Origin of the sequence: Phyllobacterium phragmitis (assembly GCF_002980495.1) — a bacterium.
GTDB classification, from domain to species: Bacteria; Pseudomonadota; Alphaproteobacteria; order Rhizobiales; family Rhizobiaceae; genus Paramesorhizobium; species Paramesorhizobium phragmitis.
Genome location: NZ_PVBR01000005.1, coordinates 57,672 through 115,342, shown reverse-complemented (window position 1 = coordinate 115,342; position 57,671 = coordinate 57,672). Strand labels below are relative to the sequence as shown.

Annotated in this window: 50 protein-coding genes (2 of these 50 cut by a window edge); 22 read left to right on the top strand and 28 right to left on the bottom strand. The window is 61.2% G+C overall.

The genetic code is table 11. The annotated features are described in order from the left end of the window. The 3 genes in view from C5748_RS08415 to leuS are tightly spaced (at most 36 nt apart) and all read right to left on the bottom strand, a layout consistent with a single transcriptional unit that may run on beyond the window. Positions 1–304: the 5' portion of an AAA family ATPase gene (locus C5748_RS08415; protein ID WP_105741492.1), read on the bottom strand. Its footprint begins 794 nt before the window's first position; only the first 304 of its 1,098 coding nucleotides appear in the window; its start codon is at positions 302–304; its stop codon lies beyond the left edge, outside the window. A gap of 36 nt (positions 305–340) precedes the next feature. Continuing rightward, positions 341–925 carry an LPS assembly lipoprotein LptE gene (gene lptE / locus C5748_RS08410; protein WP_105741491.1) on the bottom strand — a complete coding sequence of 195 codons (585 nt, stop codon included), beginning with the start codon at positions 923–925 and terminating at the stop codon, positions 341–343. Beyond that, a complete protein-coding gene (leuS, locus tag C5748_RS08405; protein ID WP_105741490.1) occupies positions 912–3,545 on the bottom strand; it encodes a leucine--tRNA ligase in 2,634 nt (877 codons plus the stop codon). The genes lptE and leuS overlap by 14 nt, the downstream gene beginning before the upstream one ends. Before the next feature lie 126 nt (positions 3,546–3,671). Here leuS and C5748_RS08400 point away from each other — a divergent pair, with 126 nt between their 5' ends. Further along, a complete protein-coding gene (locus C5748_RS08400; protein WP_105741489.1) occupies positions 3,672–4,355 on the top strand; it encodes a YggS family pyridoxal phosphate-dependent enzyme in 684 nt (227 codons plus the stop codon). Here the strand turns inward: C5748_RS08400 and C5748_RS08395 are convergent. Together C5748_RS08395 and C5748_RS08390 are read right to left on the bottom strand one after the other, a co-directional pair. Continuing rightward, positions 4,352–4,867 (bottom strand): FUSC family protein, encoded by a 516-nt coding sequence (locus C5748_RS08395; protein ID WP_105741488.1) that lies wholly within the window; start codon positions 4,865–4,867, stop codon positions 4,352–4,354. The genes C5748_RS08400 and C5748_RS08395 overlap by 4 nt on opposite strands. 67 nt (positions 4,868–4,934) lie before the next feature. Next, on the bottom strand, positions 4,935–5,204 hold the full coding sequence (locus tag C5748_RS08390; protein WP_425350225.1) for an usg protein: 270 nt from the start codon (positions 5,202–5,204) through the stop codon (positions 4,935–4,937). Between the two features lie 286 nt (positions 5,205–5,490). Between C5748_RS08390 and acs the strand changes: the two genes are divergently transcribed. Further along, entirely contained in the window at positions 5,491–7,443 is a 1,953-nt protein-coding gene (acs, locus tag C5748_RS08385; RefSeq protein ID WP_105741487.1) for an acetate--CoA ligase, read from the top strand. A gap of 65 nt (positions 7,444–7,508) precedes the next feature. Here acs and C5748_RS08380 read toward each other — a convergent pair whose 3' ends face one another. Beyond that, entirely contained in the window at positions 7,509–8,375 is an 867-nt protein-coding gene (locus tag C5748_RS08380; protein ID WP_105741486.1) for a LysR substrate-binding domain-containing protein, read from the bottom strand. A gap of 93 nt (positions 8,376–8,468) precedes the next feature. Here C5748_RS08380 and C5748_RS08375 point away from each other — a divergent pair, with 93 nt between their 5' ends. Further along, positions 8,469–9,044, top strand: a complete 576-nt coding sequence (locus tag C5748_RS08375) for a DUF4865 family protein (protein WP_105741687.1) — start codon at positions 8,469–8,471, stop codon at positions 9,042–9,044. A gap of 471 nt (positions 9,045–9,515) precedes the next feature. Here C5748_RS08375 and C5748_RS08370 read toward each other — a convergent pair whose 3' ends face one another. Further along, the gene (locus C5748_RS08370; protein ID WP_199194744.1) at positions 9,516–9,737 is read right to left on the bottom strand and encodes a DUF1674 domain-containing protein; all 222 of its coding nucleotides are present in this window, start codon (positions 9,735–9,737) and stop codon (positions 9,516–9,518) included. 154 nt (positions 9,738–9,891) lie between these two features. Here C5748_RS08370 and htpX point away from each other — a divergent pair, with 154 nt between their 5' ends. The 3 genes from htpX to C5748_RS08355 all read left to right on the top strand — a co-directional run bounded on the left by htpX (position 9,892) and on the right by C5748_RS08355 (position 14,151). Continuing rightward, positions 9,892–10,890, top strand: coding sequence for a zinc metalloprotease HtpX (htpX, locus tag C5748_RS08365; RefSeq protein WP_105741485.1), 999 nt, complete (start codon positions 9,892–9,894; stop codon positions 10,888–10,890). Then, positions 10,887–12,278 carry an RsmB/NOP family class I SAM-dependent RNA methyltransferase gene (locus tag C5748_RS08360; RefSeq protein ID WP_105741685.1) on the top strand — a complete coding sequence of 464 codons (1,392 nt, stop codon included), beginning with the start codon at positions 10,887–10,889 and terminating at the stop codon, positions 12,276–12,278. The genes htpX and C5748_RS08360 overlap by 4 nt, the downstream gene beginning before the upstream one ends. A gap of 157 nt (positions 12,279–12,435) precedes the next feature. Beyond that, a complete protein-coding gene (locus tag C5748_RS08355; protein ID WP_105741484.1) occupies positions 12,436–14,151 on the top strand; it encodes a heparinase II/III family protein in 1,716 nt (571 codons plus the stop codon). Positions 14,152–14,182: 31 nt separating this feature from the next. On the opposite strand, the gene C5748_RS08350 is transcribed toward C5748_RS08355, so the two are convergent. Further along, positions 14,183–15,250 carry an alpha/beta hydrolase family protein gene (locus C5748_RS08350; RefSeq protein ID WP_105741684.1) on the bottom strand — a complete coding sequence of 356 codons (1,068 nt, stop codon included), beginning with the start codon at positions 15,248–15,250 and terminating at the stop codon, positions 14,183–14,185. Positions 15,251–15,391: 141 nt separating this feature from the next. Here C5748_RS08350 and C5748_RS08345 point away from each other — a divergent pair, with 141 nt between their 5' ends. Further along, positions 15,392–16,426, top strand: a complete 1,035-nt coding sequence (locus C5748_RS08345) for a helix-turn-helix domain-containing protein (RefSeq protein WP_105741483.1) — start codon at positions 15,392–15,394, stop codon at positions 16,424–16,426. Between the two features lie 250 nt (positions 16,427–16,676). Then, positions 16,677–18,293, top strand: coding sequence for a bifunctional phosphoribosylaminoimidazolecarboxamide formyltransferase/IMP cyclohydrolase (gene purH, locus C5748_RS08340; RefSeq protein WP_105741482.1), 1,617 nt, complete (start codon positions 16,677–16,679; stop codon positions 18,291–18,293). A gap of 216 nt (positions 18,294–18,509) precedes the next feature. On the opposite strand, the gene C5748_RS08330 is transcribed toward purH, so the two are convergent. From C5748_RS08330 to C5748_RS08310, 5 genes are all read right to left on the bottom strand, one after another. Further along, on the bottom strand, positions 18,510–19,913 hold the full coding sequence (locus tag C5748_RS08330; protein ID WP_245428896.1) for an MFS transporter: 1,404 nt from the start codon (positions 19,911–19,913) through the stop codon (positions 18,510–18,512). A 38-nt stretch (positions 19,914–19,951) separates the two neighbouring features. Next, on the bottom strand, positions 19,952–24,760 hold the full coding sequence (locus C5748_RS08325) for an NAD-glutamate dehydrogenase (protein ID WP_425350224.1): 4,809 nt from the start codon (positions 24,758–24,760) through the stop codon (positions 19,952–19,954). 201 nt (positions 24,761–24,961) lie between these two features. Beyond that, positions 24,962–25,603 (bottom strand): TPM domain-containing protein, encoded by a 642-nt coding sequence (locus tag C5748_RS08320; protein WP_105741480.1) that lies wholly within the window; start codon positions 25,601–25,603, stop codon positions 24,962–24,964. A gap of 9 nt (positions 25,604–25,612) precedes the next feature. Then, positions 25,613–26,482: a TPM domain-containing protein gene (locus C5748_RS08315; protein ID WP_105741479.1), complete on the bottom strand. Its 870-nt coding sequence runs from the start codon at positions 26,480–26,482 to the stop codon at positions 25,613–25,615. 29 nt (positions 26,483–26,511) lie between these two features. Next, positions 26,512–27,132, bottom strand: coding sequence for a LemA family protein (locus C5748_RS08310; protein ID WP_105741478.1), 621 nt, complete (start codon positions 27,130–27,132; stop codon positions 26,512–26,514). A gap of 185 nt (positions 27,133–27,317) precedes the next feature. Here C5748_RS08310 and C5748_RS08305 point away from each other — a divergent pair, with 185 nt between their 5' ends. The 3 genes from C5748_RS08305 to C5748_RS08295 all read left to right on the top strand — a co-directional run bounded on the left by C5748_RS08305 (position 27,318) and on the right by C5748_RS08295 (position 29,238). Beyond that, complete coding sequence (locus tag C5748_RS08305) at positions 27,318–27,578, top strand: hypothetical protein (protein ID WP_105741477.1); 261 nt, start codon at positions 27,318–27,320, stop codon at positions 27,576–27,578. A 75-nt stretch (positions 27,579–27,653) separates the two neighbouring features. Beyond that, positions 27,654–28,538 (top strand): pyridoxal kinase PdxY, encoded by an 885-nt coding sequence (pdxY, locus tag C5748_RS08300; RefSeq protein ID WP_105741476.1) that lies wholly within the window; start codon positions 27,654–27,656, stop codon positions 28,536–28,538. A 55-nt stretch (positions 28,539–28,593) separates the two neighbouring features. Then, complete coding sequence (locus C5748_RS08295) at positions 28,594–29,238, top strand: carbonic anhydrase (RefSeq protein ID WP_105741475.1); 645 nt, start codon at positions 28,594–28,596, stop codon at positions 29,236–29,238. 54 nt (positions 29,239–29,292) lie between these two features. Here the strand turns inward: C5748_RS08295 and C5748_RS08290 are convergent, their stop codons facing one another. Continuing rightward, positions 29,293–30,120, bottom strand: a complete 828-nt coding sequence (locus C5748_RS08290) for a lytic murein transglycosylase (RefSeq protein ID WP_105741474.1) — start codon at positions 30,118–30,120, stop codon at positions 29,293–29,295. A 418-nt stretch (positions 30,121–30,538) separates the two neighbouring features. Here C5748_RS08290 and ffh point away from each other — a divergent pair, with 418 nt between their 5' ends. The 3 genes from ffh (at position 30,539) to rpsP (ending at position 32,993) form a co-directional block, all read left to right on the top strand. Further along, positions 30,539–32,113 (top strand): signal recognition particle protein, encoded by a 1,575-nt coding sequence (gene ffh, locus C5748_RS08285; RefSeq protein WP_105741473.1) that lies wholly within the window; start codon positions 30,539–30,541, stop codon positions 32,111–32,113. Positions 32,114–32,118: 5 nt separating this feature from the next. Beyond that, positions 32,119–32,424 (top strand): chorismate mutase, encoded by a 306-nt coding sequence (locus C5748_RS08280; RefSeq protein WP_105741472.1) that lies wholly within the window; start codon positions 32,119–32,121, stop codon positions 32,422–32,424. A gap of 155 nt (positions 32,425–32,579) precedes the next feature. After that, the gene (gene rpsP / locus C5748_RS08275; RefSeq protein ID WP_105741471.1) at positions 32,580–32,993 is read left to right on the top strand and encodes a 30S ribosomal protein S16; all 414 of its coding nucleotides are present in this window, start codon (positions 32,580–32,582) and stop codon (positions 32,991–32,993) included. A 311-nt stretch (positions 32,994–33,304) separates the two neighbouring features. Here the strand turns inward: rpsP and C5748_RS08270 are convergent, their stop codons facing one another. After that, entirely contained in the window at positions 33,305–34,801 is a 1,497-nt protein-coding gene (locus C5748_RS08270) for a CoA-acylating methylmalonate-semialdehyde dehydrogenase (protein WP_105741470.1), read from the bottom strand. Between the two features lie 118 nt (positions 34,802–34,919). On the opposite strand from C5748_RS08270, the gene C5748_RS08265 reads away from it, so the two are divergent. Continuing rightward, entirely contained in the window at positions 34,920–35,801 is an 882-nt protein-coding gene (locus tag C5748_RS08265) for a LysR family transcriptional regulator (RefSeq protein ID WP_105741469.1), read from the top strand. 16 nt (positions 35,802–35,817) lie between these two features. Here the strand turns inward: C5748_RS08265 and rhaI are convergent, their stop codons facing one another. Both rhaI and C5748_RS08250 read right to left on the bottom strand, forming a co-directional pair. Then, on the bottom strand, positions 35,818–37,110 hold the full coding sequence (rhaI, locus tag C5748_RS08260) for an L-rhamnose catabolism isomerase (protein ID WP_105741468.1): 1,293 nt from the start codon (positions 37,108–37,110) through the stop codon (positions 35,818–35,820). A 241-nt stretch (positions 37,111–37,351) separates the two neighbouring features. Beyond that, a complete protein-coding gene (locus C5748_RS08250) occupies positions 37,352–39,448 on the bottom strand; it encodes a bifunctional rhamnulose-1-phosphate aldolase/short-chain dehydrogenase (RefSeq protein WP_105741467.1) in 2,097 nt (698 codons plus the stop codon). 322 nt (positions 39,449–39,770) lie between these two features. On the opposite strand from C5748_RS08250, the gene C5748_RS08240 reads away from it, so the two are divergent. From C5748_RS08240 to C5748_RS08205, 7 genes are all read left to right on the top strand, one after another. Continuing rightward, the gene (locus C5748_RS08240; protein ID WP_105741465.1) at positions 39,771–40,583 is read left to right on the top strand and encodes a DeoR/GlpR family DNA-binding transcription regulator; all 813 of its coding nucleotides are present in this window, start codon (positions 39,771–39,773) and stop codon (positions 40,581–40,583) included. A gap of 46 nt (positions 40,584–40,629) precedes the next feature. After that, positions 40,630–41,625: a rhamnose ABC transporter substrate-binding protein gene (gene rhaS / locus C5748_RS08235; RefSeq protein WP_105741464.1), complete on the top strand. Its 996-nt coding sequence runs from the start codon at positions 40,630–40,632 to the stop codon at positions 41,623–41,625. A 239-nt stretch (positions 41,626–41,864) separates the two neighbouring features. After that, complete coding sequence (locus C5748_RS08230; RefSeq protein WP_105741463.1) at positions 41,865–43,394, top strand: sugar ABC transporter ATP-binding protein; 1,530 nt, start codon at positions 41,865–41,867, stop codon at positions 43,392–43,394. 7 nt (positions 43,395–43,401) lie between these two features. Further along, entirely contained in the window at positions 43,402–44,400 is a 999-nt protein-coding gene (locus C5748_RS08225) for an ABC transporter permease (protein ID WP_105741462.1), read from the top strand. Beyond that, positions 44,397–45,398 carry an ABC transporter permease gene (locus C5748_RS08220; protein WP_105741461.1) on the top strand — a complete coding sequence of 334 codons (1,002 nt, stop codon included), beginning with the start codon at positions 44,397–44,399 and terminating at the stop codon, positions 45,396–45,398. Before C5748_RS08225 ends, C5748_RS08220 begins: the two co-directional genes overlap by 4 nt. After that, complete coding sequence (gene rhaM / locus C5748_RS08215; protein ID WP_105741460.1) at positions 45,395–45,712, top strand: L-rhamnose mutarotase; 318 nt, start codon at positions 45,395–45,397, stop codon at positions 45,710–45,712. Before C5748_RS08220 ends, rhaM begins: the two co-directional genes overlap by 4 nt. 231 nt (positions 45,713–45,943) lie before the next feature. Beyond that, the gene (locus tag C5748_RS08205) at positions 45,944–47,317 is read left to right on the top strand and encodes an FGGY-family carbohydrate kinase (protein WP_105741459.1); all 1,374 of its coding nucleotides are present in this window, start codon (positions 45,944–45,946) and stop codon (positions 47,315–47,317) included. 3 nt (positions 47,318–47,320) lie between these two features. On the opposite strand, the gene C5748_RS08200 is transcribed toward C5748_RS08205, so the two are convergent. The 11 genes from C5748_RS08200 to C5748_RS08140 all read right to left on the bottom strand — a co-directional run. Continuing rightward, the gene (locus C5748_RS08200; RefSeq protein WP_105741682.1) at positions 47,321–48,604 is read right to left on the bottom strand and encodes an L-fuconate dehydratase; all 1,284 of its coding nucleotides are present in this window, start codon (positions 48,602–48,604) and stop codon (positions 47,321–47,323) included. Between the two features lie 208 nt (positions 48,605–48,812). Then, entirely contained in the window at positions 48,813–49,658 is an 846-nt protein-coding gene (locus tag C5748_RS08195; RefSeq protein ID WP_105741458.1) for a fumarylacetoacetate hydrolase family protein, read from the bottom strand. 98 nt (positions 49,659–49,756) lie between these two features. Further along, positions 49,757–50,494, bottom strand: coding sequence for an SDR family oxidoreductase (locus tag C5748_RS08190; protein WP_105741457.1), 738 nt, complete (start codon positions 50,492–50,494; stop codon positions 49,757–49,759). Between the two features lie 31 nt (positions 50,495–50,525). Further along, entirely contained in the window at positions 50,526–50,978 is a 453-nt protein-coding gene (locus C5748_RS08185) for a MaoC family dehydratase (RefSeq protein ID WP_105741456.1), read from the bottom strand. Positions 50,979–50,986: 8 nt separating this feature from the next. Continuing rightward, complete coding sequence (locus C5748_RS08180; protein ID WP_105741455.1) at positions 50,987–52,060, bottom strand: Gfo/Idh/MocA family protein; 1,074 nt, start codon at positions 52,058–52,060, stop codon at positions 50,987–50,989. 243 nt (positions 52,061–52,303) lie between these two features. Then, on the bottom strand, positions 52,304–52,633 hold the full coding sequence (locus tag C5748_RS08170) for an L-rhamnose mutarotase (RefSeq protein ID WP_105741453.1): 330 nt from the start codon (positions 52,631–52,633) through the stop codon (positions 52,304–52,306). Between the two features lie 10 nt (positions 52,634–52,643). Continuing rightward, positions 52,644–53,756, bottom strand: a complete 1,113-nt coding sequence (locus tag C5748_RS08165) for a mandelate racemase/muconate lactonizing enzyme family protein (protein WP_105741452.1) — start codon at positions 53,754–53,756, stop codon at positions 52,644–52,646. 1 nt (position 53,757) lies between these two features. Further along, on the bottom strand, positions 53,758–54,855 hold the full coding sequence (locus tag C5748_RS08160; RefSeq protein ID WP_105741451.1) for an ABC transporter ATP-binding protein: 1,098 nt from the start codon (positions 54,853–54,855) through the stop codon (positions 53,758–53,760). Between the two features lie 4 nt (positions 54,856–54,859). After that, positions 54,860–55,729, bottom strand: coding sequence for a carbohydrate ABC transporter permease (locus tag C5748_RS08155; RefSeq protein WP_105741450.1), 870 nt, complete (start codon positions 55,727–55,729; stop codon positions 54,860–54,862). Position 55,730: 1 nt separating this feature from the next. Beyond that, positions 55,731–56,624: a carbohydrate ABC transporter permease gene (locus tag C5748_RS08150; protein ID WP_105741449.1), complete on the bottom strand. Its 894-nt coding sequence runs from the start codon at positions 56,622–56,624 to the stop codon at positions 55,731–55,733. A 264-nt stretch (positions 56,625–56,888) separates the two neighbouring features. After that, positions 56,889–57,671 carry the 3' portion of an ABC transporter substrate-binding protein gene (locus C5748_RS08140; RefSeq protein ID WP_105741681.1) on the bottom strand. It continues 537 nt past the right edge of the window, so 783 of the gene's 1,320 nt are visible here — the last part of the coding sequence; its start codon lies off the right edge, out of view; the stop codon is at positions 56,889–56,891.

Below are 57,671 nucleotides of genomic sequence, written 5' to 3'. Positions count from 1 at the left end.
CCGCTTCGATGCGATAAGAGAAGCGGGCCGCCGTCTCCTCATCCTCGAAATGTGTCTCCAGAATGATTCGCGGCGGCTGCCTTGCCTTGTGCATTCCCGTCCATAGCGCAGACTGCATTCCGCCTTCGCGGGCGATCTCGCCGGCCAACGTGCCTTCAGCTGATGCCTTCACCAGTTGCAGTGCGCGGTAGAGATTGGATTTGCCGGCCCCGTTCTCACCCACGAACAGCGATACCTGCCCGGTTTCGAGGTAAATGGAACGGAGCGAACGATAGCCGCTCGCGGAAAAAGACGTCAGTCGCATGGTATGTGCAAGAGCGGCACAGTGTCGCCGGATGCCCTAATGCTTCGAGAGATCCTGTGCAACGGCCAGCATCAGCTGCTCCGCCAGTTCCTGGGCCGCCCTGTCCTGCGCATCACGCTCGGCACGCAGATTGGCGAACTCCTGGCGCGGACGGTCGAAGGACGAGCTGACGACGCGTGTACCCTTGGCGACCGGCTTTCCAGCCATATCGCGCAGCAGATACCGTGATGTCACGCGAACCGTACCGGCCGAGGGACGGCCGGTCTTGTCCGTCGCATCGCCGACATTGACGCGAACCGCGGCGGTCGTCGATGAGGCAACGCCAAGCGACATGCGATAGGCCGGATTGGCCGGTTCGCCAGCGCCGCCGCTCAAGAGGAAGATCAGCTTGTTGCGCACTTCCTGCCCGTAGCGCGTATTGGCGGGCTCGATCGCGATGGAGGCGAGCTTTTCGCGCATGCCGGGCGTAACTGACCCGCCAATGCTCGACGTGCCGCTCCCGCCTGAATAAAGCGGCTGCACTGTACAGCCGGCAATGGCGATCAAGGTCCCCGCCAGGATGGCAAAAAGCGCAGCGCGCTTGGACTTTGGCACGAAAAAAGCGCGGTCAGGCAACGACATTGACGATCCTCTGCGGCACCACGATGATCTTCTTCGGTGCGCTCCCGTTCAGAACGGACTTGATGAAATCAAGTTCGAGCACCGCCTTTTCGACGGCCAATTGATCCGCATCGCGGGCAATTGTCAAATCCCCTCGCTTCTTGCCGTTGACCTGAACCGGCAGCGTGATTTCATTCTCGACGATCAGCGCCGGATCGAAGGCCGGCCAAGCCGCCGTGGCGGCAAGTCCGTCTTGTCCCATCTCGGCGCGGCACTGTTCGGCCAGATGCGGCATCATCGGCGCAATCATCGCGATGAGAACATCGACCGCCTCGCGCAGCGCCGCCTGAAGCGCCGCGTCGGCCTTGCCGGCCGCGGCCGTCTGCAGCGGTGCCGCGATCGTGTTGACCAATTCATAGAGACGGGCCACCGCCTTGTTGAAGGAAAGCCTCTCGATGTCTTCGCCGACGGCCTTCAGCGTCCTGTGGACCGCCTTCGAGATCAGCCCCGCCTCGCCCTTGGATGCGGATTTCGGCATGACCTGCTTCAAAACAGGTGCGGCTTCGGCAATCAGCCGCCAGACGCGCTGCACGAAGCGATGCGCGCCTTCGACCCCGGCCTCGGTCCAGATCACGTCGCGGTCCGGCGGCGAATCGGACAGCATGAACCAGCGCGCCGTATCCGCGCCATAGGACGCGATGATATCGTCGGGGTCGACGACATTCTTCTTCGACTTCGACATCTTCTCGATGGAGCCGATTTCGACCGGCTCTCCGGTCGAAATCAGCACGGCCTTGCGCTCGCCGTCACTTTCCTCGATGCGAACATCGGCAGGAGCGACCCAGCCATCCCTGCCCTTGAACGTCTCATGCACCACCATGCCCTGCGTGAACATCCCCTCGAACGGCTCCTCGACCGTGTTGAGATGCCCGGTCGCCTTCATGGCGCGGGTGAAGAATCGCGAATAGAGAAGATGCAGGATCGCGTGCTCGACGCCGCCGATATATTGGTTGACCGGCAGCCAGCCGGACGGCCCGTCGACATAAGCGAGCGTCGTCGGCTGCTTCTCGTTCCAGGGATCGGTGAAGCGCGCGAAATACCACGATGAATCGACGAAAGTATCCATCGTGTCGGTGTCGCGCCGTGCGTCCCCGCCGCATTTGGGACACGCCACATGCTTCCAGCTCGGGTGATGGTCGAGCGGATTGCCGGGCTTGTCGAAAGTAACGTCGTCGGGCAAGAACACCGGCAGGTCGCTGTCCGGCACGGGCACCGCGCCGCACGCCTCGCAATGGATCACCGGAATCGGGCAGCCCCAATAGCGCTGGCGCGAGATCAGCCAGTCGCGCAGACGGAACTGCACCTTGCGTTCGCCCTGCGGGCGGCCGTTGATCGAAATCTTTTCAAGCCGGTTCGCCACCTCCTCGAAAGCCTGTTCCGGCTTCATCCCGTCGAGGAAGCGCGAATTGATCATCACGCCGTCATCCGTAAAGGCCTCTTGCGCGACCTGGAACGTCGCGGTATCAGCGCCTTCCGGCATGACCACCGGCACCACCGGCAGGCCGTATTTGTTGGCGAAGTCGAGGTCGCGCTGGTCGCCCGACGGGCAGCCGAAGATCGCGCCAGTGCCATATTCCATCAGCACGAAATTGGCGACATAAACGGGCAGCGTCCAGTTTTCATCGAAGGGGTGGACGACGCGGATACCCGTATCGAAACCTCTCTTCTCGGCTGTTTCGAGCGCGGCGACCGAAGTGCCCATGCGGCGGCATTCCTCGGCGAAAGCCGCCAGTGCCGGATCCTTCTCGGCAGCCTTCCTCGCCAGCGGGTGGTCCGGCGAGACCCCCATGAAGGAAGCGCCGAAGAGGGTGTCGGGTCTGGTCGTATAGACTTCCAGCTCACTTTCGCCCGCCGGCGCCGTGGCCTTGTCGAGCGCCCAGCGGATCAGGAGGCCTTCCGACCGGCCGATCCAGTTCTGCTGCATGACGCGGACCTTCTCCGGCCAGCGGTCGAGCATGTCGAGGCCGTCCAGCAATTCCTGGCTCATCGACGTGATCTTGAAGAACCATTGTGTGAGGTCGCGCTGCTCGACCGGCGCCCCGGAGCGCCAGCCGCGCCCGTCGATGACCTGCTCGTTGGCCAGCACCGTCATATCGATCGGGTCCCAGTTGACCTTGGCCGATTTGCGCTCCACCAGCCTGGCATTCCAGAAATCGAGGAACATCTTCTGCTGGTGCCGGTAATAGCTCGGGTCGCAGGTCGCCAATTCGCGCGACCAGTCCAGCGACAGGCCCATCGTGCGAAGCTGGCCTCTCATCGTCGCGATATTGGCGTAAGTCCACTCGCGCGGGTTGACCTTGTTGTCGCGCGCCGCGTTTTCCGCCGGCAGGCCGAAGGCGTCCCAGCCCATTGGATGCAGGACGTTGAAACCCTTTGCCCGCTTGTAACGCGCCACCACATCGCCCATCGCATAGTTTCGGACATGCCCCATATGGATGCGGCCCGACGGATAGGGGAACATTTCGAGGACGTAATATTTTTCCCGCGGGTCGTCATTCCTGGTCTCGAAGATCTTCGCGTCTTCCCAGACCTTCTGCCAATGGGGTTCCGCGGCACGCGGATTATAGCGTTCGGTTGCCATGACCGTATTTCTCTTGCAAAGAGGATTTGAAATATGTGGGCGGACCTTCACCATGGATTGGCGGAGGCGTCAACCATCACCGATAGTTAGCGCGTGCAAACCGCTTTAAAAAGGGGTGTTAATGCCATGACCGATGCCGCCATCAATGTCATTGGGCGCCTGGGAAACGTACGCAGCGCCATTGCGGACGCAGAACGCGAGGCGGGGCGGCCGCAGGGTTCGGTTACGCTGGTCGCCGTTTCCAAGACCTTCGATGCCGATGATATCCGCCCCGTTCTCAACGCAGGCCAGCGCGTCTTCGGCGAAAACCGCGTGCAGGAGGCGCAGGCGAAATGGCAGGGGCTCAAGAGCAGCTACGATGGCATAGAACTGCATCTGATCGGGCCGCTGCAATCCAACAAGGCCGCCGACGCGGTAGCGCTGTTCGATGTGATCGAAACCGTCGACCGCGAGAAGATTGCCGCGACGCTTGCCACCGAGATGAAGAAGCTGAGCCGCTTTCCCAGGCTTTATGTGCAGGTCAATACCGGACTGGAACCGCAAAAGGCGGGCATTACGCCCAACGAGGCAGCCGCTTTCGTCAAGCGCTGCCGGGAAATCCACGGCCTCACCGTAGAAGGGCTGATGTGCATCCCACCGGCGGACGAGAACCCGGGGCCACATTTCGCGCTTCTTGAGAAGATCGCGCACGCGGTGGACGTCGATAAATTGTCTATGGGCATGTCGGGCGATTACGAGACGGCGATCGCCTTCGGCGCCACATCGGTCCGGGTCGGCTCGGCCATCTTCGGCAGCCGCGATTACGTTTAAGTTACATCGGTTTCCCGAGGCTGGCGCTCGGCAAGATAGGTATAGAGGCCCGCCAGCGCGAGCGCCACGGCACAGCCGACGGCGATCTCCAGCATGCGCAGCATGGCATAGGTGATTTCCTCGCGTTGTGTGGCCGCCAGCCGCCCCGCATCCATCACGATGAACACGGTCGCCGGCGCCAGCCGCCAGTTCGCCGGGTAATGATCGATCAGCATGATGACGAACACGGTCAACGCCATCATGAAGACGCTTGCCTCCGGCGAATAGCCGAAGATGAGCATCGTCGTGAGACCGACGGTGCAACCGACCGCCGTATTGAGGGTACGGGTCTTGGCCAGATTGAACGCCGTGGTGACATCCGGATCGCTGACGATCAGCACGGTGATCACCGCCCAGATCGGATTGGAGACGCCCATGAGCAAAAGGCCGTACCAGCAGATCGCCGCCCCGAGAAACATCTTCGACGCATAGACGAGAGCTTTTTTGATACGGTCGAGACGGTGCGCGGTCATGCGCCCGTTCTACAGCATCGGCCCGAAAATCGGAACGAGTTCCGGCTCGCCCTTCTGGTCGGTCGCATCAGTGCAGGACGATTTCGCCATTCACATTGCGCCATTCATTCGGTCCGATCAGGCGCTTATGCGCATAGACGATCGAGTGGATCGGACCCTCGATTTCTTCTTTCCAGAAATCGATGAAGTTGAACAGCACCGGAAAATCCGGCTCCAAATCATATTCCTGCCAGATGAAACTCTGGAGCAGATGCGGGTGATCCGGCAGATGATACAGAATCTGTGCCGTCGTCAGCCCATAACCTTCAAACTGAAGTTCGAATGCGGATTTCATCATTCCGATTCCCGTCCTGTTTACCTCAATTGAATTTCAACCCATTTGCTGCTTCCGTCTAGAATGAAATAATTGCACACATTCGTTTTTCAATCGTAAAAACAATATGTTAGCATCACCCTCCGGCGAGTGCTGACAGCCGGACAGGCTACACTGCGTCACTTTGATCTTCCTCCCAAGTCGTTTGTCTAATTTACGAACCGCTCGCGCTGTTGCTAGAAAGGCCTTATCCAGTGGCCAACACTGCAGCCGGTGCGGAGGCACACCGGTCCATATTCGGAGGAATTTCATGTCGGAGAAGATTTATCCCGTGCTATCAAGCGCGAAAAAGAACGCGCTGATCGACGACGAAACATATCTCAAATGGTATCGTAAAAGCGTCAAGGATCCGGAAGCGTTCTGGGCCAAGCACGGCAAGCGCATCGACTGGTTCAAGCCTTACACCAAGGTGAAGAACACGTCCTTCACCGGCGAGGTCTCGATCAAATGGTTCGAGGACGGGGTGACCAATGTCACTTACAACTGCATCGACCGCCATCTGAAGAAGCGCGGCGATCAGGTGGCGATCATCTGGGAGGGTGACAATCCCTATATCGACAAGAAGATCACCTATAGCGAACTTTACGAACAGGTCTGCCGCCTGGCCAATGTGCTGAAAAAGCAGGGCGTCAAGAAGGGCGACCGCGTCACCATCTATATGCCGATGATCCCTGAGGCTGCCTATGCGATGCTCGCCTGCGCCCGCATCGGCGCCATCCATTCCGTCGTTTTCGGCGGCTTCTCGCCGGATGCCCTTGCCGGACGCCTTGTCGATTGCGAATCGACCTTCATCATCACCGCTGACGAGGGCGTACGCGGCGGCAAGCCGATCCCGCTCAAGGAAAACACCGATACGGCGATCGATATCGCGGCCAGGCAGGGACTTCTGGTCAAGAATGTGCTGGTCGTGCGCCGCACCGGCGGCAAGATCGGCTGGGCTTCGGGCCGCGATCTCTGGTACCATCAGGAAATCGCCGGCGCGGAACCGGAATGCCCGCCGGCCAAGATGAAGGCGGAAGACCCGCTGTTCATCCTTTATACCTCAGGCTCGACCGGCAAGCCGAAAGGCGTCCTGCACACCACCGGCGGCTATCTCGTCTATGCCTCGATGACCCATGAATATGTCTTCGACTACCATGATGGCGATATCTACTGGTGCACCGCCGATGTCGGCTGGGTGACGGGCCACTCCTACATCGTCTATGGACCGCTCGCCAACGGCGCGACGACGCTGATGTTCGAAGGCGTGCCGAACTACCCCGATCAGGGCCGGTTCTGGGATGTCGTCGACAAGCACGAGGTCAACATCTTCTATACGGCGCCGACGGCGATCCGCGCGCTGATGGGCGCGGGCGATGATTTCGTCAAACGCGCATCACGCAAATCGCTGCGCCTGCTCGGTTCCGTCGGCGAACCGATCAACCCGGAAGCCTGGGAATGGTATTATCAGGTCGTTGGCGACAAGCGCTGCGCCGTCGTCGACACCTGGTGGCAGACGGAGACCGGCGGTATCATGATCACGCCGCTGCCCGGCGCGACAAAACTGAAGCCCGGTTCCGCGACCCGCCCCTTCTTCGGCGTCAAGCCGGAAGTGGTCGACCCCGAAGGCAAGGTGCTGGAGGGAGCGGCGGACGGCAATCTGTGCATCACCGATAGCTGGCCAGGCCAGATGCGCACCGTCTATGGCGATCACAAGCGCTTCATCGAGACCTATTTCTCGACCTACAAGGGCAGATATTTCACCGGTGACGGCTGTCGCCGCGACGAGGACGGCTATTACTGGATCACCGGCCGCGTCGACGACGTGCTCAACGTTTCCGGCCACCGGCTCGGAACGGCGGAAGTCGAATCGGCGCTGGTTTCGCATTCGCTCGTATCGGAGGCCGCGGTGGTCGGCTATCCCCACAACATCAAGGGACAAGGCATCTACTGCTATGTGACGCTGATGTCCGGTACCGAGGAAACCGATGATCTGCGCAAGGATCTTTTGGCCCATGTGCGCAAGGAAATCGGGCCGATCGCCACGCCCGACAAGATCCAGTTCGCTCCGGGCCTGCCGAAGACCCGCTCGGGCAAGATCATGCGCCGCATCCTGCGCAAGATCGCGGAAGACGATTTCGGCTCGCTCGGCGATACCTCGACGCTTGCCGATCCGGGCGTGGTGGATGGTCTGGTCGCCAACCGGCAGAACAAGCAGGGCTGAGCGTTCTATCCTTGCTGATGTTTCACAACATTCCCGCCCCTTGAATAAGGGGCGGGAGCGATGATCTACCGTCCTGCCGCACCCCTGAAAGCCACCGCAAGCACTTTCAACATCTCGCGTGAACGCTGGTCGGTCTGGCGCGAGAGAAGTACGATATCCAGCGCCGGCAATGGCGGCAGCCCGAACCGCTCCCCCACATCCATCGCGCCGGCCGGCGCCACGCGCCGCGCCAGCGCGGCAACGGCGAGACCGGCATTGACCGCCGCGCCGAGCGCCAGCACGCCGCCGCCGACGAAGGCTTCCGTCCATGGAATGCCCGCCTGTTCGAGTGCGTTGATCGCAACCGCCCGGATTCCGCATGGCGCCGCAAGCGTCGCCAGCCTTAGCGGCTCGCCCGCATGGTACTGGAAGGAAGGTGCGGCGAACCAGCAGAACTGCTCGGCAAAAAGCCTCTCGCCGTCGGCTCTTTCCTCGCCCCGCCGGATGATTACTGCGTCGAATTCATTGTGGTCGAAGCGTTCCATGAGATAGCTCGACGCCGCGATCCTGACCTCGATCACCAGAGCGGGATCATAGGCGTTCAACCGGCTGAGCAACAGAGGCAGCTCGGGCCCGGCCACATGATCGCTGATCCCGAGCGACAGCCTTCTGCGCGGCGCGGCGCCTATGCCCGACAGGGCCGTTTCATGGGCCGCCATCAGGTCGCGGGCCGCCGGCAGAAAACGATTTCCCTGTCCGGACAGCCGCACATGCCGCGGCGTCCGCTCGACCAGACGGCAACCGAGCCGGTCTTCCAGGCGTTTGAGCTTGAGGCTGATCGCCGCCTGCGAGGTCTCCATCACCTCGGCGGCGCGTGTAAAACTGCCGAGATCGGCGATCAGGACGAAAGCCCGCACCGTTTCGAGATCAAGCGCCTTGGCAGCATCATTCATATTGATCTCTTATGATTGATATAATTCTCCATATATTTTCATGATCAATGAAATCTGGCAAGCCTTGCCAATCCGAGAGAGATGGAGGTTGCCATGTTCATGAAACAGTACATCCACCGATTGCCCGCCGATTATGACATGAACCGCATCCGCGAGCGCGCAGCCAGCCTCGGCCCGCGCTGGGACGGGACGCAGGGATTAGGCTTCAAGGCTTTTATAGCGCAGCAACGCGGAGCCAACGGAGCGGCGGGCAATACCTATTCCTCGCTCTATCTCTGGCTCGACGACGACGCCGCAACGGATTTCATCACCAGCGATCGGTTTCAGGCCGTCATCGATGGTTTCGGCCGCCCGCGCATCGAGACGTGGATACCCCTCGACATCCATCTTGGCCGTGTCGAGACCGCTCGCTCCATCTATCGTGAGGATATCGATATAGGCACCGGGACTGATTTTACCGAGCTGAAACGGAACGAAATCGCCCGCAACAACACCCTTGCCCGGCATGCCGGCACGCTGGCTGCGGTAACGGCGCTTGACCTTTCGACCTGGCGGCTGTCGCGTTTCCTGCTGAGCGCGGAGACGGTGCGCACCCCGGAAACGGGCTCGGCCTATGAGGTTCTGCATCTCTCCAAGCCCGGCCTGCCGATGCTCCTCGCCGCCGCCTGATGGAGGCGCCGAATTCAGCCTCGGTAAATTTGCCCTTGCACATCAGGCAAAAAGTCACCACCTTGCGGAAGTGTTCAACAAACGAAAGGAGGTGATCCGATGTCGAGTGATTTCGTTACCCGTTACGAGGCCCGAGTGGATTGCCTTTGCGGAGAGCAGCCTCTCCGTTGATCGCATGAAGCAGCACGCCGAGCCGGCCTGGCCGGCAGGGTCAAAGGCTGCGTAGCGGACGAAATTGCGGGGCCACTCCTAGGAGTGGCCCTTGCCATTTGTGCTTGGGGTTTCTCTAAAGCGCTTACCCGGCACCTGCCCCTCATCACCATATGGCAACCCATTCCCAGCGTAGTGCCCCCGGCACCGCCGAGACGTGGATTCCTGTGGCAGGCACAGAAATCCACGTCTCACCATCTCCATGACCTCAGCGGTGCGGCATGAATTCAAAGTCAGGCATTCCATCGAAATAGGTATCGCCTAAAAATCGATTGCCCTGCCCTTGATCTCCCAATCGCCGAAACGCGCCGGGTCCTTGCCGCCGCGTCCGCCGATCTCGCGCGGCTCGGGCTTTTCCTCTGTTTCCAGCATCTGCCGCCGCGCTTCCGCCTCCCTCAGCGCGCGCTGGGCCGCGGCCGGCAGATCGTCGAAAGCCCGATGCCGGGCAACATTATCCGCATCGGCCATACCCCCCATCGTCATATCAGAACTTCTTTTCTCGCTCATTTCCGATCCTCGCCGGGTATATGGACTTATTGAAGCTTGGCGGCTTCGACACCATGATATAGGCAACCATAGCTATTCGAGGCAAATCAAGACCTAAATCAGGTCGATGCCGCGTAACGGAGAAAACACGATGAACACGATGCGTACTGCCATGCTGATCGCCTTCATGACGGCGATGTTCATGAGCATCGGTTATCTCATTGGTGGCGGTGGCGGCATGATGATCGCGCTGGTCATCGCCGCGGCGATGAACGTCTTCAGCTACTGGAATTCCGACAAGATGGTGCTACGCATGTACAACGCCCACGAGGCGAACGAGCACACCGCCCCTGAATATTACCGCATCGTGCGCGAGCTGGCGCAGCGCGCCGGCCTGCCCATGCCCAAGATCTACGTGATCGACAACCCGCAACCCAATGCCTTCGCCACCGGGCGCAACCCTGAAAATGCCGCCGTGGCCGCTACGACAGGCCTGCTCCAGCGCCTGACGCCGCAGGAAATCGCGGGCGTGATGGCGCACGAATTGGCGCACGTCCAGAACCGCGACACGCTGACCATGACGATTACAGCGACGCTCGCCGGCGCCATTTCCATGCTCGGCAATTTCGCCTTCTTCTTCGGCGGCAGCCGCAACAACAATCCTTTCGGCTTCATCGGCGTTCTGATTGCCATGATCGTCGCGCCCCTGGCCGCGATGCTGGTGCAGATGGCGATCAGCCGGACGCGGGAATATTCCGCCGACCGGCGCGGTGCCGAAATCTGCGGCAATCCGCTCTGGCTCGCCTCGGCACTGCGCAAGATTGCAAGCGGCGCCCATGACATCGTCAACGAGGAGGCGGAGCATAACCCCGCCACCGCCCATATGTTCATCATCAATCCCCTGAGCGGACGCGGCGCGGACAATCTGTTCTCGACCCACCCCGATACGGAAAACCGGATTGCGGCCCTGCAGGCATTGGCTGCCGAAATGGGCCAGCCCGGCTCCCAATTCGAGTCCATGCCGGGTGGTGCGTCCCCTTCTCCTTCATCCCGCTCGCCTTTGCGGGGCGGCGGGCCGACGCCGCTCCAGCCATGGGGAAGTCCTGACGACGATCAGGATGCCTTGCCGCCGAAAGGACCGTGGTCGTGAGCGGCGGCGGCGCTGCTTTCCGTCCAAAGAAGCATGCTGGAAAACAAAATCGGCCGGAAGCCGCCGACAGGCCGGGCCTTGCGGTGCGCCAGTGCGCCGCGCGGCTTCTCGGTGCCGTCATCGAGAAGAAGACGTCGCTCGATGGCCTGACCGACAATCAGCATGGTCATCCCTACTACATGGCGCTCGACGACCGCGACCGTTCGCTGGTCCGCGCCATTCTCGGCGCGGCATTGCGCAACCGCGGAACCATCGATGCGCTTCTGGCGCAACTGCTCGACCGTCCGCTGCCGGAAAATGCGGTGGCGCTGAAGACGCTCCTGCATATCGCCGCCGCCCAGATCCTCTATCTCGATATTCCCGATCATTCCGCCGTCGATCTCTCGGTGACCGCCGCCAATGAGGATCCGCGCAACCGCCGCTATGCCGGCCTGGTCAATGCCATCCTGCGCCGCCTCTCACGCGACAAGGACAAACTTTCCACCTCGGCGCCCAACGCACCCGCATGGTTTGCCGAGAATCTTGCCAAAACCTATGGCGCGGAAAAGGCAGCCGTCATCCTGGCGATACAGGCAGTCGAGCCGCCGGTCGACCTCACCGTCAAAAGCGATCCGCAAGGCTGGGCCGAGCGCCTCGGCGGCATTGTGCTGCCGAATGGAACCGTACGGCTTGCCCGGATCGAAGGCATCAGGATCGAGGGGGCATTGACCGACCTCCCCGACTTTGCGGAAGGCGAATGGTGGGTGCAGGACGCCGCCGCCAGCCTGCCCGCCCGCCTCTTCGGCGACATCAGGGGCAAGCGCGTTGCCGATCTCTGCGCAGCACCAGGCGGCAAGACGGCGCAACTCGCGCTTGCCGGGGCGGATGTGACCGCCATCGAAATCTCCGCCAATCGTCTCGCCCGCCTGCGCACCAACCTGGAACGCCTGAAATTGCCGGCGCATACGGTCGAGGCCAATCTGATGCAGTACCGACCGGAGGAGAAATTCGACGCCGTGCTGCTCGACGCGCCGTGCTCCTCCACCGGCACCGTACGCCGCCACCCCGACGTGCCATGGACGAAATCGCCCGAGGACATCGCCAAGCTCGCCACGCTTCAGGCGGAATTCCTTGCCCGCACCGTCGATATGGTCAAGCCGGGCGGCATCATCGTCTTTTCCAACTGTTCGCTCGATCCATCGGAAGGCGAGGCGGTCGCCCGATCGGCCCTTGAAAATCCCGCGCTGGAAGCGCTTCCTGTTTCGCAAGGAGAGTTTCCAGGCCTGGAGGGTTTGATCACACCGGAGGGCTTCCTGCGGTCCACGCCGGCAGATTTCCCGCATCCTGATCCACGACTTTCAGGCATGGATGGCTTCTTCGCGGCGAGATTTCGCCGTATTTCGACATAAGTGTTGGATTACATTGATAATTTTCTTCGATTATATCCTTCTGGCAAGGTATGGTTAACGCAAGATTTACTATTAGCAGGCCATAATTTACCGCAAGAACCAGAATATTCGCCAAGCGGACGGAAACACCCTGCTGCGGGACAAGGAGACGAAACGCGTGACGGTCGCGCTGAGCGAAACGCCGCACCTGTGGGGATTGGCCGCCGCGCAAATGTGGCGGCGGATGCGCCGGCGCGTGCGCATGGGGCCGCTCTTCCGCTGGCGCTTCACCGGCTTCACGCCCGAACGCGTGCTGATCGCGCCGCCCGACCTGCGCGTCGCCGACCCCCAGCTTGCCCAGGAATTCTATCACGGCCGCTTCTCGCTGGCCGGCCGCACCGTCGAAACCGGCGGACGCTCGCCTTTCGCCGTCGAACCGCCAAATCCGGCATGGGAAGCAGCGCTTCATAATTTCGGCTGGCTGCGCCATCTGCGCGCCGCCCACAGCGAGCTTGCGACGGTCAACGCCCGCGCCCTGGTCGAAGACTGGATCACACTGCACGGACGGCGCATGGGTGGGCCGGCATGGGCGCCTGATATCACCGCACAGCGCATCATCGCCTGGCTTCAGCATTCCAATCTCATCCTCGCCGGCGCCGAGCTTTCCGCCTACCGCAAATTCATGCGGTCGCTCGCCTTCCAGGTGCGCTATCTCAGGACGGTTGCGGCAGTCATGGACGACGGCGAGGAAAAGCTTAGGGCGCGCATCGCACTTGCCTTCGCCTCGCTGGCGCTTCCCGTTTCGCCGGCGACGGCCCGCGCCGCACGGCGTCACCTGGAGCATGAGCTGATCCGCCAGATCTTGGCCGATGGCGGCCATATCTCACGCAACCCGATGACCGTTCTGGAACTTTTGGCCGATCTGCTGCCGCTCCGCCAGACCTATGCCAACGGCGCGGAGGCCCCGCCGAAAGCGCTGATCGAAGCGGTTGAGCGCATGCTGCCGGCGCTGCGCTTCTTTCGCCATCACGATGGCAGCCTGGCGCTTTTCAACGGCGTCGGCCCGACATTGCCCGAACGCATCATCGCCGTGCTGCGCCATGACGAAACGGCGGGTTCGCCGCTCGCCCATGCGCCGCATTCGGGCTATGAACGGCTCTCCATGGGCTCGACCACCATCATCGCCGACACAGGCCTGCCGCCGCCGGTCACCGCCTCGCGCGATGCCCATGCCGGATGCCTCGCCTTCGAGATGTCCTCGGGCCGGCAGCGCTATGTCGTCAATGCCGGCATCGACCGCTATGGCCCGCCGGAATTCCGCCCGCTCGGGCGCTCGACCGCCGCTCATTCCACAGCGACCGTCAATGACACGTCCTCATGCCGGTTCAGCCTCAGCACGGGTCTTTCCAACATGCTCGGCACGCCGATCATCGCCGGACCGACCAAAGTGCAGATCGAACGCATCGAGGGCATGGACGAACAGGGTTTCGTCGCCCGTCATGACGGCTACGCCAGACTGTTCGGCATCCATCACGAGCGCTCCATCGTGCTTTCGCACAATGGCAGCGTCATCGAAGGCAGGGACCGCTTCCTGGCGGCAGGCGGCAAGCCGCCGCGCGCCAATGGCCGCGACAACATCACCGTGCGCTTTCACATTCATCCCGGCGTGGATATCGCCTTCGATGAGGACGGCCTTCTGGTGCTGCGCGCCGAACGCGACGACACATGGGCCTTCTCCTGCGTCGAGGTCGCGCCGCAACTGGAGGATTCGATCTTCTTCGCCGGCTTCCGTGGGCCGGTGAAGACAAGGCAGATCGTCCTCTCCTTCCCGGCATCGCAACTACCCGAAGTCAACTGGCGCTTCACCCGCATCGCGCTTGGCAGCTACGTATGAGGAGGGCCCAAAAAAAAGACAGGTGGTCTGCTCAAAAGCGATCTTTAAGCGTTCGTTGCAGAGCTCCTGATATGAGGCTGACCAGCTCGGAATGAATATCGGCGCGTGATCGGCTGATGCCGTCCTCGCAGACTGGATCGACCTCGCCCAGCGATTTCAGCAACTCTGCCGCGCCGTCCTTGCATTCCGGCAGAAAGCTCAGGTGAACGGCATCAGCGACAGTGACATATGTTCCTTGCGGCGTTGATGCCGCCAGTTGATCGGCGATCACCGCCTCAGGGATCATCCCAATGCTGCCGAGATTGATGAAGCTCATAGGAATCGCAATCTCTTTCAGGCTTTGTTCCTCATAGGCTTGGGCGAGGCCCGGATCGACCAGAACGGCCGATTTGATGCGGCGATCAACATTCGATTGTTCGAAGCGCGCCCTGTCGATTTTACGCAGATCGACTTTATCGACCTCTACCGCTTCGTCATTGATGTAGGCTTTGCCGCCTGCATACCAGGCGCAATCCCACTTCCCATATGTGTCACAATAGCGGGCATACGCATCGAGATTTGCCCGGGCGCCGGCAATTTCCATGGCGGCGGAACCTCCAAGCGAGAAACCGACAACACCGATCTTGTGAGGGTCGGTAATATCGAGCCACAGCGGATCGGTGGTCATCGCGTCGATCACGGAGGACAAATCTTGCGTGCGCTCCCATAGTTTGGGTGTATCAGCCGGTGTCGAGTTGCCGCTGGTCGTTCCGGGATGATTGGGACCAGCCACGACAAAGCCCGCCTTGGCCAATTCCGTCGCGAGCCAGCTCATTCCTTGAATGCGGCCGCCGGACCCGTGCGACATCACAACCAAGGGAAAGCGGCCTTTGAAAAGAGGGGCGTTCATCGACGCCAGCGCGCCCTTGAATACCTGGTTATCGCCCACGAGAACGGGTTCGCCACCAGCCTCAGCTGGATACCACACGGTTACCGCGAGATCCTGCCCGCGTTCGGGAGCAGCGACATTTATCTCGCGCACGCCAACCTCGGCGGCGTGGCAGGGAGCCGTGAATGCGACGGTGAGCACAATGGCGGGGAGGACGCTGAAGGGGTTCATGATAATCTCGCTCGATTGCAAAGGACCAGCTATCGATTGCAGATGCTGCACTCCGGCGCTTCCTCGATCACGATTCAGGTCGTCCTGAATCGTGATATGGGTCATGATCACCCTGTTTGACTGCCATCCACGGGACCCGCCTTGATATTCATTCCGCTGCCGTTCGTCGTCGCATTACTGCTTCTGATCTTCCTCGCTGCGGTACTGCGCAGCCAGGAGAGCTCGAAAGGCAATTGGCCGTTCCTCGCTTTGGTCGGTTTGTGTGTCTTGCAATCGGTCGCCGTCGGCTTGCGTTGGGGTTATGATCTCGCGGAGCTGCGATACTTGCTGCCGGTGCTGGCGAGCTGCCTGCCGCCTCTGGTGCTGGCAAGTTTTCACAGCTTGATTCACTTCGATAAGGCAGAGGCTGGCCGTGCCCATTGGCTTCATGCCCTACCGCCAATCGGTATCGTCGCGCTGTTGCTGTTGGCCCCGGAGCTGATCGACGCTGCTCTGATCGTGCTCTTCGTGGGATACGCAGTGGCGGTGCTGAACCTTGGCCGCACCGGTCCTGACGCACTCGACGAGGCGCGTTTCGACAGCGCCGTTGCGGCGCATCGCGCGCTCGTCATTGCTGCCGCATCGCTCTGTCTGTCGGCCTTTTTTGATTTGGCGATTCTGATGGACTTCGAATGGAACACAGGAGCAAATGTCGCTTTCATCGTGAGCAATGGAAATCTTCTGGGTCTGCTTCTCATCGGCCTTACGGCCGTCGTCGCGGCCCGCGCGCATGCACCACCCGCCACTGGCTCCAATATGATTCAAGCTTCATCCATGGTAGCGCAAGATCGTGAAGTCCTGGACCGGATCAGCCGTCTGCTGGTTGATCAGAAATTGTCCCGAGACGAAAACCTGACCTTGTCGCGCCTGGCGCGACGCGCGGGCATACCGGCCCGGCAGATATCCGGTGCAGTCAACCGACTGGCGCACAAAAATGTCTCCCAATACATCAACGATTTTCGAATTGCGGAAGCCTGCCGACTGCTCCGGGACACCGATATGTCGGTAACCGCGGCGATGTTCGAATCCGGCTTTCAGACCAAATCGAACTTCAATCGTGAATTCCGACGCGTTACGTCCCTCAGTCCGGTTTCCTGGCGCGCGAGAAATCGATCCTCGCGACCACTTCACATTTGATTGTCCGTCAAGTCTGCAATGCGGTGAACTCCGGCCGAAGCGCTGAAGGCAACTTTCGAGGAGCCCCATGAAGGGTCGGTTATTGGCGCTTTCATCTGTTTCAGATCGACCGCCGTCACGTGAGCTCCCCTCCCAGCCACACGACCGAACCATCACAAGCATCGGATATCCTCTATAGAGGATAGGATTCCCCGCGCGCCTATGCTAACCCGCGCCATACCCCTCCCCGACCCGACATAGAGACATTTCCATGGCTGTCACTTCCAAGAATATCCCCGCTCCCGATATGCACCGTGTGCGCCGCGCGCTCCTGTCGGTCTCCGACAAGACCGGGCTGATCGAATTGGCGCGATCCCTGGAGCGGCATGGCATCGAAATCATCTCCACCGGTGGCACGGCGAAAGCGATTGCCGCCGCTGGCATCACCGTGCGCGATGTCTCCGATATCACCGGCTTTCCCGAAATCATGGATGGCCGCGTCAAGACCCTGCATCCAGCCGTTCATGGCGGACTGCTCGCCGTGCGTGACGATCCCGAACATGCGAGCGCGATGGAGGCCCATGGCATCGGCGGCATCGATCTGGCCGTCATCAACCTCTATCCCTTCGAGGAAGTCCGCTATCAGGGCGCCGATTACGCGACCACGGTGGAGAACATCGACATAGGCGGGCCGGCGATGATCCGCGCCGCCGCCAAGAACCATGCCTATGTCGCGATCGTCACCGATCCCGACGATTACGCAGCTGTGCTGGCCGAACTCGACGATCACAAAGGTTCCCTGCCCTATACCTTCCGCCAGAAGCTCGCAGCCAAGGCCTTCGCCCGCACCGCCGCCTATGATGCGGCGATCTCCGGCTGGTTTGCCGAGGCGACGAAGGCGCAAGCGCCGACCTGGCGCGCCGTCGCCGGCAAGCTCCATTCGGTCATGCGCTATGGCGAGAACCCGCATCAGGCGGCGGGGTTCTATCTCACGGGAGAAAAGCGTCCCGGCGTCGCCACCGCGACACAGCTTCAGGGCAAGCAGCTCTCCTATAACAACATCAACGATACCGACGCGGCCTTCGAACTGGTCGCCGAGTTCGATCCGGCCCGAACCAAAGCCGTCGCCATCATCAAGCACGCCAATCCCTGTGGCGTCGCGGAAGGCAAGAGCCTGAAGGAGGCCTATCTGAAGGCGCTCGCCTGCGATCCCGTCTCCGCCTTCGGCGGTATCGTCGCGCTGAACGGCACGCTCGACGGCGAAGCGGCGGAGGAGATCGTCAAGGTCTTCACCGAAGTCATCATCGCCCCCGACGCGACCGAGGAGGCCCAGGCCATCATCGCTGCCAAGAAGAACCTGCGGCTTCTGGTGACAGGTGGCCTGCCCGATCCGCGCGCGCCCGGCATCGCGGCCAAGACCGTGGCCGGTGGGCTTCTGGTGCAGTCGCGCGATAATGGCATCGTCGACGATCTCGATCTGAAGGTGGTGACGAAGCGTACGCCGACGCAAAAGGAAATGGCCGATCTGAAATTCGCCTTCCGCGTCGCCAAGCACGTGAAGTCGAACGCTATCGTCTATGTCAAGGATGGCGCCACCGCCGGCATCGGCGCCGGCCAGATGAGCCGGGTGGATTCCTCGCGCATCGCGGCGCGTAAAGCGCTGGATGCCGCCGAGGCGGCGGGCAGCGCCGAAATCATGACCAAGGGATCTGTCGTCGCTTCCGACGCATTCTTTCCCTTTGCCGATGGGCTCCTGTCAGCCATCGAGGCCGGCGCCACGGCGGTCATCCAGCCGGGCGGCTCCATGCGCGACGATGTGGTGATCGCAGCGGCCGACGAACATGGCATCGCCATGGTCTTCACCGGCATGCGGCATTTCCGGCATTAAGATAGAAACGCTGGCGGGCTTCATCTCACCCCCCTCTGCCCTGCCGGGCATCTCCCCCACAAGGGGGGAGATTACGCCTTCTTGAATGTTAGGCACCAATCGCAAACCTCGCAGAATGAATACCTTGGACTATGTCAGCCAATCTCCCCCCTTGTGGGGGAGATGCCCGGCAGGGCAGAGGGGGGTTGCATCGCGCCTCCATCAAAATAGGGCGCTCTAAATCTCTTCCCCGACCTCCGCCGCCGGATAGGGCGTTCCAGCTAAGATCGCCAGTCCGGCGACGAAGAAGGCGATCAACACCGCCATGCCGAGACGCGGCGAGCCGCTCAGCGCCGTTACGCTCGCCACCAGGAACGGCGCGAGGAAGCTCGTCGCCCGTCCAGCCAGCGCATAGATGCCGAAATAGCGGCCCGCCTCCTCGGCGCTGACGCTACGCGCCAGATAGGAGCGCGACGACGCCTGCACCGGGCCGAAGGCGATACCGATAAAGACGCCGAACACCAGATAGGCCTTCTCGGCGGCGGTGGCGAACAAGCCGCCGCTATCCTCGCTGGAAAACCGCAAGAAGCCGAACAGCGTATAGTCCGGCCCGGTCGAAACGATGCCGATAGTTGCCAGAAGCAGCAGCACGAGCGACAGGATCACCACTGCTTTCGAGCCGAAAAGCGTATCGATCCGGCTCGCCGCGAGACATCCGAAGATCGCCACCACATTGAGGATGATGCCGAAAAGCCCGATCTCGGTGATCGACCAGCCGAACATCGCAGCCGCGAAGCCGCCGCCCAGCGCCAGCAATCCGTTGACGCCGTCCTGATAGATCATCCGGGCGATGAGAAAACGGAAGATGTTTGCCCGCTGCCGTACTTCGCTGAGCGTCGCCTTGAGCTCGCTCAGGCCCCGTTTCACCGCCGCGCCGAGCGGCAGCCCCTTCACGCCATCAGGCGTGAACAGAAACATCGGCAGGATGAAGACGAAATACCACAGCGCCGAGATCGGCCCCGCCGCCCGCGCATCCTCCCCCTTCGTCGGATCGAGCCCGAACAGCGGATCGAGGCCGATCAGCGTCTTGCCCGTCTGCGGCGAGGCGGCCAGGAAGGCGACGATGAAGATCAAGACGATCATGCCGCCGAGATAACCGAGTCCCCAGGCGATATTGGAGATCCGTCCGATCTCGTCCTTCGAGACGAGCCGCGGCATCATGGAATCATTGAAGACGATGGAGAATTCCGCCGCCACGGAAGCGATCGAAAAGGCGATCAGAACCCAGAAAAGGTTGGAGCCGGGCGCCGCGAACCATAGCAGCGACAGACTGACGATCTGGATCACCGCGAAAAAACCGATCCACGGCTTGCGCACGCCGGTCTGGTCGGCGATGGCGCCTAGAACAGGAGAAAGAATGGCGATGACGAACCCCGCCAGCGCAATGGCATATCCCCAGGCGGCCTGCCCGACCGCCGGATCGGCCGCCATCCGCGAGATGAAATAGGGACCGAAGATGAAGGTCGTGACGACGGTGAAGAAAGGCTGGGCCGCCCAGTCGAACAGCATCCAGCCCCATATGCCGCGCCTTGGGACGCTGGGATTCGTCGCGCCTCCATGCATCGCTTCGTTGATGGTCATGTCCCCTCCGGTTCTTGTGACGGAACCGGAGGTTCCCTTCATGCGGCCAGATCAGACATCAATCCCGCAGCAACGGCAAGCCGCGAAGCGGTGAGATCACCATCTTCCACCAATGCGGTCATACGCTGGCGTATCGCCTCCACCTGGGTGTTGCCGCCGGCGAGCCATGCCTTCGCCGGATCCTTCTCGTCACCAAAGCGCGTCAGCGCCGCGATGGTGATCGCCCTGGTGGCTTGCGCGATCGTATCGTTGGCCCGTGCCAGCGCCATTCCATCATAATAATCAGCAACGGGAATGGCCCGCGCCGCCTCCTCGATCCTGGCGATGCGGAAGGCTTCGGTAATGGTGAAATAGGCCTTCGCCGCCGCGATGAGATCCGATCTCGAGAGATGGGCTATCAGCGCGATGTCAGGCACGACGGAAGCGATCTGCAGCCGGGCGAGGCGAGCGGCGAGATCGGCAGGCGCTCCCTTCGCCGCGAAACCAGCGGTATCATCGACAATGATACCCGTCATGAAATCCGGCATCAGCTTGTTCAGGCGCGGCTCGAGAGTGCGACGGGCATTGCGGATCGCTTCGACGAATTCGGCAAGCGTGGCGTTGGAACTGTCATTGCGCAGCACCCAGGCCGTCGTCCAGTGCAGCATCCGCGAAACTTCGGCATAGAATTCGTTCTGCACCGAGCCGGGCACATGATTGTCGAGCCTGTCGATGGCGTCGAACAGCCCGTCCAGTTCAAAGCCGTCGCGCACCGCCACATAGGCGCGCAGGATCGCCGCCGGCGATTTGCCCGTCATGTCCTGCAGCCGGTTGACGAAGGTCGGCCCTCCACGATTGATCACGTCATTGCCGAGAAGCGTGGCGGTGATCTCGCGTTTCAGCCGGTGTCCCGCGATCTCCGGCGCATAGGCCTTGGTCATGCGCTTGGGAAAATAACCGAATAGCTCCGGCTCGAAATAGGGATCGTCGGGCAGATCGCTTTTGACGATCTGGTCGACCAGCACGAGCTTGGCATAGGCGAGCAGCACACCGAGCTCCGGACGGGTAAGTGCAATCCCGCGCTTTTCCCTTTCCATCAGCGCCTGATCGTCGGGCAGGGTTTCGACCTTGCGGTCGAGCAGCTTCTGTTTTTCGAGATCAGCCATGAACCGGGCCTGATAGGGCAGATCGGCAAGCCCGCGACGCTCCACCAGCGAAATCGCCAGCGGCTGCAGGTAATTGTTGCGCAGCACCAACTCGGCAACTTCGTCGGTCATCGTCCCGAGCAAGCGGTTGCGTGCCGGACGCTGCAGCTTGTCGGCGCGCATCGCTGCGGCGAGCGCGATCTTGATGTTGACCTCGACGTCCGAAGTGTTGACGCCTGCCGAATTGTCTATCGCGTCAGAATTGCACCGGCCGCCGGCGAGGCTGAACTCGATGCGGCCGCGCTGGGTGACGCCGAGATTGGCACCCTCGCCGATGACCTTGGCGCGTACCTCGCTGCCGGTAATGCGGATCGCGTCATTGGCGCGGTCGCCGACCTGGGCATCACTTTCGTTGCTGCCGCGGATATAGGTGCCGATACCGCCGAACCACAGGAGATCGACCGGCGCTTTCAGGATTGCATTGATGATTTCCAGCGGCGTCGCATTCGTCTTGCCGGCGCCGAGGCCGATCGCCTGTGCCGCCTGCGGCGACAGCGAAATTGTCTTTTGCGTACGCGAATAGATGCCCCCGCCCGCCGACAGTTTCGAACGGTCGTAATCCTGCCAGCTTGAGCGCGGCAGGTCGAACAAACGTTGCCGCTCGGCGATGGCGACAGCCGCATCCGGGTCCGGATCGATGAAGATGTCGCGATGGTCGAAGGCGGCGATGAGCTTGGTCTGGCCGGAGAGCAGCATCCCGTTGCCGAAGACGTCGCCCGACATGTCGCCGACGCCAGCGACCGTGAATGGCGTCGTCTGGATATCTATGTCCATCTCGCGGAAATGCCGCTTCACCGCTTCCCATGCGCCGCGCGCGGTGATGCCCATCTTCTTGTGATCGTAGCCGGCCGAGCCACCGGAGGCGAAGGCATCGTCGAGCCAGAAATCATGGGCCTGGCTGATGGCGTTCGCCGTATCGGAGAAGGTCGCGGTGCCCTTGTCGGCGGCAACGACGAAATAGGGATCGTCCGTATCGTGACGAATGACGTTCTGCGGCGGCACCACCGTGTCGTCAACAATATTGTCGGTAACGGAGAGAAGCGTCGAAATGAAAATGATATAGGCCGCGCGCCCCGCTTCGAAGATCGCGTTGCGGTCGCCGCTTGCGGGCAGGCGCTTCGGATAGAACCCGCCTTTCGCGCCGACCGGCACGATCACCGCATTCTTGACCTGCTGCGCCTTCACCAGGCCCAGCACTTCCGTACGATAGTCCTGCGCCCGATCCGACCAGCGTATGCCGCCGCGCGCCACCGGGCCGAAGCGCAGATGCACGCCCTCGACCTCCGGGCCGTAGACGAATATTTCGCGGTAGGGCCGTGGTCGAGGCAGCCCTTCCACCAGGCGCGGATTGAGCTTGAAGGCAAGCGTCACCCGCGGCGAGCCGTCAGCTTCCGGCGCAAAGGCATTGGTGCGCAGCGTCGCCTCCGTGAGATTGAGGAAGCGGCGCACGATCTGATCGTCATCGAGGCTCGGGACGGATTGCAACTCGAGGTCGATAGCATCGCGGATCTGCTTTTCCGCACCCGCCTTGCTGTCCTCGGCGATACGTGCCGGGTTGAACCTCAGATCGAACAGGCTATGGAGATTGCGCGCGATATCAGGATAACGGTTGAGCGCTGCGGCGATGAAGCCCTGCGAATAGGTGATGCCTGCCTGCTGGAGATAGCGGCCATAGGCGCGCAGGATCATGATCTCGCGCGCCGAAAGCCGCGCCGTCTGCACCAGCGCGTTATAGCCGTCATTATCGGCGGTCCCGCTCCATACCGCCCGGAAAGCCTCTTCCAGAAGCGCGCCGTCATCGGTCAGATCGACGGGGACGGAGAAGGCGTTGACGAGCTGCATGTCATGCACATGCACCTTGGCCCCATCCGCTCCGGGCAATTCGAAGGTCTGCTCGCTGATGACCTGGAAACCCATATTTTCCAGAAGCGGCACGCGTCGCGACAGCGCCACCGCCGCGCCATAATGATAGATTTTCAGCGATGCCGCGTCCGCTCCGTCGGCATGATGTTTGTAGAAATCGACATAAAGCGGATTGTCCGGCGAGAGTGCGGCGATGCGCTCGGCATCGACCAGCGCTTCGGAAGGCGTAAAGCTCTCACGGTAGGAATCGGGAAAGCTCGATGCCAGTGCCGCGATGTTGACGCCGTAGACGACGGGGAGGCCGGAAAACGATTCCGCTGCCTCCTGGACCGCATCTTCCCAGGTGCGCACGATGGCGCGGATTTCCGCTTCGAGCGTTTCGCGCGCCACCTCAGGCACAGTGCCTTCAGCGCGGCGGATGATAAAATGAACGCGCGTCAGCGTTCCTTCCATAAAGGACGGATGGAAATCGATGCTCTGCCCGTCATAGACGCGCATCAGATATTGGCTGATCTTCTCGCGGACGATCGAATCGTAACGGTCGCGCGGCACATAGACCAGGACGGAAACGAAGCGCCCGAACGGATCGATGCGCGGCAAGGCGCGCACGCGCGGGCGCTCGCCCAGCGCCAATATGCCTTCAGCATTGGCCATCAGCGTGTCGACGTCGATCTGGAACAAGTCATCGCGCGGATAATCCTCCAGGACATTGAGCAAGGCCTTGCCCGAATGGTCCTGCGGGTTGAACCCCAGCCGCTTGATGACCGCGTCCACCTTGGGGCGCAGATAGGGTATCTTCATGACCGAGCGCGTATAGGCGGTGGAGGTGAACAGGCCGACGAACCGCAATTCGCCGACGACCTCGCCCGTCGCGTCGAAAGATTTGATGCCGATATAGTCGAGATAGCCGCGCCGGTGCACCTGCGACCGGGTATTGGCCTTGGTGACGATCAGGGCTTCGGGCCCTTCGAGAAAGGCCAGCGTTTCGCTCGTCGCCGTCGTGCCGGTGTCGCCGCGGCGCAGGACGCGCACCGCAGGGTCGCTCAGAATACCCAGTTGCGGCTTGTCGGCATGGACGAGCTCGCGCTTCTTGCCCTTGCCCCTGTAGTCATATTCGCGCATGCCGAGGAAGGTGAAATTGTCGTCGCGCAGCCATTCGAGAAACTCGATGGCCTCCGCCACGTTCTTCTTCTTTCCGGGCGGCGGATTGGTCTTGTAGGCCTCGATCGCCTTATCGAGGCGCGCCAGCATCGGCTTCCAGTCCCTGACGGCGGCACGCACCTGGCCGAGTACGGCCTTCAACGAGGAGGCAAGATCGTCGCGCACCGTCTGATCGAGCATCGGCAGATGGATCTGCATGACGCTGACCCGATCCGTCCCTTCGGGTTTGCGGCCGGACGACGCCTCGCCATAGACCCGGACACCGTTCTCGCCATGCACGACATCGAGCACCGGATGCAGCACCATATAGACCGTTCTGGTCCGCTCGCTGATTTCGCCCATCACCGAATCGAGCAGGAATGGCATGTTGTCGTTGATCAGCGTGACGATCGTCACCGGCCGCCCCGCACACCGCACAGTGTTGGCACCATCGACGGAAACGACACTTTCGCCCTTGCGGTGCCGGGAGAGCTCCACGAATGCCAGGCGGGCTGCATCCTCCAGGGCGGCACTGTCATATTCGGCAAGGTCCTCCGGCGGCGCCCACTCGAACAGGAGGGCTGCGAAATCCTTCAATCCCTCCTTCTTATCCGCCTTGTTTCCGACTGCCCCGATTTCCCGTTCCTGCCTGGCTGACACTTCCATACTCCCATGGGAAAGACTGTTTTCCGAAGCCTATCAGATCGGCTTCCGGTTGCGACCACAAACTGCGCCCGCAGGGTGAACTTGCCATGACAAAGCAACAAAATGCGGCAAAAAACATCGCCAGCGAAAGGAAAGGTCGTGGAGAAAGAGCGATTTATCGCATCCGGCCCTGCGATTTCGGCCATCCTCCTATACCTACAACTCGACCAGATGATCGCTGAGCTCGTTGACCTTTTCCCCGGTAGCCGGAAAATGTTTGGCGAGCAGTTCGCCGGCCTTCCCGATCGCCGCGACATATCCGTCGGCCACCGCCGCGCGTGATGCATGATCGGTGAGGATGGCGACGATGCCATTCCACTCTTCCTGCTCCACCTTGGCGTTGATGCCCGCATCGGCCACCACCTCGGCATAATGCTCGGCAAGCGAAACGAACAGGAGAACGCCTGTGCGTTCAGACGTGACATGAATGTTGCGCGCCAGAAACTGCTGAACAGCGTTGAGATGCGCACGGCGATAGCGGATACGGTGCGGCACCAGCACCATGCGTACCGCCGGGACCAGCCACAAAACGAGCACGACGGAAGCGAAGGCCGCCAGAATAGCCAGGCCGAAGACCGGCAGCGAAACATCGAACCAATACCAATGCGCCAGAAGTGCCGCGGCAATCGCGGCGATGATGACGCCGCAAGCGGCGACAAAGCCGGCGGCATAGAAATAATCATCGCTGCGGCGCGCCAGAACGGCATAAATCTCGCCATTCGTCTTTTCTTCCGCGGCGCGGATCGCCTCCGCGATACGGGCGTGATCGTCGGCATCGATGGATTTCTGCACGGACATCTTCCTCACCTACCAGCTTCCCGATGCGCCGCCGCCACCCGACGAACCGCCACCGCCGGAAAATCCGCCGCCACCCGACGACCATCCTCCACCGCCGCCGAAGCCGCCGCCTCCCATCAAAACGCCACCGCCCAAGGCGCCACCCAGGCCACCAGTTGAGCCGCGCGAATGGCCGCCGGCCTGCATGCCGAGCCATTCATAGCGTCCCGGCCCGAGCTTGCGGCCGAAGATCGGTGCAAGCAGCGCAAAGCCGAAGCCGCCGAAGAAGATGAACGCCCAGAAAGTCATGAAGATCACGGAAATCCAGTCGGTCCCGGAAGCGGAGGATTGCGCCTGGATATTGCGCTTTGCCCGCGCCTCGAATTCAGCGCTGTCGCCTGCAAGAACGGTCAGTATGCCGTCGACACCTCTGGAGATGCCGCCGGAATAATCTCCCTGCCGGAAAGCGGGGATGATCGCGCTTCGGATGATGACGCTCGACAGGGCATCGGTCATCGTGCCCTCGAGGCCGTAGCCGACCTCGATGCGCACCTTCCGGTCATTCGGCGCGACGACGAGCAGAATACCGTTGTTTTCCTGCTTCTGGCCGAGCGCCCAGCTGCGGAACAGCCGGTTGGAATAGGATTCGATATCCTCGCCCTCGAGGCTCGGCACGGTGACGACCACCACCTGATCGGATGATTTCGCCTCGAAGGCGGCGAGTTTGTCGTCAAGTGCGGCCCGCGTCTGCGGATCGATGACATTGGCCGCATCGACGACACGCCCGGTCAGCGCCGGCAGCGCCGCGGCGGCCGCCGCGATGGCAACGGACGCGACAAGCGCCATTACGAGGCCCATAGCGAGGCAAAGCCATCGTGCGGCACCCCGGCTGATCGGCATCTCTCGGGTAAATGTCACGGCGACGCCCGTCAATTGAAGTTGACTTTGGGTGCCTGCTGGGCCGCTTCATTGATGGTGAATGTCGGCATGGGCTGGTTGGAACGGAACCAGATCAACTTCCAAAGCATCGTCGGCAGGGTCTGCAGGGAGGTGTTATAGACGCGAACCGCCTCGATATAATCGCGGCGCGCGACCGCGATACGGTTTTCGGTGCCTTCGAGTTGCGATTGCAGCGCCAGGAAGTTCTGGTTGGCCTTCAGATTGGGATAGTTCTCGACCACCGCGAGCAGACGCGACAGGGCGCCGCTCAGATTGGCCTGGTTTTGCTGGAATTGCTTGAAGAGTTCCGGATTGTTGAGCATCTCGGGCGGCAGTTGCACCTGCGTCGCCTTGGCGCGCGCATCGACCACCGCGGTCAGTGTATCCTTTTCATGCGTGGCGTAGCCCTGGACCGTCGCCACAAGATTGGGAATGAGGTCGGTGCGGCGCTGATACTGGTTCAAGACCTCGCTCCAGGCCGCCTTGACTTGCTGCTCCTGGGTCGGAATGGTGTTGAAGCCGCATGCCGATAGCAACGGCACCAGCATGACCAGCAACAGCGCAGGAAAGAGACGGCGGCCGGAAAGCCGCAGAGTGGTAACAGCGGACATGCATATCTCCTGATGGCCCTTTGACACAAATGGCAGTGCCATCCCCAGCACAGTGGCGTGAGGGTAATCGTATTCGCGGCCAAAGAAAATAGCCAAGAATTTGCCCTGTCGGTGGAAAAACCGCATGATGAAACGGATCGAAGCGTCTATGCTGGATCGGGAACATTGAGGGAGCCAACGCAGCGATGACCGGACGCCCGAAAGGCGACAGCGCCAGGGAAACGGAAGCCCGGCGCATCCTGGACAGGATAGGCCGCGAATCGACAGCCGATCACGGCATGGTCGCGCGTGGCGTCGAGCGGACGAAGAAGCACCTTTCCGCCGCCGACGCGGACCCGGCCGACAACATCGAACTGTGGGGTACGCGCATAGGGCGGACATTCGGGCTGCTGCTGATTATAGCTGCAATCGTCTGGGTCCTGATCTATCTTGCGCGCACGCCTTAAGATGCGGTCCTCTTCCCTCCCGCCGCTTTTTCTTTATTGTGATGATGCCGTAACACGTCCTGCGAGCCCCTTTTAATGAGCAATTTCGAAGCGTCAGACGCAACCGCCGTCATCGTGATCTCGAGCCATGTCGTGCGCGGTTCGGTCGGCAACCGAGCCGCCGTTTTTGCGCTGGAAACGCTGGGCCATCCCGTGTGGGCCGTGCCGACGGTGGTCCTTCCCTGGCATCCCGGCCATGGCCCCGCCAAGCGCATCATCCCTGAGGAGCAGCAGTTCGACGATCTCATCGCCGATCTGGAGCGCGCACCCTGGCTGGGCGAGGTCGGCGCGGTGTTGACTGGCTACCTCGGCCAGGCCTCGCAGGCCAAAAGCATTGCGAGGCTTGTCGAGGCCGTCAAGGCGAAGAACCCACGCGCGCGCTATCTCTGTGATCCGGTCATCGGCGACGAAAAAGGGCTCTATGTCCCCGAGGCGACCGCGATCGCCATTCGTGACCATCTGATGCCGCTCGCCGACATAGGGACGCCCAACCGCTTCGAGCTTGCCTGGCTAACGGGCGTGCCGCTGGAGGATAACAAGACAATCATGGAAGCCGCTCTCGAAACTGGTCCCGCCACCATGCTCGTCACCTCCGCCATACCGATGATGAGCGGCAGCACGGGCAATCTCCTTTTGACGCCGACATTGGCGATGATGGCTGAACATCGCCAGGTGAATGGGCCGACCAACGGTCTGGGCGATCTGACCGCGGCCCTCTTTCTCGCCCGAACCTTGGCCGGCCTTTCCCAGGAAAAGATCCTTCAAGGGACGACAGCGGCCGTTTTCGAGATCATCGCCCGCGCCGCCAAGCGTGGCGCCGACGAACTGATGCTCGAAGCCGATGCTTCGAGCCTGTCGACGCCCATGGCCATGGTGCAGATCCGCAGGCTCATGCATCCGACCAGGGGGTTGAGGGCGTAACGGAAAATTCCCAAGACGAATTGATCTTCTTCTCGACCGGGGCTATGGCACAAGCATGAACACTCTTCCCGACGCGCTCCTTGCCGGTTACCGCAATTTCATGTCAGGGCGTTTCAGCAACGAATCCCTGCGCTACAAGGAATTGGCCGAACAGGGACAGACGCCGGAGACGATGGTTATCGCCTGCTGTGATTCACGGGCTGCGCCGGAAATCATCTTCGACACGCGTCCCGGCGAAATTTTCGTCGTGCGCAATGTCGCCAATCTGGTGCCCCCCTATGAGCCGGACGGAGAGTATCACTCGACCTCGGCAGCCCTCGAGTTTGCCGTGCAGAGCCTCAAGGTCAAGCATATCGTCGTGCTCGGCCATGGCCGCTGCGGCGGCATCAAGGCGGCGCTCGATCTTGAAAGCGCCCCTCTCTCGCCGGGCGACTTCATCGGCAAATGGATGAGCCTCGTCGCCCCGGCCGCCGAAGCGGTCACCGCCAATGCGATGATGACATCGGGCGAACGGCAGACGGCGCTGGAGCGCATCACCATCCGCTATTCCATCGCCAATCTGCGCAGCTTTCCCTGCGTCGATATCCTGGAGAAGAAGGGCCGTCTCAGCCTGCATGGCGCCTGGTTCGACATCTCCACCGGCGAACTGTGGGTCATGGACCGCAAGACGGGAGACTTCATCCGCCCACCTGCGGAGTGAGACATTGACGCCGCGCGATTGCACCACGCGGCGCCCCGAACTCACCTTGCAAATTCAGCCATCGATCTCCTTGCCGATGATGGCGATCGCCTGCTGATAGACGCTGGCGGAATTCCAACCCTGAAGGGCGCCGAAATTGACCTGCCCCGGCTGATAACCGCCGCCCGGCTGCCAACCATGGCCGCGCAGGAAGTTGGCCGTGGAGGCAAGAGCATCGACCCTGGAGCGGGCCATGTCGATATGTCCGTTGCCGTCGCCATCCACGCCGAACCTCAGCACATTGAGCGGCAGGAACTGCGTCTGACCGATCTCGCCATGGGCAGCGCCGATCGCATCGGGGCTCAGATCTCCTCTGTCGATGAGTTTGAGCGCAGCATAGAGATGATCGGTGAAATAGGCCGAACGGCGGCAATCATAGGCGAGCGTCGCGACGGCGGAAAGCGTGTTCTGGTTGCCCAAAAACTTACCGAAGCCGGTTTCCATGCCCCAGATGGCGATCAACGGTCCGGCGGGCACGCCATAGCGCCTTTCCAGACTGGCAAAGAGCTTGGCGTTCTTCTTCTTCATCGATCTGCCGCGGTTGATGATCGCCTGTCCGCCGCGCTTCTTCATGAACTGGTCGAGCGAAAGCTTGAAGCTCTTCTGATTGCGGTCGGCATAAATCGTTTTGGTAGCGTAGCGGGTATTGTCGAGGGCGCTCAAGGCCCGCCGGCCGACGCCCCGCGCCGCAGCCTCTTTCTTGAATTGCTGCACCCAGGTCGAATAGCCTCCTGCGGTATTTCCGCATTGCGCGGCCTGGGCCAGGCCGGCCGGTACAACCAGAGCGGTCAACGCCGCCGCGAAAAAGATGCCCATGCTGCCCTTGCGGGACAAGAATGCCATTCCATTCTCCTCGTAAAATCGATTCTGCCGCCGAAATCGTTATTCGGCCAAAAAAGGGAGATACACGAGGAGATTGCGGAAACCAAGCATGAGACAGGGCCTGTTGCACCGAACCTTCCGGTTCTGGTCGGCTTTGTCGCCGAGCGCGGTTTTCGCGCAACACTTTTAAGGCGCGACGATTGACTTTCCCCGACTTTTCCTGTTTAAGCGCCCCATCAATCCGCGACGAGCAGAGACTCTCGAAGCAGCCGACCGGGACCCATTTGGTCTAAAACGATCCCGGAGGTCCACACCCGACAGCGCAATGCGCCCTCGGGTGTTGTTTTGCTTTGGCCTGTTCGAAGGGTATTGGGCTTCGGCGCGGAACGACCTACCTCTTGCGAAGAACTTGTCATCGCACGGGTAAAAAGGAAAACGGATGTTTGAAACTCTACAGGAACGCCTCGGTACGATTCTCAACGGCCTGACCGGCCGCGGCGCCCTGTCCGACCAGGACGTGGCGGCGGCGCTGCGCGAAGTGCGCCGTGCGCTGATCGAAGCCGACGTCGCGCTCGACGTGGTCCGCGCCTTTACGGACCGCGTCCGCGAGAAAGCCGTCGGCGCGGAAATCCTGAAAAGCATCAAGCCGGGCCAGATGGTCGTCAAGATCGTCCATGACGAACTGGTCGAGATGCTCGGCTCCGAAGGCATCACCATCGACCTCAATGCGCCCGCTCCGGTCGTCATCATGATGGTCGGCCTGCAGGGTTCCGGCAAGACCACGACGACGGGCAAGATCGCCAAGCGCCTTGCAGAGCGGCAGAAAAAGAAGATCCTGATGGCCTCGCTCGATACGCGCAGGCCCGCCGCGCAGGAGCAGCTTCGCCAATTGGGTGTCCAGACCGGCGTCGACACGCTGCCCATCATCGCCGGCCAGTCGCCGGTCGAGATCGCGGCGCGCGCCGTCCAGGCGGCCAGGCTCGGCGGTCATGACGTGGTCATTCTCGATACGGCGGGCCGTACCCATATCGACGAGCCGCTGATGATCGAAATGGCCGACATCAGGAAAAAGGCCGAGCCGCATGAAATTCTGCTCGTCGCCGATGCCCTGACCGGACAGGACGCCGTCAACCTGGCCCGTTCCTTCGACGAGCGTGTGGGCATCACCGGCATCGTTCTGACCCGCATGGACGGCGACGGACGCGGCGGTGCGGCCCTTTCCATGCGCGCCGTCACCGGCAAGCCGATCAAGCTGATCGGCACCGGCGAGAAGATGGATGCGCTGGAGGAATTCTATCCGCGCCGTATCGCCGACCGCATCCTCGGCATGGGCGATATCGTTTCGCTCGTCGAGAAGGCTTCCGAAAACATCGACGCCGAAAAAGCGGCGGCGATGGCCAAGAAGATGCAGTCCGGCAAGTTCGATCTCAACGATCTTGCCGACCAGCTCGGCCAGATGCAGAAGCTCGGCGGCATGGGCGGCATCATGGGAATGATGCCTGGCATGGGCAAGATGAAGGATCAGGTCGCCGCGGCTGGCCTCGACGATTCGGTCTTCAAGCGCCAACTTGCCATCATCGGCTCCATGACGGCCGCTGAACGCGGCAACCCCGATATGCTGAAGCACAGCCGCAAGCAGCGCATCGCAAAGGGCTCAGGCACCAATGCCGCCGATATCAACAAGCTCCTGAAGATGCACCGTCAGATGGCCGATATGATGAAAGCCATGGGCGGCAAGGGCAAGGGCGGCGGCATGATGCAGAAGATGATGGGCGGCATGGCCTCCAAGATGGGGCTCGGGGGCATGGGCGGCGGCCTTGCCGGCATGGGCGGAATGCCCGATCTCTCGAAACTCGATCCCAAGCAGCTTGAAGCCTTGCAGAAGCAGGCCGAAGCGTCCGGTTTGGCCAAGGGCGGCTTGCCCGGCCTTGGCGGTGGTGGCTTGCCCGGTCTGCCGGGCGGCCCGCGCCTTCCCGGACCCGGCGGTCTCCCTGGTTTGCCAAAGAAGAAGTGACTGATATGAACGACAAGAGCCTGGCTGATGAGCTGTCCGCCCTGCGCGCCTCGATCGACAATATCGATGCCGCCCTTATCCATATGCTGGCCGAGCGCTTCCGCTGCACCAAGGCAGTGGGCGTTCTGAAAGCCGAACACGGGCTCACCCCCGCTGATCCGATCCGCGAGAAACAGCAGGTCGAGCGACTGCGCCGTCTGGCGTTGGAAGCGAGCCTCGACCCCGATTTTGCCGAGAAGTTCCTCAACTTCATCGTCAAGGAAGTGATCCGCCATCACGAGAATACCGCTGCCCAACGCAGCGTCAGCTAGAGCAAGTCCAGGAAAAGTGGGAACCGGTTTTCCCGGGAAAAATACTTCCTATTTTCCCATCGGACTTGCGTAAGACAATAACTGAAACGCCGCAATGCGGCATCAATCAACCACCGCTTCCGGGCGGTAAATGAACAGACCTACAGGAGAATGAAATGTCGTTGAAAATCCGTCTGGCCCGTGCGGGCTCGAAGAAGCGTCCTTATTACCACATCGTGGTTGCCGACGTCCGCTCACCGCGCGACGGCCGCTTTATCGAGAAGATCGGCGCCTGGAACCCGACGCTGCCGAAGGATGCCGAGCGCGTCACGCTCGATGCCGACCGCATCGCCCATTGGCTCGGCCACGGCGCACAGCCGACCGACCGCGTGCTCCGCTTCCTCGATCAGGCCGGCCTTGCCAAGCGCCCTGCCCGCAGCAACCCTGAAAAGGCCGTTCCGGGCAAGAAGGCGCAGGAGCGCGTCGCTCTCGCCAAGCAGGCCGAGGAAGACGCAGCAGCCAAGGCTGCCGAAGCAGCGCAGGCCCCAGCCGAGGCCGAAGCTCCGGCAGCGGAAGCCGCAAGCGAATAATTCGCCTTTCGGCGTCGGATATCGCCGCGAGAGCGGCTTTATTCCATATCAAAATGAAAACGGCAGCCCCGCGGCTGCCGTTTTCTATTAGAGCGGTTCACTTTCAGACGGAAACGAGACGTTTTCGCCCCTATAAGCAACCGTTCTGCGGCGGAAACGTCTGCAATTGGCCGCCAACAACCAAACTCCCGTCATTCCTGTGCTCGTCACAGGTTGCCATGCCTCGTCATCTCCACAGTTCCGACGATGCAGAATGATAAGGCTAGACGATTCCATCAAAACAGGAACCGCTGTAATGGCAATGCTGGCGATCAGTTCATCGTCGGGATGACGAATTCCGCACCCTCCTTGACGCCGGACGGCCAGCGCGAGGTGACGGTCTTGGTCTTGGTGTAGAAGCGGAAGGCGTCCGGCCCGTGCTGGTTGAGATCGCCGAAGCCGGAAGCCTTCCAGCCGCCGAAGGTGTAATAGGCGATCGGCACCGGGATCGGCACATTGATGCCGACCATGCCGACCTGGACGCGCGAGGCGAAATCGCGCGCCGCGTCGCCATCGCGGGTGAAGATGGCGACGCCATTGCCATATTCATGATCGTTCGGCAGGGCCAGCGCTTCCTCGTAGTTCTTCGCCCGCACCACAGAGAGAACCGGACCGAAGATTTCTTCCTTGTAGATGCGCATGTCGGGTGTCACGTGATCGAACAGGCAGCCGCCCATGTAATAGCCGTTCTCATAGCCCTGCATCTTGAAGCCGCGCCCGTCGATGACGAGCTTCGCGCCCTCCTTCACGCCAAGATCGACATAACCGTGCACGCGGTCGAGCGCCTGCTTGGTCACCAGCGGACCGTAATCGGCACTCGCATCGGTCGACGGCCCCACCTTCAGGCTTTCCACACGCGGAATGAGCTTTTCGACCAGACGATCGGCCGTTTCCTGGCCGACCGGCACGGCAACCGAGATCGCCATGCAGCGCTCGCCCGCCGAACCGTAGCCCGCGCCGATCAGCGCATCGACCGTCTGGTCCATGTCGGCATCGGGCATGATGATCATGTGGTTCTTGGCACCGCCGAAGCACTGGACGCGCTTGCCGTTGGCGCAGCCCCTGGCATAGATATATTGCGCGATCGGCGTCGAGCCGACGAAGCCGATGGCCTTGACATCGGCTTCGTCGAGCAGCGCATCGACCGCATCCTTGTCGCCATTGACCACGTTGAAAATCCCGGCGGGAAGCCCGGCCTCCATGAAAAGCTCGGCAAGGCGCATCGGCACGCCCGGATCGCGCTCCGATGGCTTGAGGATGAAGGCGTTACCGCAGGCGATCGCCGGCGCTGCCTTCCATAGCGGGATCATCGCCGGGAAATTGAACGGCGTGATGCCGGCGACGACGCCGAGCGGCTGGCGCATCGAATAGGTGTCGATCCCCGGACCGGCATTATCGGTGAACTCACCCTTCAGCATATGCGGCGAACCGAGGCAGACCTCGACCACATCGAGGCCACGCTGGATGTCGCCCTTGGCATCGGGAATGGTCTTGCCGTGCTCGCGGGCGAGCAGTTCGGCAAGCGAATCATGCTCGGCCTCGACCAGCTCCAGGAACTTGCGCAAGACGCGCGCCCGGCGCTGCGGATTGGTCGCGCCCCATTGCGGCTGCGCCGCCTTGGCGTTCTCGACTGCGGCGCGCACCTCGTCCTTACCAGCCAATGCGACCTTGCCCTGGACCGTGCCGTCCATCGGCTGGAAGACGTCGGAGGTCCGCCCGCTCTTGCCCTCGACATGCTTGCCCCCGATGAAATGACCAATATTGCGCATCGCGCCTTCTCCCTTTTGATTATCCGGAATTATGGGATCATCATCGCTCTGCAAAATTCATATTGCAAGGCGCGCAAAGACGTATCCGTTGTGCAAAAACTATAGTAATCATCACCTCATGAACTGGGACGATATACGTATATTCCTGGCCGTCGCGCGCGCCGGCCAGATCCTCGGCGCGGCGCGCCGGCTCGGGCTCAACCACACGACGGTGGCGCGCCGGCTCACCGCGCTCGAAACCGCGCTCAGCACCACTTTGCTGACGCGGCGGACCAATGGTTCGGAACTGACACAGGCCGGCGAGGAGTTCCTGCTTTCGGCCGAGCGCATGGAAGCGGAGATGCTTGCCGCCCGCTCAGCAGTCGGCGATGCCGATGTGGCGATCTCAGGCACGGTCAGGATCGGCGCACCGGATGGTTTCGGCGTGACCTTTCTCGCCCCGCGCCTTGCGTCCCTCACCGCGCGTTATCCCGATCTCACCATCCAGCTCGTGCCGGTGCCGCGCTCCTTTTCGCTGTCGCGGCGTGAGGCCGATATCGCCATCACCGTGGACCGGCCCGATCAAGGCAGGCTCATCGCGCGCAAGCTCGTCGATTATACGCTGGGCCTCTATGCCCACATCGGCTATTTGGAAGAATGCGGTATTCCGCAATCGGTGGAGGAGTTAACCGCACACCGGCTCGTCGGTTATGTCGAGGATCTGGTCATCAGCCCCTCGCTCAATTACGCCTCCGAGATCAGCCGCGACTGGAAACCGGCCTTCGAGGTATCGAGCGCGCTCGGCCAGGTCGAGGCGGTGAAAGCCGGTGCCGGCATCGGCATTCTCCACGCCTTCATCGCGCGCGAGCACGCCGATCTCGTGCCCGTCCTGCCCGAACGCATCATCCGGCGCGCCTATTGGCTCGCCTATCATGAATCGGCCCGCACGCTCCGCCGCGTCACCGCCGTGTCGGGCTTCATCTCCGATCTGGTGGAGAGCGAGAGAAGCCGGTTCGTTTAAGCCCGCAAAAAAAGCGTCAGACGATGCCGCCGCTGCCACCCTTCACCGCCGGGCGTTCCTTGCCGACCTTCTGGCGATAGCCACTGGCGCGATAGGCGGCGACCGGATCGATCGCGCCACCGGCACGGCGTCGTGCTTCGGCGAGGATCGGTTCGACATCGGTGCGGTACGCCCGTTTCAGCGTCTCCGATGCCAACAGCGCGTCGTTGTCGTCCTGATAACCCGACAGCGCCCCGCGATCGACCAGCAGCGCCTGCGCATAAGCGCGGCGGATTTCATTGGCGCTGGAAATCAGGCTCTCGATCGGGTCGGTGACATTGTGCGACTGGTCGATCATATGCGCGGGATGAAAACCCTTCACACCACGATATTCGGCATCCACCAGCTCGTTGAAGACGAGAAACAACCGGTAAGGATCGATGGCGCCCGCATCGAGATCGTCATCGCCATATTTGGAATCGTTGAAATGGAAGCCGCCCAGCTTGCCGAACTGGATGAGCCGGGCGACGATCATCTCGATATTGGTGTTGGGCGCATGATGGCCCAGATCAACAAGGCAGAAGGCCTTATCCCCGAGCGTCGAGGCGATGAGATAGTTCGTGCCCCAATCCTGCACCACGCTCGAATAGAAAGCCGGCTCATACATCTTGTGCTCGGAGAAGATGCGCCAATCCTCGGGCAACGCCTTGTAGACTTCGCCCATAGAGGCGAGATAACGCTCGAAACTGCGGGTGAAATTCGACTGGCCCGGGAAGTTCGATCCATCGCCGACCCACACTGTCAGCGCTTTTGCGCCGATGGCCTCGCCGATCTCGATACACTCGATATTGTGCTCGACCGCCTGCGCCCGCACCGCGGCGTCGACATGGCTGAGCGAACCGAACTTGTAGGAATGCACCTGATCCGGCGCATCGGAAAACGTGTTCGAGTTCATCGCGTCGAAGCTGAGGCCCAACGCCTGCGCCTTGGCTTTCAGATCCTTCGGGTCCGCCTTGTCCCAGGGGATATGCAGCGAGACCGCAGGCGTCGCCCGCGTCAATTGCTGGATGACGCCGCAATCGTCGAGCTTGTCGAAAATCCCCCGCGGCTCGCCGATGCCGGGGAAGCGGGCAAAACGGGTGCCCCCCGTCCCCACGCCCCAGGACGGCACCGCGACGAAGAATTCACCCACCGTGGAGGTGATTTCCTCGATATCGACGCCACGACGGGCGAGATTTGCACCAAGCGCCTCATAATCGCTTTTCAGTGCGTTCTCACGCGCGGCGTTTTCATCGGCGACGAGATCACCGGAGATTCTTAAGTCAGACATGGTTTCCTCCCGAATGACAGCAATTAAAGCGATTCTTGTTTGATGGCATCGCGAGGCACCCCCCTCTGCCTTGCCAGGCATCTCCCCCACAAGGGGGGAGATTGAGCCTTCATGAAGGTTTGGTACCAATCGCAAACGTTGCAGAATGAACACCAAAAGCCATGTCAGCTAATCTCCCCCCTTGTGGGGGAGATGGCTGGCAAGCCAGAGGGGGGTACTGCCCCGCCAGCATTTCCATATGTTATCTTGTAAAACTCTGCGCATTCCCCGCATCGACATTGATGATATTGCCCGTCGACTTGGCCGACGCATCCGACGCCAGGAAATAGATCGCCTCCGCAATATCCTCGGGGAAAACGTTCAGCTTCAACAGCGAGCGATTGCGGTAATGCTCCTCAAGGTCGCTCACCTCGATCTTCGATGACGCCGCGCGCTGTTCGCGCCATTCGCCGTTCCAGATCTTGGAACCACGCAGCACCGCATCCGGATTGACCGTATTCACACGAATGCCGGCATCAGCGCCCTCCAGCGCCAGGCAGCGCGCCAGATGGATTTCCGCTGCCTTGGCGGTGCAATAGGCGGATGCGCCGGGCGAAGCGGCAAGACCATTTTTCGACGCGACGAAGATCACATTGCCGCCGAGCTTCTGGCGGCGGAACAGCCGGAAGGCCTCGCGTGAGACGAGGAAATAGCCGGTCGCCAGAATATCGATATTGCGGTTCCACATGGAAAGCTCCGTCGCCTCGACAGGCGCGGAAGATGCGATGCCGGCATTCGACACCAGAATGTCGAGCCCGCCGAACTCAACCACCGCATCGGCAAACGAAGCGATCACACCGGCCTCGTCGGTCACGTTCAATACGACGCTGCGAACCACATCGCCGCCGAAGCGCTTGGCGAAATCCGCATGAGCGCTTTTGAGCGCTTCCGCGTCGATATCGGCAAGCACAATGCATGCGCCCTCGCCCGCCAGCCGCTCCGCTGTCGCCCGGCCGATGCCGCCCGCGCCGCCGGTCACCAGCGCGACACGGCCAGCCAGACTCTTCGGCTTCGGCATACGCTGCAGCTTGGCCTCTTCGAGCAGCCAATATTCAATGTCGAAGGCCTCCTGCTCCGGCAGGCCCTGATATTCGGACACGGAAGATGCGCCGCGCATCACATTGATGGCGTTGACGTAGAATTCACCGGCGATCCGCGCCGTCGCACGGTCGCGGGCGAATGACAACATGCCGACGCCGGGCACGAGGAAGATCACCGGATTGGGATCGCGCATCGCAGGCGAATTGGCGTGCTTGCAGGTCTCGTAATAGCGCGTGTAGTCGGCGCGGTAATCTGCAAGCGCCTTTTCCAGCCCGGCCACCACGGCGTCAACATCCGGGTTCGCAGGATTAAAATCCAGCACCAGCGGACGGATCTTGGTGCGCAGGAAATGGTCCGGGCAGCTCGTGCCGAGCGCCGCCAGCGGGCGCAAATCTTGTGCGTTGACGAATTCCAACACCGCAGCCTGATCGTCGAAATGGCCAAGCTTGCGCTCGCCCTTGCCGATAAGCCCACGAATTTCCGGCATTATCCGCGCGGCGATGGCGCGGCGTTGGGCCGGGTCGAGGCTCTGGGCGACAGCACCACCGAAAGCCGCCTTCCCCTCGATCTTCTCGGCCAGCCAGCGGATCGCCTTGTTGATCACGTCGAGCGTCAACTCATAGCAAGCCTTGGCGTCATCAGCCCAGGTAAACAGACCATGGCTTTCAAGCACAACACCCTTCGCCTGCGGGTTTGCCTTGACGAAGGCTTCAAGGTCCAGACCAAGCTGGAAGCCCGGACGCCGCCACGGCAGCCAGCCGATCTCGTCGCCGAAAATTTCCTGCGTCAGTTCCCGCGAGTTCTTCGAAGCCGCGATCGCGATGATTGCATCGGGATGCATGTGGTCCACATGCGTAAACGGCACGAAACCATGCAGCGGCGTATCGATGGAAGCGGCGCGCGGATTGAGATTGAAGGTGCAATGCGGCAGGAAACCGACCATGCGGTCCTCATCCTCGACACCCCCGTAAAGACCCTTCAATGCATCGAGCTTGTCCTGATAGAGCGTCGCGAAACCATCGAGCTTGATCGTACCAACATCGCCGCCCGATCCCTTGACCCACAGCACTTGAACCGGCTCGCCCGTCAGCGGATCGGTTTCCGTCACCTTCGCCGACGTATTGCCACCGCCATAATTGGTGATGCGCTTGTCCGCACCCAGCAGATTGGAGCGATAGAGCAGCTTGCCGGGTTCATCGAGGCCCGCCGCGTGTGCCTCATCCCAACGGTTTTCCAGAAGCCTTACCTGGGCCGCCATGTCATCCTCCCTGTGATTATCAACACCGTCATTCTCGGGCTTGTCCCGAGAATCTACGGCGGCATGACCTGTCAGGACGGTAATTGCTTCTCTTTTTCTTGGCGGCAGATTCTCGGGACAAGCCCGAGAATGACGACAGGACAAGAAGCGTCGCCCCTGAAACCATGACCATCTCTGCGCTGAGATATGGCGCAAGCGAACTTTCACTGTCAATCGAATTCGATCATGATCAATCATGTTGCATCGCACTCATGAAAATTCATGATTGAACATGATTGACAAACGCCCGCCAATTGCGGGATAGATTAGGACAGGAGGAACCATGCACGAGCGCGAACGCCACCGCATCATCCTGAGCGCTGTTCAGGAAAAGCCGGTCGTCACCATTCAGGATATCGTCGAGCTGACCGAGGCATCGGAAGCGACGATCCGCCGTGATATCGCAGCATTGCATGTGCAGGGCCGTCTTCGCCGTGTGCGCGGCGGCGCGGAGGCCGTCCACCCTCCCCAGCTTGCCAATCTCGCCGGGCGCCCTTTCCGCGTGTCCGAATCCGAGAACATCGACAAGAAACGCGCCATTGCACGGGAAGCGGTAAGGCTTTGCGAGGAAGGCGACACCGTCATCATCAATGGCGGCACGACGACGTTCCAGATGGTGCATTACCTCGCCAGCCGTCGCCTGCAGGTGCTCACCAATTCATTCGCCATCGCCGAGCATCTGGTCAAGCATTCCAAGAGCACGGTCATCGTGCCCGGCGGCGCGATCTATCGCGAGCAGAGCCTGATCCTCTCCCCCTTCGACAATGATTTGACGCGCAATTTCTATGCGCGCCGCATGTTCATGGGGGCGCAGGGCATAGGCCCACTCGGCGTCATGGAATCCGACGCGCTGATCATCCAGAGCGAGCAGAAGCTGATCAACCAGGCGGACGATCTGGTGCTGATGGTCGATTCGACCAAATTCACGCGCCGTTCCAGCCTTATTCTGTGCCCGCTGACACGGGTAACCACTATTATCACCGATGACGGTATTTCCGACGCAGCAACGCGCATGGTGGAGGATGCGGGCATCCGGCTCATCGTGGCGCAGACTGTCGCGGTAGCCAAGAAGGAGGATTCCTCTTCGGTCGCATGAGGGTGAACGAGGAGGTGAGTGAAACAACCAAAGGGAGGGACTACATATGAAATTATTCAGGAAACTGGCGCTCGGTACGGTGTTTGCCGTATCCATGATCGCCGCGCAGGCCCACGCCGAGCCGATGAAAATCGCGCTCGTCGTCAAATCGCTCGGCAACGGCTTCTTCGAGGCCGCCAACAAGGGCGCGCAGGAAGCGGCGAAAGAACTGGGCGACGTCGAGATCATCTACACCGGCCCGACCAGCACCACCGCCGAAGGCCAGATCGAGGTCATCAACTCGCTGATCGCGCAAGGCGTCGACGCCATCGCCATCTCCGCCAATGATCCCGACGCGGTTGTGCCGGCGTTGAAAAAAGCAGCCCAGCGCGGCATCAAGGTGATCTCCTGGGATTCGGGCGTAGCAGCAGCTGGCCGCATCATGCACCTGAACCCGTCGTCGAACGAGCTGATCGGCAAAATGTGCCTGACGCTCGCCGCCAGCCATCTGCCTGATGGCAAGGGCGATTTCGCCATTCTTTCGGCCACCACAACTTCGACCAACCAGAACATCTGGATCGAGGAAATGAAGAAGCAGCTGAAGGATTTTCCCGGCCTCAACCTCGTCACCACCGTCTATGGCGATGATCTGGCCGACAAGAGCTATCGCGAAGCGCAAGGCATCCTGAAGTCGTATCCCAACGTCAAGGTCATCGTCGCTCCGACCACGGTGGGCATTCTCGCGGCGTCACAGGCCGTCAAGGACGCCGGCAAGATCGGTGAAGTCTACGTCACCGGCCTTGGCCTTCCCTCCGAGATGGCCGGCGCGATCAAGTCCGGCGCAACCAAGGAATTCGCCATCTGGAACCCGATCGACCTCGGCTATACCGCCACCGAGATCGCCTATCACCTCGTCAAGGGCGATGCCGACGGCAAGCCCGGGACCGAGATCGATGCCGGACGCATGGGCAAGGTCAAGATCGGCGAAAACGGCGAAGCCGCCATGTCCGATCCGTTTGTCTACAATGCGGAGAATGTCGACGAGTTCGCCAAGGTTTTCTAATTGCGGGTGAGGGGTCGGCGCACCCGGCAGACTGGAACACTGCCGGGTGCGCTGTTTGATAAAATCAATGGCGTACCCTTCACCCTCGTGGTTCGAGGCTCGCTTCGCTCGCACCTCACCATGAGGGTGAAGGGCAGCTCGGCTCCAGTAGTCCTCATCCTGAGGTGCGAAGCGAAGCGGAGCCTCGAAGGACGAGGACGCTTGGCGGTGACGCGATCAACAAAGTGCTCAGGTCAACAATGAACACAGCCGTCCAGACACCCATTCGAGAACCGGCCCCTCCGGCTCCGCTTCTCGAAATGCGCGGCATCTCCAAATCTTTCCCCGGCGTCCGCGCACTTGACCAGGTCGACATAAAGCTCTATCCTGGCACGGTGACGGCGCTGATTGGTGAGAATGGCGCAGGCAAGTCGACGCTGGTGAAAATCCTCACCGGCATCTATCAGCCCGATGAAGGCGAAATCCTCGTCGATGGCAAACCGGTCACCTTCGCAACCGCACAGGATGCGACCAACCACGGCGTCACCGCCATTCATCAGGAAACCGTGCTTTTCGATGAATTGTCGGTGGCCGAAAACATCTATCTCGGCCATGCGCCAAAAACCCGGTTTGGCCTTGTCGACTGGAAGGCGCTCAATGCGCGCTCGCTGGCGCTCCTGCATTCGCTGGAGACGACGGTCGATGTCCGCGCCAAGCTGAAAGAGCTTTCCATCGCGCAGCGCCATCTGGTCGCCATCGCCCGCGCGCTTTCCGTCGATGCACGCATCGTCATCATGGACGAGCCCACCGCCGCCCTGTCACGCAAGGAAGTGGACGACCTTTTCCAGATCATCGAGCGGCTGAAAAACCAGGGCAAGGCGATCCTCTTCATCAGCCACAAATTCGATGAGGTCTACGAGATCGCGCAAAACTACGCCGTCTTCCGCGATGGTCGCGCTGTCGGCCATGGCGCGCTGAGGGATGCGAACCAGAACGAGATCGTGCGCCTCATGGTCGGGCGCTCGGTCGACAAGGCCTTCCCCAAGGTCGATGTGGCGCTGGGCGAAACCGTGCTCAAGGTCACAAACTACGCGCACCTCACCGAATTCCGCGACATTTCCTTTGAACTGAGGCGTGGCGAAATCCTCGGGCTCTACGGCCTCGTCGGTGCGGGCCGCTCGGAGTTCTGCCAGTCGCTGTTCGGCGTAACGCGCCCTTCCGACGGAAGCCTGACGTTGGAGGGCCGCGAGATCACGATCCGCTCACCGCGTGACGCCATCGCGCACGGCATCGTCTATGTGCCGGAAGAGCGCGGACGCCACGGCACGGTCGCGCAGATGCCGATCTTCCAGAACATTTCGCTCCCCTCCCTTGCCAAAACCTCCCGCGCCGGCTTCCTCCGCTCCGCAGAAGAATTCGCCTTGGCCCGGCGCTATGCCGAACGCTTCGACCTACGCGCCGCAGCCCTTTCCGTACCCGTGGGTACGCTATCGGGCGGCAACCAGCAGAAGGTCGTCATCGGCAAATGGCTGGCCACAAGCCCCAAAGTCATCATTCTCGACGAGCCGACCAAGGGCATCGACATCGGCTCGAAAGCCGCCGTCCACGCCTTCATCAGCGAGCTTGCGGCGGAGGGCCTGAGCATCATCATGGTTTCATCCGAACTGCCTGAAATTCTCGGCATGTCCGACCGCGTGCTTGTCATGCGCGAAGGGTTGCCGGCAGGTCTCTTCGACAGGCAGTCGCTCGATGCGGAAACGCTGGTGCGCGCCGCAACAGGCAATGCATGAGGCCCCTATGACCAGAATACTCAAAAGCCGCGAAATCCTCCTCTTCGGCATCATCGCCATCCTCGTTGCGGGCTTTTCCAGCCGCGCGCCGGGCTTTGCGGAGCCGAAGAACCTCGCCGGCATCTTCAACGACACGTCGATCCTCATCATTCTGGCGCTCGGCCAGATGGCGGTGATCCTGACGAAGTCCATCGACCTGTCGGTGGCCGCCAATCTCGCTTTCACCGGCATGGCGGTCGCAATGCTCAATGCCGCCCACCCCGATTTGCCGCTGGCGGTGCTCATCATCATCGCGCTGGGCATCGGCGCCATCCTCGGCGCGATCAACGGCCTTCTGGTCTGGAAGCTCGGCATCCCGCCCATCGTGGTCACGCTGGGTACGCTCACCATCTATCGCGGCATGGCCTTCGTTCTCTCGGGCGGCAGCTGGGTCAATGCGCATCAGATGACGCCGGTCTTCCTCAACACGCCGCGCACGCTCTTTCTCGGACTGCCCATTCTCGGCTGGACGGCGGTGGCGATCGTCATCATCGTCTATATCATGATGAACCGCACCTTCTTCGGTCGCGCACTCTATGCGTCGGGCGGCAACCCCACTGCCGCCATCTATGCCGGCATCGATGTCGGGCGCACCCGCTTCTTCGCCTTCGTGCTGTCGGGCGCGCTGGCCGGGCTCTGCGGCTATCTCTGGGTGTCGCGCTATGCCGTCGCCTATGTCGATATCGCCGCCGGCTTCGAACTCGATAGCATTGCGGCCACCGTCATCGGCGGCGTCTCGACGCTGGGCGGCATCGGCTCGGTCATCGGCACCGTGCTGGGTGCGCTCTTCCTCGGCGTCATCAAGAATGCCCTGCCGGTGATCGACATCTCGCCCTTCTGGCAAATGGCGATTTCGGGCGCGGTCATCATCCTCGCCGTCATCTTCAACGCGCGCGCCGAGAAGCGGCGCGGTCGCATCATCCTGCGCGACAAGGCAGCCAAGACTTATCAAGAGGCCACCGCATGAGCGCCCTTCCAGAAAAGCGTCACATCCCCGACCGGTTAGGCACTTCGTTGACCCGACTGCTGTCGAGTTGGGAAGTGCTCCTGCTGGGCGTGGCAATCGCGATCTTCATCGCCAATGCCTTTGCCTCGCCCTATTTCCTCAATGCCTGGAACCTGTCGGACGCCACCTTCAACTTTACCGAAAAAGCGATGATCGCGTTTGCCATGGCGCTGTTGATCATATCGGGCGAAATCGACCTGTCGGTCGCAGCCATCATCGCGCTCGCATCCACCGCCATGGGCGCCGCCGCGCAAGCCGGCATCGACACGCCGGGTCTGGTCGCCATCGGCATCACCGTCGGGCTGCTGTGCGGCGCCTTCAACGGCTTGCTTGTGGCGGGGCTGGGCTTGCCCTCCATCGTCGTCACCATCGGCACGATGAGCCTTTTCCGCGGCATCTCCTATATCGTGCTGGGCGATCAGGCCTATGGCAACTATCCCGAGAGCTTCGCTTTCTTTGGCCAGGGCTATGTCTTCTGGGTGATCTCGTTTGAATTCGCGCTTTTCATTGTCTGCGCCATCGCCTTCGCCATTCTGCTGCACGCCACAAGCTTCGGACGCCGCATCTACGCCATCGGCAACAATCAGTTCGCCGCGCGTTTCTCCGGCATCCCTGTCGAGCGCGTAAAATTCATCCTGTTTCTGCTCACCGGCCTGATGAGCGGCATCGCCGCCGTCTGCCTCACCTCGCGCCTTGGCTCCACCCGCCCATCGATCGCGCAAGGCTGGGAGCTTGAAATCGTCACCATGGTCGTGCTCGGCGGCGTCTCGATCCTCGGCGGCTCCGGCACCATCGGCGGCGTGGTCATCGCCGCCTTCGTCATGGGGCTCGTCACCTTCGGCCTGGGCCTTCTCAACGTGCCCGGCATCGTCATGTCGATCTTCATCGGCCTGCTTCTGATCGTCACAATATCGCTGCCGATCATCTTCAAGCGCCTCAAATCCGGGAAAAAGGCATGAGCGAAAAATACGCCTTCAAGATGCGGCTCAATCCGGGGATGGAGGCCGAATACCAGCGCCGTCACGACGCGATTTGGCCGGAACTGGTGGACCTCCTGCATGACGCCGGCGTCTCCGATTATTCCATCCATCTCGATCCTGAAACCAACACGCTTTTCGGCGTGCTGACGCGACCGGTCGACCACCGCATGGCAGCACTTGCCGATCATCCGGTGATGAAAAAATGGTGGGCGCATATGGCCGATATCATGGAGACGAACCCGGACAATTCGCCAGTTCAGTCGGAGTTGGTGACGGTGTTTCATCTTGCGTAGAGGGAATGTTTTGATGGAAGCGCGAAACACCCCCCTCTGCCCTGCCGGGCATCTCCCCCACAAGGGGGGAGATTACGCCTTCATCGGCGGGCGGCACCAATCGCCAACGTTGCAGATTGGCGACAGACCGTCGTGTCAGCCAATCTCCCCCCTTGTGGGGGAGATGCCCGGCAGGGCAGAGGGGGGTTGCCTCGCGCCAGCATTTCAATTCGGACATGAGATGGTTGTCCCATGACCACCCCCGCCCGCATCGCCGTTCTCGATATCGGCAAAACCAACGCCAAGACCGTCATCGTCGACACCTCGACCGGCAGCGAAATCGCTACGCGTATCATGCCGAACTCCGTAGCGTCCGGCCCTCCCTATCCGCATTACGATATCGAAAACTTGTGGCGCTTCTTCCTCGAAGCGCTCACGCAATTCGCCCGCAGCCCCGGCTTCGACGCCATCTCGATCACCACCCATGGTGCCTCGGCGGCACTTCTCGGCGAGACCGGCCTTGCGATGCCCGTACTCGATTACGAGCACATCTACCCGGACGAAATCCGCAAAACCTATGCCGCGCTGCGTCCCAATTTCAACGAAACCGCGTCCCCTCTGCTCTCCGGCGGCCTCAATCTCGGTGCGCAACTTCATTACCAAAAAAACGCCTTTCCCGATCTTTTCGCGCATGTCCGCACCATCCTCACTTATCCGCAATATTGGGCATGGCGACTGACCGGTATCGCCAGTTGCGAGACCACATCGCTCGGCTGTCACACCGATCTCTGGAACCCGCATACCGGCTCCTTCTCATCGCTTGTCGATACGCTGGAAATCGAACCGCTATTAGCGCCCGTGCATTCCGCCTTCGATGCGCTCGGTCCCATATTGCCTGAAATCGCCCATGAGATCGGCCTCGACACACCTGTGCCGGTCCATTGCGGCATACACGATTCCAACGCCTCGCTCCTGCCGCATCTGATGCGACGCGAACCGCCCTTCGCCGTCGTCTCAACAGGCACCTGGGTGGTCATCTTCGGCGTCGGCGGTCACCCCGGCAAGCTCGATCCCGACCGCGACACGCTCGTCAATGTCGATGCCTATGGCCGCCCCGTCCCCTCCGCCCGCTTCATGGGCGGCCGGGAATTCGAACTGCTGATGCAGGACACCGCATCGATCAATCCGGCAGAAGCAATCGAAGCATTGCCAGACATCCTGCGCGATCAAACAATGGTGCTGCCAAGCGTCGTCAAAGGCACCGGACCTTTCCCGACACGCGAAATGGCATGGCTCAATGCGGAAACCCTCTCGCCTGCCAAACACTACGCCGCCGCCTCGCTCTATGCCGCGCTGATGACGGATGTCAGCCTCGGCCTCGTCGGCGCCGATGGGCCTATCCTCGTCGAAGGCCCCTTCGCCAAAAACAGCATCTATACCGCCGCGCTCGGCTGCCTCACGGGACGCGAAGTGCTGGCGCTTCCCGGCTCGACCGGCACCAGCCTCGGCGCTGCCATGCTTGCCGGAATGCAGCCCGGCGCAAGCGCGCTCGAGCATAACAATCTGGTGCTTCCCGAAACCTTCGCCAGCTATGCGCAGACATGGCGGAACCTCGTCAGCGAATAGCTTTCACTCCGCTCCGCGCCACTGATACTGCTCGATGGAAGCAGGCTTCATCTCGATCGAAAAGCCCGGCAGCGACGGCGGCATATAGGCCGCATCACGGATCACGCACGGCTCGATGAAATGCTCGTGCAGATGGTCGACATATTCGATGACCCGGCCATCCCTGGTTCCCGATATGGCGATGTAATCGATCATTGAAAGATGCTGCACATATTCGCACAAGCCGACGCCGCCCGCGTGCGGCCAGACCGGCAGGTTATATTTGGCGGCGATCAGCAGCACCGCCAGAACCTCGTTCAGCCCGCCCATGCGGCATGAATCGATCTGCACGATATCGATAGCCCCCTCGGCGATGAACTGCTTGAACATGATGCGGTTCTGGCACATTTCGCCGGTCGCCACCTTCACCGGCCCGATGGCCTCGCGGATTTTGCGATGCCCGGCGACATCGTCGGGGCTGGTCGGCTCCTCGATGAAATAGGGATTACAGAAGGCGAGCTTCTTCACCCAATCGATTGCCTGGTCGACTTCCCATACCTGGTTGGCGTCTATCATCAGGAGCCGGTCGGGGCCGATCGTCTCGCGGGCGATGGTGAGACGCCGGATATCATCCTCCAGATCGTGCCCGACCTTCATCTTCACATGGTTGAACCCGGCATCAATCGCTTCCTGGCAAAGCCTTTTCAGTTTCTCATCGGAGTAACCAAGCCAGCCCGCCGAAGTGGTGTAACAGGGATAGCCCTCGCGCTCGAGCGTGGCGATCCGCTCGGCATTTCCGGCCTCTGCTTTCTCAAGGATTGCCAGCGCCTCTTCCGACGTCAGCACATCCGTCAGATAGCGGAAATCGACGATCCGGACGATCTCCTCCGGCGTCATCTCAGCCACCAGCCGCCAGACGGGCTTGCCCGCCTGCTTGGCCAGGAGGTCCCAGACGGCATTGACCACCGCGCCGACCGCCAGATGCATCGCGCCCTTGTCCGGCCCGATCCAGCGCAACTGGCTGTCGCCCGTCAGATGATGCCAGAACTTCCCCGGGTTCTCAGCGATCGCTTCCAGTTCCCGCCCGACGACGAGATGCTTCATCGCTTGAATGGCGAGGCAGCATATGTCGTTGCCGCGCCCGATGGTGAAGGTGAGACCATGGCCCGCCAAGCCGTCCTCATCGGTATCGAGGATGACATAGGCTGCGGAATAATCCGGATCCGGATTCATCGCGTCCGATCCGTCGAGACTTTGCGACGTCGGAAAACGCAGATCGAAAACGCGCAGATCTGTAATGCGGGCCACGGGGAACCTCTTTACGTTGGTGTGTTCGTTTTCACCCCCCTCTGGCCTGCCGGCCATCTCCCCCACAAGGGGGGAGATTGGATAGGAGTTCTGCTTTCGCCAATCGCCAACGGTGCAGGATAGAGCACCCGTCATGAATGAAGGCCAATCTCCCCCCTTGTGGGGGAGATGTCCGGCAGGGCAGAGGGGGGTGCTATCGCTGAAACGTTTAAACGTCAGCCGTCACATTCTGCTTCTGTTGGCCCAGCCCTTCGATACCAAGCTCAACCACATCGCCTGCCTTGAGAAACCGCTGCGGCTTCATGCCCATGCCGACGCCGGGAGGCGTGCCGGTGGAGATGATGTCGCCGGGATGAAGCGACATGAACTGGCTGAGATAGGAAACCAGGTGGCGCACGCCATAGACCATGGTTTTCGTCGAGCCGTTCTGCATGGTCTCGCCATTGACCTTGAGCCACATCGCCAGGTTCTGCGGGTCGGCCACGTCGTCCTTGGTAACGAGCCACGGGCCGGTCGGGCCGAAAGTGTCGCAGGACTTGCCCTTGGTCCACTGCCCCGCGCGCTCCGTCTGGAAGGCGCGTTCGCTGACATCGTGTACCGTGCAATAGCCGGCGACGTAATCCAGCGCATCTTCCTCGCTCACGTACTTTGCGGTCTTGCCGATGACGATGCCGAGCTCGACTTCCCAGTCGGTCTTCTGCGAGCCACGCGGGATGACCAGATCGTCATTCGGGCCGACGATCGCCGAGGTCGCCTTCATGAAGATGACCGGCTCCGGCGGCACGGCCATCCCGGATTCGGCGGCATGATCCGCATAGTTCAGGCCGATGCAGATGAATTTGCCGGTCCCGGCGACGCAAGGACCGAGGCGCGGATTGCCGGAAACCAGCGGCAGGCTTTCCGCATCGATCTCGCCAAGCCTGGCCAGCGCATCGGGCGCCAGCACCACGCCGGCAATGTCGTTCACATGGCCAGAGAGGTCGCGCAGCTTGCCGTCCTTGTCCAGAACGCCCGGCTTTTCGTTTCCTGCTTCGCCATATCGCAGCAGCTTCATGTCATGTCTCCTTGTATGAAATGAAAGGGAATAGGGGAGTAAGGGAAATAGGGGAGTATGTTTTCCCTGCTCACTTACTCCCTTATTCCCCTACTCCCTTAATTTACCCATCCGCCGTCGATGACATATGCCTGGCCCGTCGTATAGGTCGCGCCGGCAAGATAAACAGCGAGATCGGCGATTTCCTCCGGTGTTCCCAGGCGTCCCATGGGCTGGCGTGAGATGAAGGCCGCGCGGGCGGTCTCGTAATCGCCCTGCGAACGCATGCGCTCTTCCAGCGACGGGCTCTCGACAGTGCCCGGGCAGATCGCCATGCAGCGTATCCCCTGGCCGATATAATCCGCGGCGACCGATTTCGTCAGCCCGATGACGGCCGCCTTGGTGACGCTGTAGGCGAAGCGGTTCGGCACGCCCTTGATGCTGCTTGCAACCGAGGCCATGTTGATGATCGCGCCACCGCCCCCCTTGGCGATCATGCCGGGCAGCACGGCGCGGATGGTGCGCACCATCGAGCGGACATTGAGATCGACGGCGAAATCGAGATCCTCGTCCTTCATCTCCAGAATCGAGCCGGAATGGACAAACCCAGCGCAGTTGAACAACACGTCGACCGTGCCGATCTCGGCCGCCGCCTGCGTCACCGATGCGGTATCCAGCACATCGAGCCTGCGCGTCGAGATGCCAGGCTCATTGGCAAGTGCCGAGAGTGCGTTCTCGTTGATGTCGGTGGCATGCACCGTCGCGCCGGCGCGTGCAAAGGCAAGCGCTGTCGCCTTGCCGATGCCCTGTCCGGCAGCCGTAACCAGAACCGTCTTGCCTTTGAATTTGTCGCTCATCTCAACTCTCCGAAAAATTTCACCATGTGCGTCATGCCTTGTCCCGGCGCTCGGCGATCAGAATATGATCGGCGGCAAGAACCACCTCGCCGCGCTGGTTGATCACCTCGCATCGCTCGACGACCCGGCCGGAACCGGGACGCTTGGGATCGTCGTCCTTGGCGCTGATCGTAACGCGGGTGTGGATCGTATCGCCGATGAAGACCGGTCGCACGAAGCGCAGCCTGTCATATCCATAGGAAAAAGCCACAGGATTGATAAGACTGGCGGTGAGCCCCACGCCGATTGCAAACACCATGGTGCCATGCGCAACGCGCTGGCCGAACGGCGTGGTCCTGGCGAATTCGGCATCCATGTGATGCGGGAAGAAATCGCCGGTATGCCCGGCATGGACGACGAAATCCGTCTCCGTGATGGTGCGGCCCGTGGTGGTGCGCACATGGCCGAGTTGATAGTCTTCGAAATAGATCGATTGTTCCGCCATTCTATGCCTCACGGTCTCGGGTCGAGCGGAGTTGCAGGCTGGGCGCTCGACCGATAGGCGCTTTCGACCAGCGCCATCGTATTCCATGCGTCTTCGACGGAACTGACGAGTTCACGGTCCTCGCCGGCTGCAAAGCGCTGCAGATTGGCCATGCGCCCGACGAAGGCGTCCGGGAACCACGCGCCTTCGAGCGGCACCGCCACCCAGCCGTCGCCGTCCTTCGGATAAATCTCCAGCACATCCGGCTCGCCGCGCGGATAATCGAGATTGACGCCAAGCCTCACATAAGCCGCTCCCTCGGTGCCACAGATACGGAACTCGCAAGCCTGGTATTTGCGGCCGAATTTATGATCATGATTGATCGACAGCGCACAGCGTACCCTGTCGCCATAATCGAGAATGGCACTGGTGCGGGTCTGCGCCACTTTGTGGTTGGGGTGCCCCAGCGTCTTCGCATGAACCCCCATGGGATCGCCGAGCAGTTGCCGGATCAGATCGAGATAATGGATCGAATGCATGGCAATCTCGACACGCGGCAGGCCATTCAGGAACGGCCAGAGTTGCCACGGCGTATCGAGCGCCAGCCAGGCATCGAAATCGATCACCTCGCCGAGCCACCCCTTGGCGATCGCATCCTTCAATGCCAGCATCATCGGCGCGAAGCGCAGCTGGAAATTGATCGCCGCGATGAGCTTCTTCTCACGGCAGACCGAAAGTATCTCCTTCGCCTCTTCCAGCGTGTTGCCCATCGGCTTCTGGATGAGCACGGTCGCCCCATCCGGCAACGCCCTTAGAACCTCCGCGTGACGGCCTGGCGGCGTCGCCAGGTCGAACACCGCATTCTCCACCGCCGCCGCTTCGCCAATCGAGGAAAACGCCGTCACGTTCCACGCATCGGCCAACTTGCGCGCCTTGGCCCCATCGGGATCGAAAAGGCCGGCAATCGGGAAGCCGCCCTTCCGGTAAGCCGGATAATGCGCATCGCCCACGATGGAACCCGCGCCGAACGTCACGATGGGACGCGGATTGGCGGGCAGCGGCCAGGACTGCACGAGAGTTTTTGGATCAAAGGTCACTTGAATACTCCAAAACTGAGCCGAAACCCCTCATCCGACCGCTTCGCGGCCACCTTCTCCCACAAGGGGAGAAGGGAGGAAGACTGCATTGACCTAACTGCCAAACACCAACGTACGCAATTGGCGTCCACATTCGTGCAGCCATTCCTTCTCCCCTTGTGGGAGAAGGTGGCCTCGCCCCCGGGTCTTGCCTCCGGCAAGCCCGAGAACAGGCTGTGCGAGGTCGGATGAGGGGTATTCGCGCCCACTTCAATCAACATGAAACACCTCATCCATCATCGCCCACCATTCACCCTCTTTGCGGGTTGAAAGCGGCACTTGGCAAGGCATGCAGACCGACCACCATTCCTGGTTTTTCGGATCGGCGGCCATCTTCGCCATGTCGGCGGCAAAATCGCTTCCGTGATATTCCCAATAGCCGAAAAGCAGATTTTCCGGCTCGCGCAGGAAGATCGAATAATTGCGAATATTGCAGCTTGAGATCAGCGCCAGGATTTCCGGCCAGACAGTGGCGTGAAGGCGCTTGTATTCGGCAATCTTCTCCGCATTGAGACCGATGATCATCCCCATTCGTTGCATGGACGCCCCCTCAAGCCCGGATTTCACTGGTGAATTCGGCAATGCTGCGGGAACGCAACGCATCCCAGTCCCAATCGATGCCGATACCAGGCGCATCCGGCGCGATCGCGTGGCCGCCCTCGATGCGCATCGAGCTCTGCGTCAGATCGTCGAGCTGCGGAATATATTCGACATATTTCCCATTCGGCACCGCGCAGACAAGGCTCACATGCAGTTCCATCAGGAAATGCGGACAGACGGGAATATCGAAGCTTTCCGCCAGATGCGCCACCTTCAGCCACGGCGTGATGCCGCCGATGCGCGCAACGTCGACCTGCACGATGGAGCAGGCGCCCTTCTGCATATATTCGCGGAAATGGCGGATCGAATAGAGCGATTCGCCGACTGCCACCGGCGTAGCTGTTGCCGCCGAAAGCCTGACATGCCCGTCGATATCGTCGGCGGGAAGCGGCTCCTCCAGCCATGCAAGATCGATATCGCGCAGCACATGCGAACGGCGGATCGCCTCGTCGAGCGTAAAACCCTGATTGGCGTCGGTCATGATCTCGAAACCGGGCCCGAGCGCATCGCGCATCGCGGAGAGACGGTCGAGATCTTCCGAACCGTGCGGCCGTCCGATCTTCACCTTGGATCCACGAAAGCCCTTCTCCTTCGCGGCAAGCGCATCCTCGACCAGCGCCTGTTTTTCGATGTGCAGCCAGCCGCCCTCGGTCGTATAGAGCGGACAGCGATCCTTGGCCCCGCCGGCGAGCTTCCACAAAGGCAGGTTCTGCTTCTTCGCCCTGAGGTCCCACAGCGCTATATCGATCGCGGCCAGCGCCAGCGCCGTGATCGCGCCGATCGTCGTGGCATGGGTGGCGAATTCCAGCTTGCGCCAGATCGCCTCGATCCGGTCGGCATCCTCACCAAGGAGACGTGGCGCTAGATGGTCCGACAGAAGCCGCATGACGGACGAGCCGCCCGTGCCGATCGTATAGCTGTAGCCGGTTCCCGTCGCGCCGTCGGAATCAGTGATGGTGACGATGGGCGTTTCTTGGCTGACAAAACTCTGGATGGCATCCGTCCGCAACGTCTTGGGCGGCAGATCGACCATGCGCAATTCGATTTTTTCTATCCGCGCCATGTCAGTCCCTCAGGGTCCGGCCCGTTTCGGTGGAGAACAGATGCGCCTGCGACAGGTCGAGGCTCATCGTGACTTTTTCTCCCGTCGCCAATGCCTTTGGATTGAGCATCCGCGACACCCAATCCCGCTTGTTGAACTCGACGAAAACCAATGTCTCGTTGCCGAGCGGCTCCGTGATCGAAACCGGCAGGTCGAGCTGATGTATATCGGTCGCGGCGGCCGAGGAAAGGCCGTGCCCGGCCGGATAGATATCGTCTGGCCTGAGACCGAAGACGACCTTCTGGCCCGCCGTCACGCGCTGGCGAAACTGAACCGGCAATGGCAGGCTGTCGCCTGAATTGAAAACCAGCTTGCCGTCATCGACCGTCGCTTCCTCAAGATTCATCGGCGGCGAGCCGATGAAGCCCGCGACAAAGCGCGTCGCTGGAAAGCGGAACACCTCATCCGGCGTGCCGATCTGCTCGATATGGCCGTCGCGCATGATGACGATGCGGTCCGAAAGCGTCATCGCCTCGACCTGGTCATGCGTCACATAGATGATCGTCGATTTGACCTTGGCGTGCAGCTTCTTGATCTCGGTGCGCATCTGGGTGCGAAGCTTGGCGTCGAGATTGGACAGCGGCTCGTCGAAAAGGAACACTTCCGGCTGGCGCACGATGGCCCGCCCCATCGCGACGCGCTGGCGCTGGCCGCCGGAAAGCTGCGACGGGCGGCGCTCCAACAGCGGCTTCATGTCGAGAATACCCGCCGCTTCCGCGACGCGCTCGTCGATTTCCGCTTGCGGGCGCTTGGCGATCTTCAGCGAAAAGCCCATATTCTCGCGCACCGTCATATGCGGATAGAGCGCGTAGGATTGGAACACCATGGAAATATTGCGCGCCCGCGGCGGCAGGTCATTGACCGTTTTGCCGCCGATTTCCAGCAAGCCGCCGCTGATATCCTCGAGGCCCGCGATCATGCGCAGCGTGGTCGATTTTCCGCAGCCGGACGGACCGACCAGCGCCACGAATTCCCCGTCGGCCACATCGAGGTCGATGCCATGCACGACTTCGACATTGCCGTAGCGTTTGACGATTTTCCTAAGCGATACAGGAGCCATGCAATTATCCTTTTACCGCGCCGAAGGTGAGGCCGGAGACCAGATGCTTCTGGACGATGAAGGTGAGGATCAGCGCCGGCACGATCATGACGACGGCAAGCGCGCACATGCCGCGCCAGTCGATGGTGAACTCGGCGGTGTAATCGAGAAGCCCGACGGGCAGCGTTTTGGAATTGACCGAGCGGGTAAGCTGCGAGGCAAGCGCATATTCGTTCCAGGACGTCAGGAAGGCGAAGATGCCCGCCGACGCGATGCCGGGACCGGCCAGCGGAAACTCCACCTGCCAGAAGGCCTGCCAGCGGGTGCAGCCGTCGATCTGCGCCGCTTCGGCGAGATCGCGTGGCACCTGCCGGAAGAAGCCGTCGATCAGCCAGATGGTGAAAGGCACGTTAAGGGCGACATAGGTCAGGATCAGCCCGAAATGCGTGTCGATGATGCCGATCCTGGCATAGATCATGAACAACGGCAGCGACAGGGCGATGCCCGGCACCGCACGCGTCAGCATGAAGCCGAGGAAGATCGCCGACTTCGCCTTGAAGCGGTAGCGTGCAAAGGCGTAGCCGCCGGCCATGCCGATGGCGAGCGCGATCAGCGTCGAGGTGATCGAAATGATCAGCGAATTGCGGAAATAATCCCATACAGGCACGCCGCCCTGCCCGGCGCCGCCGAACATGGCGCGATAGGCATCGAGCGACAATTGCGTCGGAATCCACACCGGCGGTTTCGCCATGATCTCGACGGTCGGGCGCAGCGAATTGAGGATGACCCAGACGCCCGGCAGGCAGATCACCAGCATCGCCAGGAAGAGGCCGATGAGATGGATGATGTTCAGGATCCGGCGTTTGACGCGATAGGAGCTGTTGCTGCCTTCCATCTTACCACTCCGCTCCGATTTGCTGGCGCGCGGCGGCCAGTTTTCTGAAGAAATAAACGGTGAAAAGGATGGATAGCAGGATCGAGACATAGGCCATGGCATTGGCCAGCCCCATCCTCGCATCGCTATAGGCCGTCCGGCCAATCAGGGTCCACAACAGCTCCGTTCGCCCCGCCGGACCGCCGTCGGTCATGATCTTGACGATGTCATAGGCGCGCGCCACATCGAGGGAGCGGATGGTCATGGCGATGAAGGCAAATGGCATCACGAACGGCCAGGTGACATAGCGGAATGTCTGCCACGGCGTACACCCATCGACGCGCGCCGCCTCGACCGGCTCCTGCGGCATGGCGAGAAGCCCGGCCAGGATCAGGATGGCGAAGACGGAGGTGGAAGACCAGACCTCGGCGACGATGATGGAAAACAGCGCCAGATTGCCGTTGATCAGCCACGGTATGGCCTGATCGGTGAGCCCCAGCGATTGCAGCGCATTGTTGACGAGGCCGATATTGTCGTTGAACAGGAATTTGAACTGGAAGCCGACGAGGACGGGCGAGAACATCATCGGGAACATCATCAAGGTGCGCAAGAGCCGCTGGCCGTGCGTCGCCTTGTTGACCAGCATCGCCAGTCCGAGCCCAAGTAGCATTTCGGCATTGAGCGCGATGGTGAGAAGCAGGATGGTGCGCCCGAATGCCACCCAGAAATCCCAATTGCTCAGCACTCTGGTGTAATTGCGGGTGCCGATGAACGTCCACAGACTATCGGGGCGGGTCAGCCGGAACGGCGTGAAGCTCGAATAGAAGGAAAACAGCAGCGGCACCACGATGACCGCGACAAGCACGATGATAGCCGGGAGCAGGAGAAGGACTGGGGCAGGGAGTCTGGATTTCATTTCGTATCTCGTACCCGCTGAATGTCATGCGGCATGAAATTGCTTTTCATTATCGAGCCGGTGCTTGTCGATCTCACCCCCCTCTGTCCTGCCGGACATCTCCCCCACAAGGGGGGAGATTACGCTGGCATGAGCGCCACTGCCAATCACGGGCGTTGCAAGGTCGCGCCGTCATTGTTGCAGGCCAATCTCCCCCCTTGTGGGGGAGATGTCCGGCAGGACAGAGGGGGGGGCCTCGCGGTTCCATCAAAACAGGAGCTGCTCCTAGAGCTTCCCCGCATCCTCAAGAATCGCAGTCGCCTTCTTCGCAGCCGCATCAAGCGCCTCTTTCGAGGTCTTGTCGCCAAGGATTGCCGCCTGCAGTTCCGGATAAACCGCGTTGGAAATCTCGATCCATTCCGCCAGCGGCGGCACGGGGAAAGCGTATTTCGACGCTTCCTGGAAGGTTTTCAGCACTTCCGTGCGATACGGATCGTCCTTCGCCTGTTCGATATTATACGCCCAGACGGCAGTACGAGTGGGCAGCGGACCGGCAGCGGATTCGAGCTTCTGGCTGTCCTCGTTGGTGAGCCACCAGACGAGCGAAGCCGCCGCTTCCTTGTTCGCGCAGGCTTCCGTTACCGAGAAACCATGGAAGCCGGACCAGCCCGTCCGCTTGCCCGAAGAGCCCTTCGGCTGCACCTTGACGCCGACATTGCCGGCGATCTTCGACGATTTCGGATCGTTGAAGAAGCTCGCCCAACCCGGCCAGTCGAGGTTGAGCGCGATCGAACCGGAGGCGAAACCCTGGCCCAGATCGTCCCAGAGATAGTTGGTGGTGCCCACCGGAACGGCCTTTGCCTTGTAGAGATTGACGAACCAGTCGAGCGCCCGCACGCCGGCCGCCGAATTGAACGCAGGCTTGCCGTCGGCATCGATATATTCACCGCCATCCGCCACCAGCATCTCGTAGAAGCGGCCATTGATCGCCTCTTCCTTGCCGGCGAATTGCGTGCCGTAGAATGTCGGCGGATTGCTGAAGAATTCCGCCTGCCGAGCTACCTCGTC

Coding starts and splice junctions, on each gene's coding strand:
- lptE (WP_105741491.1), bottom strand. CDS start 925: ATGTCGTTGCCTGACCGCGCTTTTTTCGTGCCAAAGTCCAAGCGCGCT.
- leuS (WP_105741490.1), bottom strand. CDS start 3,545: ATGGCAACCGAACGCTATAATCCGCGTGCCGCGGAACCCCATTGGCAG.
- C5748_RS08400 (WP_105741489.1), top strand. CDS start 3,672: ATGACCGATGCCGCCATCAATGTCATTGGGCGCCTGGGAAACGTACGC.
- C5748_RS08395 (WP_105741488.1), bottom strand. CDS start 4,867: ATGACCGCGCACCGTCTCGACCGTATCAAAAAAGCTCTCGTCTATGCG.
- C5748_RS08390 (WP_425350225.1), bottom strand. CDS start 5,204: ATGATGAAATCCGCATTCGAACTTCAGTTTGAAGGTTATGGGCTGACG.
- acs (WP_105741487.1), top strand. CDS start 5,491: ATGTCGGAGAAGATTTATCCCGTGCTATCAAGCGCGAAAAAGAACGCG.
- C5748_RS08380 (WP_105741486.1), bottom strand. CDS start 8,375: ATGAATGATGCTGCCAAGGCGCTTGATCTCGAAACGGTGCGGGCTTTC.
- C5748_RS08375 (WP_105741687.1), top strand. CDS start 8,469: ATGTTCATGAAACAGTACATCCACCGATTGCCCGCCGATTATGACATG.
- C5748_RS08370 (WP_199194744.1), bottom strand. CDS start 9,737: ATGACGATGGGGGGTATGGCCGATGCGGATAATGTTGCCCGGCATCGG.
- htpX (WP_105741485.1), top strand. CDS start 9,892: ATGAACACGATGCGTACTGCCATGCTGATCGCCTTCATGACGGCGATG.
- C5748_RS08350 (WP_105741684.1), bottom strand. CDS start 15,250: ATGAACCCCTTCAGCGTCCTCCCCGCCATTGTGCTCACCGTCGCATTC.
- purH (WP_105741482.1), top strand. CDS start 16,677: ATGGCTGTCACTTCCAAGAATATCCCCGCTCCCGATATGCACCGTGTG.
- C5748_RS08330 (WP_245428896.1), bottom strand. CDS start 19,913: ATGACCATCAACGAAGCGATGCATGGAGGCGCGACGAATCCCAGCGTC.
- C5748_RS08320 (WP_105741480.1), bottom strand. CDS start 25,603: ATGTCCGTGCAGAAATCCATCGATGCCGACGATCACGCCCGTATCGCG.
- C5748_RS08315 (WP_105741479.1), bottom strand. CDS start 26,482: ATGCCGATCAGCCGGGGTGCCGCACGATGGCTTTGCCTCGCTATGGGC.
- C5748_RS08310 (WP_105741478.1), bottom strand. CDS start 27,132: ATGTCCGCTGTTACCACTCTGCGGCTTTCCGGCCGCCGTCTCTTTCCT.
- C5748_RS08305 (WP_105741477.1), top strand. CDS start 27,318: ATGACCGGACGCCCGAAAGGCGACAGCGCCAGGGAAACGGAAGCCCGG.
- pdxY (WP_105741476.1), top strand. CDS start 27,654: ATGAGCAATTTCGAAGCGTCAGACGCAACCGCCGTCATCGTGATCTCG.
- C5748_RS08295 (WP_105741475.1), top strand. CDS start 28,594: ATGAACACTCTTCCCGACGCGCTCCTTGCCGGTTACCGCAATTTCATG.
- C5748_RS08290 (WP_105741474.1), bottom strand. CDS start 30,120: ATGGCATTCTTGTCCCGCAAGGGCAGCATGGGCATCTTTTTCGCGGCG.
- ffh (WP_105741473.1), top strand. CDS start 30,539: ATGTTTGAAACTCTACAGGAACGCCTCGGTACGATTCTCAACGGCCTG.
- C5748_RS08280 (WP_105741472.1), top strand. CDS start 32,119: ATGAACGACAAGAGCCTGGCTGATGAGCTGTCCGCCCTGCGCGCCTCG.
- rpsP (WP_105741471.1), top strand. CDS start 32,580: ATGTCGTTGAAAATCCGTCTGGCCCGTGCGGGCTCGAAGAAGCGTCCT.
- C5748_RS08270 (WP_105741470.1), bottom strand. CDS start 34,801: ATGCGCAATATTGGTCATTTCATCGGGGGCAAGCATGTCGAGGGCAAG.
- C5748_RS08265 (WP_105741469.1), top strand. CDS start 34,920: ATGAACTGGGACGATATACGTATATTCCTGGCCGTCGCGCGCGCCGGC.
- rhaI (WP_105741468.1), bottom strand. CDS start 37,110: ATGTCTGACTTAAGAATCTCCGGTGATCTCGTCGCCGATGAAAACGCC.
- C5748_RS08250 (WP_105741467.1), bottom strand. CDS start 39,448: ATGGCGGCCCAGGTAAGGCTTCTGGAAAACCGTTGGGATGAGGCACAC.
- C5748_RS08240 (WP_105741465.1), top strand. CDS start 39,771: ATGCACGAGCGCGAACGCCACCGCATCATCCTGAGCGCTGTTCAGGAA.
- rhaS (WP_105741464.1), top strand. CDS start 40,630: ATGAAATTATTCAGGAAACTGGCGCTCGGTACGGTGTTTGCCGTATCC.
- C5748_RS08230 (WP_105741463.1), top strand. CDS start 41,865: ATGAACACAGCCGTCCAGACACCCATTCGAGAACCGGCCCCTCCGGCT.
- C5748_RS08225 (WP_105741462.1), top strand. CDS start 43,402: ATGACCAGAATACTCAAAAGCCGCGAAATCCTCCTCTTCGGCATCATC.
- C5748_RS08220 (WP_105741461.1), top strand. CDS start 44,397: ATGAGCGCCCTTCCAGAAAAGCGTCACATCCCCGACCGGTTAGGCACT.
- rhaM (WP_105741460.1), top strand. CDS start 45,395: ATGAGCGAAAAATACGCCTTCAAGATGCGGCTCAATCCGGGGATGGAG.
- C5748_RS08205 (WP_105741459.1), top strand. CDS start 45,944: ATGACCACCCCCGCCCGCATCGCCGTTCTCGATATCGGCAAAACCAAC.
- C5748_RS08195 (WP_105741458.1), bottom strand. CDS start 49,658: ATGAAGCTGCTGCGATATGGCGAAGCAGGAAACGAAAAGCCGGGCGTT.
- C5748_RS08190 (WP_105741457.1), bottom strand. CDS start 50,494: ATGAGCGACAAATTCAAAGGCAAGACGGTTCTGGTTACGGCTGCCGGA.
- C5748_RS08185 (WP_105741456.1), bottom strand. CDS start 50,978: ATGGCGGAACAATCGATCTATTTCGAAGACTATCAACTCGGCCATGTG.
- C5748_RS08170 (WP_105741453.1), bottom strand. CDS start 52,633: ATGCAACGAATGGGGATGATCATCGGTCTCAATGCGGAGAAGATTGCC.
- C5748_RS08165 (WP_105741452.1), bottom strand. CDS start 53,756: ATGGCGCGGATAGAAAAAATCGAATTGCGCATGGTCGATCTGCCGCCC.
- C5748_RS08160 (WP_105741451.1), bottom strand. CDS start 54,855: ATGGCTCCTGTATCGCTTAGGAAAATCGTCAAACGCTACGGCAATGTC.
- C5748_RS08155 (WP_105741450.1), bottom strand. CDS start 55,729: ATGGAAGGCAGCAACAGCTCCTATCGCGTCAAACGCCGGATCCTGAAC.
- C5748_RS08150 (WP_105741449.1), bottom strand. CDS start 56,624: ATGAAATCCAGACTCCCTGCCCCAGTCCTTCTCCTGCTCCCGGCTATC.